We start from the raw sequence: 57671 nt of genomic DNA on the forward strand, positions 1-57671 counted from the left end.
GTGCTACAACTGTCACAGTATCGACGCCAGGAATATATTTAGTAAGCTACTATTTCCAAGGGGACGCGACTGGTGGGAATGAAGTAGTATCTGTAAGATTACTATTAAATGGAACACAAGTAACAGGGAGTTTTATACAAAATGTAACGACATCAACTGTAGTATTGGAACCATCTATTTCAAATACGCTTCTTGTAAATGTAGCTAGTGCAAATTCAACGTTTATATTACAAAATGGCCCGCTCGGTGTTGGGCATGTGACTACAATAGCAGGTACGATTACGGCAAGTTTAAATGTAGTGAGAATATTATAAGAAATATAAAAACACAAGGAATGTCTTTTTAGACACACCTTGTGTTTTTGATGTTAAATGAACAATTTTTTATCCTGCATTAACGGGCAGTAAGACACCCACTACAAAATTCAGCTAGAGTAAAGAAGTTAGGTGATAGATCAACGGACCGTAAAAGCCCGATTGGTTTAACTAATAATCAGTGGGGATGCCCCCACTGATTAAAGTTTTGCTTTATCTTTTTGGCTGAAAAATATGTTGAAAGAAGTATTTGTGATGTAAGTTATCTACAATTTTATTTGCTTGATATGTGCGATGTTGTTCGAGTCGAAGTCTTTGCTCCATCATTTTTATTGCGTGATCAGATAAACGTAACATAATACATATCTCCTTTTCTATAAATATAGGTGACTATTTGATATCGATCCCATATTTATAATTAAGGAGGCAAAATGTGTAACATAGGCAAAAAGCACCTTCCTCTCCCATTACGCTTACGAGGTTAGCTGTCGGACTCGGGAAGTGAGAGTTTCCCTACTTAAAAAAAGATTCGCCCCAAGTAGCATAGCTACAAAATTGGTTCCCCCGCTCCAAAATTTGGACTCAGCAAAAGGTATTATAAGGTAAAAGGTAACATAAATAAAACGATTAGTCAAATTATTTTATTTTTTCTGTTTTTTCAGTTGTGTAAGTACTATTCCATCAGGTAGTTCGGTGTATGTTACTTCAAGGAAGCCGTGTTTTTTATATAATGCGATAGCAGGGGTATTTGCTTTACCTGTTTGTACAATGTATGTCATAGAAGAAGGGAACATGTTAAATATATAAATTAGGAGTTTCGTCGCAATTCCTTTTTGAAAAAAATCGGGCGATACAACTAACCTGTGGATATCAATTAGTTTTTCTTCTTGTACAAAAGAAATAAAGCCGACAAGTTTATTTTCAGAAAAATATCCATAGAATGTTTCAACGCAACTTTGAATATCGTTTACAGTATCATATAAACGGGGTATGGCAGTACTATTTAAGTAGTCCCCTTCAACTTTATAGGCTGGAATTTGAACTTGTAAAATGGATGTTGCTACTTCAAAAGAAGTGGAATTTAACTTAAGAATCATAGATAATGAAGCCTCCTTTGAATATGGTATATTAATATAATTGCTTTATGGGTGAGTTTGACAATATTTTTCTTTTTTGCATATAATATATGTATCTCCATATGTAAAATAGTAGTAAATATATTTCTATAGTGAAATATGATTAGCAATGATAAATACATATGTTTGTATTGAATCATACAAACTATAATAGAAATGGAGGACTAAAAATGGGATGGATTATCACATTAATAGTTGGTGCTATTATAGGTGCAATTGCTAGTTCTATAACGGGTAAAAATTTCCCAGGTGGTATGTTCGGAAATATTATCGCAGGTTTATTAGGTGCTTCGTTAGGTGGTAGATTATTTGGATCCTTTGGGCCATCATTTGGTGGGATTCATGTCGTGCCGGCATTATTAGGTGCAATCGTGTTAATTCTTATTGTATCATTTGTAGTGAAAGCTGCAAGGAAATAGAGATATAGATTATGATGAAGAGCCCTGAATAAGGGCTTTTCATCATTCGAAGAGGTGGTTTCATTGGAGAAAATAAATATAAGAAAAAGAGATAAGTTAAGAAAGTTTTTTAGAGAACAAAATTATTTGGCGGTATTGCTTGGATTTGCGTTATTGTTTATTAATATTTTATTACTAACAAAAATATCATTTGTTTTTACACCGTTTATCGTATTTTTAAAAACAATTTTCTTCCCAGTACTATTGGCAGGCGTGCTATTCTATATTTTGCATCCATTCGTTTCACTTTTAGAAAAGAAAGGTGTTTCAAGAATCGTATCGATAGCCTCAATATACTTAATAGTAATCGGATTATTTGTGTTTTTAGTTGTAACTGTTATCCCTATTATTAAAGATCAAATTGATGCATTAATTGATAACTTACCGTACTTTGGCCATGAGATTGAACAAGCAGCGCGTAGATTCGGGGAAAGTAATTTACTTGGTAAAATTCAGGAGAATTTAAATATTAATGTTGCGAATATGGTAAAAGACTATACAGTTGATTTTACAAAGTCATTATCATCAGTAACTGGGAATGTAACTGGATTCTTGAGTACTGTTACAGAGGTTGTTTTAACATTTGTAATGGTTCCATTTATATTGTTCTATCTTTTAAAAGATGGCGAACAATTGCCGAATCACTTCTTAAAATTCATTTCAGAACAAAGACAACCAGCAGCAATGAGAATACTAGATGATATGCACTATGCGATTAGCTCGTATATTAGAGGGCAAATTATCGTGAGCTTGTTTATCGGTATTATGCTATTAATCGGTTACCTTATTATCGGTATTAAATATGCGGTACTACTTGCGATTTTAGCGATGATTGTAAATATCGTTCCGTACGTAGGACCAATTATTGCTATTACACCAGCGTTAATTATCGCATTTATTGACTCGCCAGCAATGGTGTTAAAAGTAATCATTGTTATGATGGTTGTACAATTAGCAGAAGGTAAATTTATTTCTCCTCAAGTAATGGGGAAAAAGCTAGATATTCACCCAATTACAATCATATTTATCATTTTAACTGCCGGAAACTTATTTGGGATTATGGGCATTATTTTAGCCATTCCAGGATACGCGATATTAAAAGTGTTAGTTACGCACGGTTATAGATTTGTTAAGTTGAATACGTGAAAAAAGAGCTAAAACAGTGAACTGCACCCCAATTGTTAGACACAGTCTAACAATTGGAGGTGCAGTTTTTCTATGGCTAAATTTACAGCTGATGAAAAAATACAAATCGTTCTACGTTATTTGAACGGAAATGAAAGTTATCGAGAAATGGGTAGATCGCTCGGTATAAGTGACACAATCATTTTGAATTGGGTAAACCAATATAAACAGAATGGTCTGGAAGCTTTTCTAAAACGATGTACAAATTACACACAACAATTTAAACTAGACGTACTAAACTTTATGATTGAAAACGGTATGTCCTTATTTGAGACGGCAGCTATCTTTAATATTCCTGCCCCTTCAACGATTTCTGTTTGGAAAAAACAGCTCGAAACACAAGGAATTGATGCCCTTCAATCTAAGAAAAAGGGGCGTCCATCCATGAAAAAAGATTCAAATAAACAATTAAAACAACATTTAGCTGAAGGGTCAGTCGAAGCACTTGAAGCACGCATTAAACAGCTTGAGATGGAAAATGAGTACTTAAAAAAGTTAAATGCCTTAGTTCAAAACAAGGAAAAATCACAAAACAAGACAAAGCGCAAGTAATCTATGAATTAAGGCATAAATATTCGGTGAAGGCACTCGTGGAGCTAGCTACTATTCCTCGAAGCACGTATTATGATTTAGTAAAGAAAATGAATCGTCCAGATGTAGATGCCGATTTGAAAGCTGAGATTAAAGCGATTTATGAGGAAAATGAAGGTCGTTATGGTTACCGTCGCATTCGTGATGAATTAACGAATCGTGGCCAGAAAGTGAACCACAAGAAGGTTCAGCGCATTATGAAAGAGCTTGGGTTAAAGTGTGTTGTGCGTATGAAGAAATATAAATCCTATAAAGGAAAAGTCGGTAGAATTGCACCTAATATTTTAGAGCGTAATTTTCATACAGATGCACCGAATCAAAAGTGGGTAACAGACATCACAGAGTTTAAATTGTTTGGAGAAAAACTGTATGTATCACCTGTATTAGATTTGTATAATGGTGAAATTATTACCTATACAATTGGTTCTAGACCGACGTATTCGCTTGTTTCAGACATGTTAGAGAAAGCATTGGAACGTTTACCTGAAACGCACCAGCTACTGATGCATTCGGATCAAGGATGGCATTATCAAATGAGACAATACGTCCGTACACTAGAATCAAGAGCTATCGTCCAGAGTATGTCTCGAAAAGGCAACTGTTACGACAACGCAGTAATAGAAAATTTCTTTGGGATTATGAAATCGGAGTTCCTCTACATAAAAGAATTTGAAAATGTAGAGCACTTTAAAATAGAATTAGAAAAATATATAGATTATTATAATACGAAACGGATTAAGGCAAAATTAAAAATGAGCCCGGTACAATACCGGACTCACTTTTATCAAGCTGCCTAATCAAATAACCGTGTCTAACTTTTAGGGGTCACTTCACTCTTTTTTATTAACAATTCATTTGCATATTGGCGCGCCCATTGATCCGCTTCTAATATAGCATCTAGTGAAAGGTCTTTTACGTTATGATGAGCTTCAACTGTTTTGTAAATTGTTTTTTCAATATCGAAAAAGACAATTTCATTTTTTAAGAATCGTGCATTCGCAATTTCATTTGCTGCATTTAATACAGCGGGAGTAGTACCACCGATTTTGCCACATTCATATGCGTATTGTAGACAAGGGAACTTCTCTAAATCTGGTTTTTCAAAATGTAAACTACTGATTTCTAATAAATTTAATTTTTTATAGGAAGAAGGTAGCCGAGTAGGATAGTGAAACGCATATTGAATAGGCATTCTCATATCAGGAGCACCGAGCTGTGCCATAACTGATCCATCAATAAATTCTACTAAAGAATGAATGATGCTTTCTTTATGAATCATTACATCAATTTTTTCATACGGAATATCAAATAGCCATCTCGCTTCCATTACTTCGAATCCTTTATTCATTAATGTGGCAGAATCAATCGTTAGTTTTGCGCCCATTAACCAGTTTGGATGTTTTAAAGCGTCCTTAGCTTGTAACGTTTGCATTTCTTCACGTGTTTTATCACGAAAAGCACCACCGGAAGCTGTTACAATTAACTTCTCAATCTCTTTATTATTTTCTCCGTTTAAACATTGGAAAATAGCTGAATGCTCACTATCTACTGGAATTAAGCGACATCCGTTTTGTTTCGCTAGTTCAGTTACGATATGTCCAGCTGCAACTAAAGTTTCTTTATTAGCAATAGCGATATCTTTCTTCGCTTTTAATGCTTCAATTGTTGGGAGTAATCCTGAAACACCGACAACAGAACTTAATACAAGATTTGAATCAGGGTGAGTAGCTACTGCAATTAAGCCATCAGTCCCGTGTGTGATTTTTGTATTTGCTGAAATACGCGTACGAAGCGTGTCTGCTAAGTCTTTTGTCGCAACGCTTACAATACGAGGTTGAAACGTTTTGATTTGTTGCTCAAGAAGATCAATGTTATAATTTGCGGTTAAACCGACGATTTTGAAATGTTCAGGATGAGCTGAAACGACATCTAATGCAGATGTGCCGATGGATCCTGTGGAACCTAAAATGGATATATATTTTACCATGAAAAAACCTCCAAAGTTGTTTTGAATATTTCTGCAAACCTATATAAGATTAGACAATTGAAGTGGAAATTCCTGCTATATAAAATAGAAAATTCGGGTTTGTTTGGAAGTGGAATGTGATAAACTGTAAAAAAATAACGAAAAAGCAATGAAAGAGAAGAGTACATATTCGAAACTTTTCAGAGAGCTGATATGTGGTGAGAATCAGTAAGGGATGAATATGGAATGGGCTCTGGAGCTTCTAACTGAAATGAGTAGGTAAAGACGGTTACTTCACGTTAAGAAGTTGAAGTGAGCTATAATGATAGCTAATTAAGGAGGTACCGCGGGAGTTTCTCGTCCTTTTTAAGGATGAGAGGCTCTTTTTATTTTGAGAAAGGAGGAGTTAGTGTGAGTGAAAAAATAATGTTAACAGGAATTAAGCCGACAGGTTATCCGCATTTAGGAAATTATATTGGCGCGATTAAACCTGCATTACAAATGTTAAAGAATAATGAAGGAAAAGCATTGTACTTTATAGCTGATTATCATGCATTAAATGCTGTGCATGATTCAGAAAAGTTCAGCAGTTATACGAAAGAGGTAGCAGCTACTTGGTTATCGCTTGGACTTGGGGAAGATGTTATTTTTTATAGACAAACAGAAGTGCCGGAGATTCTAGAATTAGCTTGGATATTAGCTTGCTTAACTCCGAAAGGACTTATGAACCGTGCTCATGCGTATAAAGCGAAGGTGGAGCAAAATAAAGAAGCGGGTTTAGAGATAGATGCAGGAGTGAATATGGGATTATATACGTATCCGATCTTAATGGCGGCGGATATATTACTATTTCAAGCTACTCATGTACCAGTTGGGAAAGATCAAATTCAGCATATTGAAATTGCACGTGATATTGCGACGTATTTTAAGCATACATTCGGCACGACATTTACACTTCCGGAGTATGTCATACAAGAAGAAGGAGCAATATTACTAGGACTTGATGGAAGAAAGATGAGTAAAAGTTACGGGAATGTAATCCCATTATTTGCAGAGAAAGAAAAACTACGAAAGTTAATATTTAAAATCAAAACAGATTCTTCACTTCCGAATGAACCGAAAGAACTAGAAACGTTATTTATAATTTATAAAGAATTTGCGACAGAGGCTGAAATACAGTCGATCCGTGAAAAATATGAGACTGGAATCGGATGGGGTGATGTGAAAAAAGAGTTGTTTCGCGTTGTAGACCGCGAATTAGCCGGACCTCGTGAGAAATACGCTATGTATATGAATGAGCCAAATTTATTATACGAAGCGTTAGAAAAAGGTGCTGAGCGGGCAAGAGAAATCGCGAAGGTAAATTTAGCTGAAATTAAAAAACGGATTGGATTTGAGAGGGGGCGCTGAGCGTTCCCTTGTTTATCTATATAATATTCTTCATATTGATATGTAGAGCAAGGAATTCGCACTTCTTTTCAAAACTTATTAGTTGCACATATTAAAAAATATGCTAATATAGGGATACTTATTAAACTTGTTTAATAAGTATAATTAAAGTCACTTATTAAAGAAGTTTAATAAGTGGATCTCATTCAATAAAAAAGGAGAGGATTGTATGAAAACGGAGAAAGAAAAGATGATGGCAGGAGAAATGTATATTGCGGATGACGAAGAATTGGTGGCTGATAGGGTGGAGGCAAAACGTTTAACACGCCTTTATAACGAGGCGATGGAGACAGGAGATGAGAGGCGTTTTACGTTATTAAATCAGCTTTTAGGTTCTTCAGCTGATGGGAAAGCCCAAATTAATCCTGATTTTCGTTGTGATTATGGCTACAATATCCATGTTGGAAAGAGCTTTTTCGCAAATTTTAATTGTGTGATTTTGGACGTTTGTGAAGTGCGAATCGGTGATAATTGTATGTTTGCACCAGGTGTTCACATTTATACTGCTACGCATCCGTTGCATCCGGTAGAGCGGAACTCTGGTAAAGAATATGGAAAGCCAGTAAAGGTAGGTAACAATGTTTGGGTTGGCGGGGGAGCTATTATTAACCCTGGTATTTCAATTGGAGACAACGCTGTAATTGCTTCAGGGGCAGTTGTGACAAAAGATGTACCTCATAATGTAGTAGTTGGTGGTAATCCAGCTAAAGTTATTAAAACGATAGAAGAATAAAGGGCGTTTTCAACAGTTCGTAAATTATCGTATAGACAATGTGAAAGGTGTTTCATATGGAGAAATATAGTGCGGACAATCATAAAAAGAGATTACTTGCCTCTCGAAATGCTCTTTTTCTCTTATTTGCTTTGCCAGGTGTGGCATTTGCTACATGGATTTCAAGAACAGCAACTACTCGAGATATGTTAGCAGTGTCAAATGCAGAAATGGGCTGGATTTTGTTCGGACTATCTGTTGGTTCAATAATTGGTTTACTGAGTGCAAGCCGCTTCATTGACTGTAAGGGAGCTAGAGACGTTATTATAGGCAGTATGTTTTTTATGATTGTTGGATTGATTTGTTTAGGTATAAATATTTATTTTGTTTCTAGTATGGGGGCTTTTAGTAGCTTACTAGTATTTGGAGTAGGCTACGGATTGGCGGAAGTCGCATTGAATGTAGAAGGTTCTTCCATTGAGCAGAAATTAGGAACAACTCTTCTTCCGAAATTCCATGGCTTTTTTAGTGTAGGAACTTTAGTAGGCGCGCTCAGTGGTTCTGTCGCAGCGTCGCTTCACATCCCGATTCTGTATCAGTTTCTTGTGATTTCGGTCATATTTCTATTACTTGTATGTATGGTGTATCGTTTTCTTCCGCATGGAACAGGAAAGAAGGAGAAATCGCGGAACAAAAGGAGAGAGAAGCGTACTTCCTTACGTATGGAAAAAAAGGTGCTTTTAATTGGTCTTTTTGTGCTTGGAATGGCATTTGCAGAAGGTAGTGCAAATGATTGGCTACCTATCGTGATGGTAGATGGACATGAGCAAAGTATAGTGGCAGGTTCTATTATGTACGCAATTTTTGTATTAGCAATGACGTTAACTCGTATGTGTAGCAGCTATTTCCTTGATCGATTCGGTCGTGTCGCTGTCGTACGTGCCACTATTATGATGGCGATTCTAGGAATTTCAATCGTAATATTTGGGAGTAATTCGTATTTTCTAGCATTTGGTGTAGTACTGTGGGGGATTGGTGCAGCGCTAGGTTTCCCAATTGGTCTGTCAGCTGCTGGAGATGACCGTGAAAATGCGACTTCTAATGTTGCTGCAGTTTCTATCATTGGTTATACAGCCTTTTTAGTCGGACCACCATTTTTAGGGATACTTGGGGAAGCATTCGGAATACGTAATGCCTTGCTAGCGGTTTTATTATTTGTTCTTTTGTCTGGAATTGTATCGTCTATTACAAGAGAGAATACACCGAGCTAAATAAGGATTGCATGCAGCGGAAATATATCATCTCTATTGCTTTAGAAAATGATGTATGATATATTGTCAACGCAACTTATTAAAAGTGTTTAATAAGTATGTTGATTAAGGTGGTGAGCGATTTGAGTGAACAATTTGTTACTCAAAAATCAATTAAAGAGACGATCCTTCGCGGCATTCGTACGGCTCTTCTAGAGCAAGGAAGTGCGACGAAAGTTGAACTTAGTAATACATTAGAAATTAGTTTTCCAACGATAAGTAAATTTATAGAAAATATGAAACAAGATGGTGAAGTCACTTTAGTCGGTTTAGATGATTCAAGTGGCGGAAGAAGAGCGAAACGATATGCGTATAATCCAGAATATATGTTAGGATTAGCGATATTTTTAGAAAAAAATGAGACGAATTATACAATTTTTAACTGTTTAGGGGAAGTAAAAGAACAAGGGAGTACTTCAAGTGCATTAATTGATGCGGGACTAAGCGTATTAACAGAACATATAGAAAGTCTTATAGCTATGTTTCCAAAAATAAGTTCTATATCAATTGGTGTCCCTGGTGCGGTCGATAATGGGCGTATTTTCTATATTCCTGGATATGAAAAGTTTCAAAATTTTAATTTGAAAAGTCACTTTGAGGAACTGTTTTCTATACCAGTAGTAATAGAAAACGATATGAATGCTGCAGTGCTCGGGTATCATAAAAACACGAGGAATAATGACAATTCCTCTCTTGTATATTTGTATTCAGGTCAAAATGGCCCAGGTGCGGGGATTATGGTAAATGGAGATGTCGTACGCGGAAGTACATTTTTCTCAGGAGAGATATCTTTCGTTCCGCAGTATGATAATAAAAATTTCTTACAAGCTTTGAGAAGTGGGGATTCGCATAATTCAGAGGAATATAATATAGATGCTATTACTCGTTTAATAGCTACATGTATAGCTATTATTAACCCTCATACGTTTATCTTCTGTGATGATGAAGTGAATCAATTTGTAATAGATCAAATTGTAAAAAGTTGTCCGCAGTACATTCCGGCAGAACATATTCCGAAAATAACAGTGAGCAACTGGAAAGAAGATTATTTATATGGGTTAAAAAGCCTTGGACTTGATCTTATGATTACGAGAACAAATAAAGAAAATTAAATGTACTGGCAATGAAGCATCCAATTGCCAGTTGAATAACATAAAAGAAAAGGTGTCGATTATGAAAATTGAACATGTAGCAATTTGGGTGAATGATTTAGAAGGAATGTGTGATTTCTATAAACAGTACTTCGGTGGTGAAGAAAATAGCTTATATCACAATCCGAAAAAGCAGTTTGAATCTTATTTCATAACTTTTGAAGGTGGTGCGCGTCTAGAACTTATGAGACAAGTAGGGATAGACGATAAAATAAAAACACAAACAGTAGGATATGCGCATATTGCTTTTTCTGTAGGTAATAAAGAAAAGGTGAACGAATTAACTCATACATTAAGAGAAGCAGGGTACCCTGTGTTAAACGGCCCACGAACTACAGGGGATGGTTACTATGAAAGTGTAGTAAGTGATCCTGAAGGGAATCAGATTGAGATAACAATCTAACATTATATTTACTAATAAAAAATAAAATTTTGTTGTTCCCCCAAATGTTTACGAGAAACCTATTATTTCTGCAGAAAGGGGGACATAACATTGAGTGAAATCATTTTTATTTTCTGTATATATCCATTGCTTATTTGTATTTTTTCAATAGCTGTGACATATAAAGTAGGTACATTTTACGCGATGCCAATTGTAACATTTCTTATTTTTCTTATGTTAAGTGTTACAGTGCACGATCCAGCATTTTTCTTTTGGGTTGGCATGTATACTATTCTTTCATTTATTGTTTCTTATATAACTATCCTTTTTATAAAGGGATATAAAGTTGTAGAAAGAGAGCGTTAATATCATTTTGGGGAAATAGGGATTTACGGTGAACGATAACAACCTCATTTCACGTTGTAATGACGGGAAATGAGGTTGTTTTATTTATATTTTTAATTAGAGTGATGAAAATCGCGAAGAATCCCCTCAATGACTGGATGAAGAGTACTAGGTAACTCATCAAACGGAAAGAAACGTAATTCTTTTGACTCAGTTTTATCACATATAAGCTCCCCGTGAAATTCGCGGCAAATATAAACAACGAGTACACCATGTACTTGATCGCCGTTTGGATAGATTTGAAAGAAATCTGGCCCTGAGTATGTACGGAATAGTTCTGGATTTTTAATAATAAGTCCAGTTTCTTCAAATACTTCTCGTTTTAAAGCACCTTCTAACGTTTCGTTATATTCTAAGGCACCCCCAATAATGCCCCATCGGTTAAAATCTGTCCGAAGCTGCAGTAATACTTCATCTTTTTCATTTAATATAATGGCATGTGATCCTATTAAAATAAGTGGATGATTTCCTACTAGATTTCTCATGTCTTCAATGTAGCCCATATTTTTGCTCCTTGTATTTAATAATAGTTAGGGAGTTCTTTTAACATTCTTTCTGTTTTACGCGCTGTAAAAGCTAAGTTATGGTCATCTTTCGTTCTGAAAAATAATGTGCGTAAAAAGGTTTTAATGTTGGCGCATAAAATACAATACTCATTAAGTGAAAGGCGTTTTCTAATTTGAGGAAGCCTTTTTATTTTTTTATGAATAATAGAAATTAACTCGTTTTGAGGAAAATCATGATACAGCATTGCTAGTAATGGAGTAACAATGCGTTCATCTTCATTATTATGAAAAAGGTCAGATGGAATAAAAATTTTATTTAATAAACAATGAATTAATTCTTCGTACCATTCAAAGGTCGTATACGTATTATGAACAATTTCGGTGAAAGCATCAGATACGTGAGCAAGACAATGAGCCCATCCTTTGTTTTCAATATAGCCTCGAAAATCCGTTTCTAAGTTTGTATATGTAATGAGTTTATTTTTTATTTCTTCGATATCCTCCTCTGTACAAAAGTAGTGCGAATTAGCGAATTGGAGTATTAACGCAATTAACGAAACAGTGTAAGAACGTGTGAAAACCCCATCTGTATGTGGGGAGTAAATGTCACAATATAAATACTCATCACTTAAACAAGTTTGCAGAAGTAATTTCAGCTGATCGTCCATAAGGAATTCATGATGAATGAAATGCGCAAAACATTTATATATAAGTTGGTAACGAACGTAGCTATCAGTCGTTCCGATATACTGAAGCATGTTCAAAGTTAACTCATTTACGTCTATATGCTGTAGTTGCGTATAGTCATTTTGTTGTATAAGCTCTAACTGTTGTTGCAATGCTGTAATATCCACTGGAGAACCTCCTCCGCACTTTAAAGATGCGATCTTTTCTAGTATTCTATATATTCAAGGACAATCCTGCTCATGCAAGGAGAACGATTAGAAATTCGAGTATGATATAGATGAGGGAAGAATATGACGACGATAGAACAGTTAGAAAAACATTTTAAAATAAGAAGAAGTGCTTCTTCTATTATGATAAAAGAAAATAATGCAGAGGTTTTTACAGAAGAGCAATTAGAGGGAATGATGCAGTATTGCGTTGCCGAAGCTGAAAAAGATGGATTAGAAAAATTACATTTTGAAATTTCTTCAAAAAGCCCAAATTATGATGTGTATAAAAAATGTTTTGAAACGTATTCATTTGAATATGTTACGGAAAGCATGATTGTATTTAAAGATATATACGAAGTAGAAGATATAGAAAGTGAAGTTGATTTTAAGTTAATTGAAGAAGTAGGGGAAGAGGCTTTTTATTCACTGTGGAATGAAGCGACGGGAGAACCAGTCGTTCATGATCAATTTGTGCATATGATGCTACAAGAAATTGGTGAGCAATGGAAAGAACATTGCTTAACAGCGAATGTCGATGAAAAGCCGATAGGAATTGTAATCCCGCATATTGAAAGAGGTACGTTAGAAGAAGGGAAACTTATGTACTTCGCAGTTACTCCAAATATGCGTAATAAGGGATATGAAGCTGCATTATTTGCAGGTGCGTTGTTTGTCTTAAAGGAAATAGGTGCATCTTATTATATTGGTGAGACAAATATACAAAATGAATGGATGAAGGATGTTTTTGAAAAGAATGGATGTCAGCTGCTAAGTTGTACTGAGCGGTATGTGAGGATGTTTTAGGAGGATGAATGGTCTATATTCTCGAACTCGTATAGCGGGAGGGGACTATTTATTCGCACCCTGATCGCGGGACAGTTGTATATAAAGATTTAGGTGATGAACAAATTGCATATGTCTTTCGAGGGAATCCGTGTACAACTTATGAACAAGTAAAAGAACTTTTTGCCTCTTTGTAAGATAAAAAGAAAAATGAGAACGACAAAATAGATAATCCTATAATACAATAAAGAAAGATTCGATTATATGAGAAAGCGTTGGTGAAAGAATGGAGCAGCAAAGAAATTGGCTACAAGCAACTGTAGAAAGAATTGAAGATAATACGTTACAAATAAAGTGGGAAAATAATATAGAAGAAGTTCGTATTTATTGGAGTACTTCACCAGATCATATTGAAGAAAATGGAGAACTACTTGCAACGGTAAATGGAGAATTATCATATACAATTGAAAACCCGAGTGAAAATGAACGTCCATATTTTAGATTAGTAGGAAGTAATGGACAAGCAGTAATAGTAGCCGAGCGTAGATTGCCATTACAAGGTGCGTTTAACTTCCGTGATATGGGAGGATATGAAACGACTGAAGGCCGTAAAGTAAAATGGGGCAAATTATATCGTTCTGAAGAATTAGCAGGGCTAACTGAATGGGATATTGCCTATTTGCAAAAGTCTGGCTTAAAGTTAATTTGCGATTATCGTACAGACTTTGAAGTGAAGCATAAGCCGAATCCAGAAATTACGGGTGCTCGTCAAGTGTGCTTACCAGTTATGCAAGACTTAGCGAAAGACTTAAATATAAATGAGTTTTTCCAAGTTGGTGACCTTTCTATGTTAGGAAAACCAGGTGAATATCTTGTGAAAATGAACCAAGGTTTCGTAAGTGGTAACGAGGCATTCGTGAGCTTCTTAAACTTAGCGCAAAACCCGGAAAACTTACCGTTAGTAAACCACTGTACAGCTGGAAAAGATCGTACTGGATTTGGTTCAGCATTATTACTACTTTTACTAGGTGTACCAGAAAAAACAGTAATGGAAGACTACTTACTAAGTAACGGATTTCGTGAAAAGCTAAATGAAAAAATGATGGCCTTTTTAGGTGCGAAATTACAAAACGATGAGAGCAGAGCGATATTAGGTGCAATGTTTGAAGCACGTGCTGAATACTTGCAAGCTGCGATTGGTGAAATTCAAAAGCAATACGGATCAGTTGAAGCATACGCTGAAAGGGCTCTTGGCTTTACGAAAGAGTCGTTAGAGGAAATGAAAGAGTTATTGCTGGAAGATAAGTAAGAAGAAGGGAGGCTGGTTTTAATTAGCCTCCTTTTCTTATTGTTGTTATAATTAAGCTATGAGAATATAGGAGTTGAGGAAAACATCATGAAATACAAAGTTATATTATTCGACGTAGATGATACATTATTAGATTTCCCTGAAACGGAAAGACACGCATTACATAATGCGTTTGTACAGTTTGGTATGCCTACAGGGTATAATGATTATCTTGCAAGTTATAAAGAGATTAGTAATGGATTATGGAGAGATTTAGAAAATAAAATGATTACGCTAAGTGAATTAGCAGTAGATCGATTTAGACAATTATTTGCACTTCATAATATAAACGTAGATGCGCAGCAATTTAGTGATGTATATCTTGAAAACTTAGGGAAAGAAGTACACCTTATAGAAGGCGCAGTACAATTATGTGAAAATCTACAAGATTGCAAGTTAGGTATTATTACGAATGGATATACGAAGGTGCAACAATCAAGAATCGGAAATTCACCTTTATGTAATTTCTTTGATCACATTATTATTTCTGAAGAAGTTGGTCATCAAAAACCAGCGCGTGAGATTTTTGATTATGCATTTGAGAAATTTGGAATTACGGATAAATCAAGTGTACTAATGGTCGGAGATTCGCTAACTTCTGATATGAAAGGCGGAGAAGACTTCGGCATTGATACGTGTTGGTATAATCCGAGTTTGAAAGAGAATAAGACGAGTGTTAATCCGACTTATGAAGTGGAGAGTCTGCTACAAATTTTAGAAATTGTAGAAGTGGCTGAAGAAAAGGTAGCTTCATTTTAATTGTGCTGATATTTGTCGAAAAATCGATATATTTGAAAAATCGTTGATATATTGTAAGTTGTGATAGATATATTGAAAAAATCGTTGATATATTGTAAGTTGCGATAGATATATTTGAAAAATCGCTCATATAAGTTCATATACTAAGATATAGAACAAAAAATAACGCTACTATACAAGGTCATTCACGTGTTATAATGCGTGAATTAAATATACGTATATAAATAGTTTCTCAGAGTGATGCGATGTCATGTATGATTAGTGTAACAACTAGAGGTGAATGAAGGATGTTAACGTTTTTATTTGAGTTAGACAAGGTTATTCCGCAGACGAATGAGCCACGGTATGTTGCTTATACAAATGGTTTTATCGAAGGGGATTTAACAATCTGTATGGATGACAGAGTATTTTTTCAAAAATCATGTATGAAGGTTGCAGAGCTGGGCATTTATTTAGGTCAGTGGATGGAACAAGTTCAACACGGGCAAAACGTGCCTATGAAATATGAAACGGCTGACCGTGAAGAGGTAATTCTTGGCTTCTTCTATAAAGAGGATCATAATCAATGGAATGTTTCTTCCAGCTGGCAAGAATTTGAACTTCAAGAGCGTATCTCTACTGAAACATTAGTAGAGAGCGTTCAATGCTATTTATATGAGCTAAATAAGGAACTGCGTGCGATAGAATATCCTGTGACGTTTGATCAGTACTTAAGAGGAGAGCGAATGATGCAGCTTTCTTACAAACGACCGTGTGATAGCAAAGCAGATACGACGCCGATAGAGGTTTATAATGGAAGCGAGCAAGTAGGCGTAGTAAGGGGCTATTATAAAAATACGCTGATGAGAGTGCTGGATTTTATTCCGAAAATTGGTAGTAATATCATTTATGAAATAAAGGATATTAAGAACAATATTCGCGTCATTGCAAAGGATGTAAGTAGGCAGCGCCAAAGAAAGATTTTAGTAACGTACATCGATAATAATGATGCAGAGCATGAAATACTTGTATGTGACGGAAAGTTATTGGATGCAAATTTTATATTTACCTTTACATATAAGGCAGAAGAATATGTTGTTCATAAAACTTCATTTGGAATGGGAAAATTATTACGAAAAGGCTATTTAATCGCAGATTGGAATATTCGTCTTGAGGAAGATATGTATTACATCGAGATGAATGCATATGATGGAGATTACATGGAGGATCAATACTTACTATTAGGCGTATTTCATGCGGTTTTATATGGATAATCGATGAGAAATACCGTCATTCTTCTTGGAAAGAATGACGGTATTTTTTATTTATCCTCAAAAATAAAAATCTCATCAATTGTACTATGTAGTGCCTTCGCTATATCGTGAGCAAGTTGTAAGGAAGGATTGTATTTACCTTTTTCGAGATGACTAATTGTTTCACGGCGTACACCAACTTGCTTCGCTAAATCTTCTTGTGTCATGTTCAATTTTGCGCGGTATTCTTTTATCTTCGTTACGAACGCCATGGTGCATCTTCCATTTCATCAACAGGTTTATCATAAAAGAACATAGAAAAACCGAACGTAATAATGAGTGTGCCGAAAATAAGAGCGATATCAATTTCTTGTAGCGCCGGGTTTGGAAATAACATTTCAATAAATATAATGATAGCGGTAGTTAGTAATGTAACGATAAATGCATTGCGACACGATTTATTGACAATTTGTTCAAACAGTTCATCGTGTTGAACTGTTCTATACGATGTGAAAAAGGAGAAGAAACAGAACATAGTAAACAATCCTTTTTCATAAAAAAATCCGAGGAAACCGAAGAAACCGAGAAATCCTAAATATTTTATCCAAGTTGTTTTCATGATAGGTCCTCCTTACGTTGTTAGAAATAAGTCACGTTATGTTACAAATATATCACAATTGGATAGGAATGGTAATAATAGTTTTCCAGTTTGCTTCATAATAATAGTAAAAAGAGGAAATATGCTGCGAAATAAAGAGGATAATATTGTAAAATGGTTGTAAGGAGGGGGAGGAAGAAATGCTAACTTGGATCATGATCGTTGTATTACTTGTAGTGATTACTGTCATTGCGACGGTGTTAATTGGGCGGAATGGTGATGCAAATTATAGCAAAGCGACAAAGGGGAATATTAAACGATTAACAATGATTTATATTATACTAGCTGTCGTTTTAATTGTTGGATTAGGGGTGTATATTTATTTTAAAGGTTAAATAAACTGAAAAATGTAAAAATCTTAAAATAGAAGTATGCTATAATATCAATATAGTTATTTGGTAATTAAGGAAAGGATTGGATGGAATGATTGAAATTACGAATGTGTCAAAAAGTTATAATGGGTCTACCTATGCAGTAAAAGATTTAAGTTTATCTGTACCTAGCGGCGAAATCTTTGGATTTTTAGGACCGAATGGTGCGGGTAAATCCACGACAATTAAGATGATTACTGGCATTCACGGGGTGGACAAAGGGACGATTACGATTAACGGAAAAAATATTATGGAAGAGCCGATGGAAGCGAAGAAGACGTTTGGTTATGTGCCGGATAGCCCAGATATGTTTTTACGTTTAAAAGGAATTGAATATTTAAACTTTATGGCTGATATGTATGAAGTGCCGAAAGAAGTAAGACAAGAACGAATAGAGTCTTTAGCGAAGAAGTTTGATCTTTATAATGCATTATCTGATCAAATTCAAAGTTATTCGCACGGTATGAGACAAAAAATCGTTATTATTGGTGTGCTCGTGCATGAACCAGATGTATGGATTTTAGATGAACCGTTAACAGGGCTTGATCCGAAATCTGCATATATTTTAAAAGAAATGATGAGAGAACATGCGGATAAAGGAAAGATTGTATTTTTCTCTACACACGTATTAGAAGTAGCGGAAAAAATATGTGACCGGGTTGCTATTATTAATAAGGGGAATTTGCAGTTTAAAGGAAATTTAGATGAAATGAGAGATCATTTTAAATCCAATGAATCACTTGAAAAAATGTTCTTGGAGATGACGGGCAATGAGTAAAATTTGGACGTTAACGAAGGTACTATTAAAGTTAAATTACGCAGATTTTATAGCAGATAAGAAGAAGCGATGGGCGTATTTATTTTCATTTGCAGCTATTTTATTTGTTGGATTTTTAATATTTGGTTCGATGACGCACGGAATGTATGAAGGTCTGAAACAATTAGGGCAAGGGCCGGGAATGATTATTGCAATGGGACTTGCGATTGCGAGTATATGGGTATTTTTAATGAGTATAACGAACATTTTAACTGTATTTTACTACAGCAATGATATTGAAATGTTACTGCCGTTACCATTAAAACCAGCGCAAATTATTTCGGCAAAATTTTTAACGGTATTAATTACACAATACGTAATGAGTTCATTCATTTTATTACCAATCTTCATTACGTACGGTTTAAAAAGTGGCGCATTTATTACATATTACATATATATGATTTTTATTTACTTACTCTTCCCAATCGTGCCGTTAGTATTAGCTTCGTTACTGATGACAATTATTATGAGGTATACAAATATAGCGAAAAATAAAGATCGAGGAAATATATTTATTGGAATCGTAAGTATATTATTTATTGTAGGAATTAACGTATTTATGCAGTGGAGAAATAAAAGTGCGTTTTCTGGAGATGGGGCTGCGGAATACCTTGTAAATAATCAATCTTCTCTTTTAGTACAAATGACAAATTATTTTCCAACTACATATTTTGGAGCAGTGGCATTAGTAGAAAATGCAAATTGGAAGGGACCTTTATATGTAATAATCTTTGCAGTTATTTCATTTGTCTTCTTTGTGTTGTTTTATTACATAGCAGAGCGTACATATTTAAAAGGGGTTATTGGACTTTCAACGAGTACAGCAAAGAAACAAGTTATTTCGGCGGAAGGTTTACAGAAATCAACAGTACAAAGTTCGCATTTAAAAGCGTATGTGAAAAAAGAATTTAAAACGTTATTCCGTACACCACAATTTTTCTTAAATTGCATTGTACAAACTTTCGTTATGCCAATTATGTTGTTCTTTATTTTATTTGTGCAAGATGGAAATTTAAAGTTTATTACAGAGTATATTAACAATCCAAAGACAACAGGATTTGCAATTGGTGTTGGTCTTTGTGCATCGTTATTTTTAATGGGTAGTAACGTCATTGCAACAACGTCATTTTCGCGAGATGGAAGCTCTTGGTTTGTGAATCGTTATTTACCAGTAAAGGCTTCGGATATCTTTTTTGCGAAAGCAATCACTGCTTGGTTAATTAATGTGATCATTTTAGCAGTATTCGGTATTACGATGGCAGTTGTAGCTGGGATTTCTCCAGTCTTTATGATACTGTGGTTTTTACTAAGTGCGAACGGGTTGTTATTAATTAATTTAATCGGAACACGCTGGGACGCGCAAACTGCAGATATTCATTGGGATACAGAGCAGAAATTATTTAAGAGCCGATATACCACTTTGTGGAATTTTTTAGCTAATATTTTAATAGCTTTAATTATTGTGGGGGGAGTAAGTGTATTATACTTCTTCCTTCATGTCGGACTGTGGGTTATGTTTATCGTTTTATTTGTAATGTTTACGATTGTAAATTATATCTTTATTAAAATGTTAAAATTAGGTGCTGAACGTATACTGTCAAATATTCAATAAGAAGATAGATCCTCTGTATTCATGCAGGGGATCTGTGTATAGATGGAGGAGAAAAAGGTGAAGAAAATAGCAATTGTAACAGGGGCAACTCGTCTGAATGGAATTGGTGCAGCTGTATGCAAGGTGCTTGCTCAAAAGGGGATAGACATTTTTTTCACGTACTGGCCAAAGTATGATAAAGCGATGCCATGGGGAATGAGTGATCAAGAACCCTTTTTGCTGAAAAAGGAAATTGAAAGTTACGATGTTCGATGTGAAATGGCAGAAATCAATTTATCGCAGTCTTATTCGCCAAATCGTTTGTTTTATATGGTATCAGAACGGTTAGGTGATCCATCTATTCTAGTTAATAATGCAGTATATTCTACTCATACGAGAATTGAGGAATTAGATGTAGAGCAGTTGGATAAATATTATACAGTTAATATTCGGGCTACTATGCTATTAAGTTCATTGTTTATAAAACATTATTCACTTAAAACGGGCGGGAGTATTATTAATCTTACTTCAGGACAGTCAGTAGGTCCAATGCCAGATGAACTAGCATATGCAGCAACGAAAGGGGCAATTGAAGCATTTACAAAGTCAGTAGCACCAGTAGCGATGGAGAAGGGGATTACTGTTAATGCCGTTGATCCAGGACCAACAAATACAGGGTGGATTACAGAGGAATTAAAACATTATTTAGTATGGAAATTCCCGCAAGGTAGAGTTGGAGAAACAATGGATGCTGCGCGCTTAATTTCTTTTTTAGTAAGTGAAGAAGCGAAATGGGTTACTGGGCAAGTTATTCACTCGAATGGTGGTTATTCATAAAAATATTATGTTAACAAATGTTGAGAAACAAAAAACGAAAGGAAATTTTATTTTTTTGTATAAATAAAATGTCAAGAAAGATAAAAATTTGATAGAAGAGTATATCGTCATATAAAGATAGTAATTCTTAATGTGACAATATACTCTTTTTCTTTTACTTACGAGCAGAAAAATGAAGTAGAAGAAACTCGAATATTAAAATGAGTTTATCAGTTTTTGTCCGTATTATTATGAAGATTACTGTCGGAAAGATGGTAATTCGTATGAAAAGGGATTTTTTAAGGGGAAATCGAATCGTAAAGGGGAGGATAAATAAAGTAAACATAGGGGGATTTATATGAAAATGAAAAAGGTCGCTATCGCATCGATAACAATTGGTACAATGCTTACTATGGCAGCTTGTAGTCCATCAGCAGATAAAGAGGCAGAAAAGAAAGAGCAAGTAACAGCGCAAAATGAAGGAGAAGCAAAAACGACAAGTGCAGATGAAGCGTCCAAAACAACGAAAGATACTGAAAAAGAAACAAATACTTCTTCAAATGAAAAAACAGATAAAGATGCAAAAAATACGAAAGAATCATCAGGAACAGAAAGTAACGGCAAAACGTCAACTCAAAATGAGAATGTGAAAACAAAAGAAAAAGAAACGACAGGAAAAACGAATGACCAAACGACTAGCGGGAAAACAGCAGATCAAAGCACAAGTACAAGCTCAAACACAAACAATAACGAAAAGACAACGAAAGATCCGAAGAAAAGTGTTGCTGTGAAAACGAACGTTAAAGAAGTTGTGGCATTAATTGATAGCTTGGACAAGCAGTTAGCTGCTAATCCAAAATTGGAAACAGTGAATAAGCTTGGCAAACAAATTAATGAAAAGTGGGACGTGATTGAAAAAGAGCTAGAAGCATCACATCCGACGGATTCTAAAACAATCGGTCAAAGTATGTATCCGTTAATTGTAGGAGCGGAGAAAGAAAAAATCGATATTAATAAAATGAAATCATTAACGACGAAAACGAAAAAAGATTTAAATCAGTTATTGACGAAACTTTCATAGTTTCAAAAGCCTACTCGTGTGAGTAGGCCTTTTTTAGGTTGTTGTAATGTGCACAGTATAACTTATTTATTATCATTTTCAATTACGATGCGAAAGGAACTGAATGCTTGTTGACTGATATAATCTTCTTCGCTAACTTTAAAAGGAAATGGAAAAGCAACGAGTTGAAAATTACTTTCCTGATCCACTGAAGGCAATGTGAAATTAAAGATTTGTCTTGTTTCAGGTGCAACCTTAGTATAAACGACTTTTCTATTGTTAAATATTTCAACTTGTTTCCAATCTTTAAAAGCTACGATTGCGTAAGTCATTTCATCATTCGTTTCATTACCGTTTGATAGGGTTAATTGCTTGCCTTCCTTTTCAAAGAAGACAGTTTGTAAGTTCTCTTCACGGTTCGTAACAAATAATGGTTCGTAAAGACCATCTTTTAAAATAGCATCTGGATCTATAAGGGAGAGTTTTATTTTTTCGTTTTCTTTCTGAAAAGGATGCATTGAATATCGCATACTTAGAATATCTTCTAAAATTGCTGCTTTATTTAAGTTATTATCTTTTAATTTGTATTCAGGTTTTTTAATTATTAAAAAGGTTAATTCATTTCCATTAGGAGAGGTGTGTAAAGAGATTTTCGTAGTAATTGAACTGTTTGGTTTCATATCAAAAAAATAGTGTGATATTTCATTAGTAGTATCTTCTATTCTAAAAGGTTTTTGTTCAAAGATAAGAAAGTATAAGTTTTTAAGCACGAATTGCTTCCTTGGAAAGCTTGTTATGTAAGGGATTTTGAACAATATTTGGAATTTCCATAATGCGCTAGATTGTGATATTTTTTAGTTATGGAAGCAAATATATTAAAACGTATTTTCTTTGATGAACATAATCATTGGGAACGATTTAAAGATAAATATGGAGCGAGGATCCGTCCAGTTGTTTTGAAAGAAATTGAAAAATTTAGAGGGTGTGGAGACCCTGAAAATGGATTTAAATTGTTTGTATGTGAAGGGTGTCATCATGTTCGAAAAGTTCCTTATCGTTGTAAAGGACGATTTTGTACAACTTGTTCTGTAGGAGAAAGTGAAGAATGGAGTAGACTTCTTTCAGAAGACGTACTTCAGGTGAATCATCGTCATGTTATTTTTACCGTAGATGAAGGACTTCGAGATATTTTTCTTTTGCACCGCCATTTATTAAAGATTTTTATGGATGAGGCCGCCAGGCTGTTGGTGGATTATTTTCAAAAGAAAATTAAGGTAACACCCGGTATTATCGTAGGTCTTCACACCTTCGGCACTAGAATTAATTTTAATCCGCATGTTCATATACTTGTTACAATGGGTGGGATGACAAAGATTGGAGAGTGGAAAGGGTATGATTTTCTTCCGTTTGAGATGCTTCGGAAACAGTGGCAAACCATCGTGTTAAAACTGATTCGAAAAGAGCTCACGGTGGCAGAAAAAAAGCCAATTCAATCGAAACTTCAAAAAGCATTTTCTGATAATGGGAAAGGCTTCTATGTACATGCTCCGAAACAGAAAGGAAACGTAAAAAAACAACTTCGGTATATTGGCCGCTATATTCGTCGACCTGCTATTGGGTTGAACCGGATCGAGGAATATGATGGGCAATCTGTTTCTTTTACATATACGGACAAATTAGATGGGAGGAAAAAAGTAGAAACGATATCTGTAGAAGAGTTTATTTCTCGATTAATTCGTCATATTCCAGATGAGCAATTCAAAATGATTCGTCATTATGGCATGTATGCACGTCGAATTAAAACATTATGTAAAAAACTATTAAATGAATGGCAAAAGAAAGCCAGACGTTGGATAATAAAAGTGAAAAAAACACTACGTCGTCAGACGTGGAGGGAACGAGTTATCGCGAGTGGAAAAAAAGATCCTCTTCTTTGTCCAAAATGTGAATCATTTTATGAATACAAGGGGGAAGTCTGCCTAGAAAGCAGAGAATGGAAAATAAAAGTAGCTTTATGCCAAAATACGCGAAATTATTTAAAGAGGGTGATTGATTATTTCGCCAGTAAGCAAACATCGAAAAAAGAAAAAGAAGAAAAACACAGTTGGACATAAGCGAATTAGCTATGTACAGTATGTTTGTGTAGGCTGTGCTCAAACAGAAAATATTCCCGATTCTGTGGTAAGAAGATTTGATATCATGGATGTAGGAGATTCGATTGTTCCGCCTAGGTTTTCCTGTGAACGATGTGGTGAAGATATGTATCCGCAGGATTACACAGGGATTGATGGGATTATGTACAATTTATCGGATTTTCGCTAGACGAAAAAGGACCGGGTGGTTTTCCCGGTTTTTCTTAGTAATCTTCTAGAACAATTAATCCATATTTTCGGTTTTCATTAATAGTATGTACGAATGATAATGTTACATTAATTTTATTATCCTCACTAGTAATTGTACTGCCATTGTTGATATGTTGGCCTTGATTATCCTTCAATCCATAAGAAATAGTATTGGTTTGTTGCTCTCGTTTATTTTCTATGGAAAGAGGATGAGGTTGTATGATTGAAGTATTGAACAAAATATAAATTGTAAGTAATGAAATAAGTAAAACACCGCTAATAATATATATTTGTTTCATAAATAGCACCTCAATATATGTAAAGTATTAGAGAAAAAAGATATGCAAGATGCATATCTTTTTTCTCTTTCTTACCAGAAGGCTTTTGTTTCGTGATTTACATCATTATAACCACTTAATTTATAGGTATGATTACCGATAGCGTAATCATCTCCATAATAAACGCTTGTGTTGGTCGCTGTAGCATTTACAAAGGATGATTTTTTTGCACTATTACTTTTCGTATTTACTAATGAGCCATCGCCATTGAAAGTTCTTGCTTTTGCATAAACATAGTCTTCGGTCGTAGTTGATTTCGATTTCGCAACTGCATATGGGTTACCAAAAAAGGGAGTATATACGCTAATGTTAGAGTCATTCTTAGGTGCAGCTGCAACAGTCAAACTAGGAACACTAGATGTTTTTGTTGATTGAATTGTATCAAAGTCAACTAAAACGGGCTGCTTGTCTACAGTATCGACCTCTGAAGCACTTGCGTTATTAGTAAAACCAAAACCTAAAACCGCTAACCCTAAAGTTGTCACCGATAAAGATTTTTTCATATTCACTAATTTTCCCACCTTTTTAAATTTTTGAGTTCGAACTCAATTCAAACAATATATGAAAATTTCGAAACTCTCAATGGTTTATCCCATACTTAACTTTTCTTTTACTTTCGATTCAACATGTCTTCATTTGCAAAAAAGCGAATATATCTTCTAATGCTTAGCCAGCAAGGGATATAGGTTTAACCTTATGAAATTTGTGTAAATTTTAATCTATTCATGTCATTATGTCTGTTATTTTTAAATTCATATGGGAAACTTATTAAAAAAAGGATGGTGACAAAAATGACAATCGATCGAATTTGTACAATTGGACCCGCAAGTAATAATAAAGAAACGTTAGCACAGTTAATAAAGAATGGTATGAAAATTGTTCGACTGAATTTATCGCATGGCACGCATGAAAGTCATAAAGACATCATTCGTTTAGTGAAATCATTAGATGACTCTATTAAATTTTTGGGTGATGTACAAGGTCCTAAAATAAGATTAGGTGAAGTGAAGGGAGAGCAAATTACACTTCAGGCAGGAGATTCTTTTATTTTACATACAAAACCAGTTACAGGGAGTAATACAGAAGCAAGTGTTGATTATGAAGGAATTGCGAATGATGTGAAAGTAGACAGTAGAATTTTGATTAATGATGGAGAAGTTGAATTAATTGTTGAAAAGATAAGTACGGACAAAATAGAAACAAAGGTTAAAACAGGTGGCAATATCTCATCTCATAAAGGAGTTAATTTACCAGGTGCGACTGTTCGTTTACCAGCTATTACAGAGAAAGATAAAAAAGATATTCAGTTTCTTTTAGAAGAGGATGTTGATTTTATTGCGTGTTCTTTCGTACGAAAACCTAGTCATATAAAAGAAATACGAGATTTTATACAACAGTATAAAGAAACTTCTCCAAGTTTAATCGCTAAAATAGAAACGATGGAAGCAATCGAGAATTTTCAAGATATATGTAAAGAAGTAGATGGAATTATGATTGCAAGGGGCGATTTAGGAGTAGAGTTACCATATCAATGTATTCCCCTCGTATATTAATATTTAAGCCCTATCTCAGGCTTAGTTTTTCTCTCTAATAAGAGTCCAGTAATAAAGAAAATACTTGGACGTCTCAAGATATTTCTAGATAATGGTCTTAGGATCATTTGGGACAATTCTGTATTCCCCTGTGGATTTACCACACGAAAAGAGTGTTTCTCAGTGAACGCGCGGGGCTCCCTACTCGCAGGCTGAGCAGCCTGATCCTCGAACCTAGATGTTAGTAGCTCTAGGGCGGCTTTCGATTCAGGACTAGCTCTTATACACGAGGTTGTTGGTCGGCGTACACACTAGAGATATCTCGAGACGTCCAAGCAATGATTCTAAATCGAAAGGAGGTCTCTTACGTGAGATTATTTGTTGGTCTAGATGTAAGTTCGTTTGATATGAAAGTTTGCTTTTTAAATGGTGAAGGAGAAAAGCTAGATTCTTTTTCAGTCAGTAATGACTTACCAGGTGCACAGGTACTTAAAGAACGATTATTACAGTGCACAACCAATCAAGAGGTTGAAACTTTAAAAATCGGCTTAGAATCTACATCTGTTTACAGTTTTCACCCATCCATGTTTCTCCATCATGACGAAGACTTAAAAAGATTTGGCACAAAGGTATTTCTTCTAAATCCAAAACAAGTCGCAAACTTCAAGAAAAGTTATTCAGACATGAATAAGACTGACGAAATTGATGCCTTTGTCATCGCTGATTATTTACGATTTGGGCGAAATCAAATGTCCATCGTGAAAGAAAGTCAATACGTGGCATTACAGCAATTAACAAGAGCTCGTTATCAACTCGTTAGAATGTTGACAAAGGAGAAACAACATTTTCTACAACACCTAAGTTATAAATGTAATACGTTCTCACAAGAAGTCGATTCTTCTATATTTGGTAACGCCATGATGGAATTGTTCCTTGAAAAATTCAGTCTAGAAGAGCTAGCTGACATGCCTTTAGAGGAACTCGCTGAGTTCCTACAGGAAAAGAGTAAAAATCGATTTGGTGACCCGAAATGTGTCGCATCAACCATTCAAAAGGCTGTTCGCACGTCGTACCGTTTAGATAAGGTGGTAGAAGACTCAATCGATATTCTTTTAGGAACATCAATCGAAATCATTCGTACCTATCAAAGACAAATTAAAGAACTAGAAAAATCTATTAAGCGGATCATGGCTGGATTAACGCAAACATTAGAATCCATTCCTGGAATCGGGCCTATATATGCCGCTGGTATTATCGCTGAAATTGGCCAAATCGAAAGATTTGACGATGAAACCAAAATCGCAAAATATGCCGGGTTATATTGGCGTACATACCAGTCTGGCCGGTTCACCGCTGAAAATACTTCATTATCTCGTAATGGGAATCATTACTTGCGGTATTACTTAGTTGAAGCCGCCAACTCTGTAAGAAAGCATGTATTGGAATACCAAGAATATTACGCAAAAAAGTATAATGAAGTACCAAAACATCAACACAAACGTGCACTCGTTCTAACCGCAAGAAAATTTGTGCGATTGGTGGATGCGCTACTACGTAATCACCAACTCTTTACGCCTGAAAGGTGTGTGAAAGTGTGACATAAAACTTGTCATCGCTACCTTTCAATCAATTCCAGTATTTTACATGCGGTGCTGGTCTAGTTTCGTGATGTCTTTTTTAAGCAATTTGTCCTTTGATAACTTCAAAATATATTATTTTTCAGTTGACATACTACCGCAGGTCTTTTACAGAAAATGATGATTCGTGAATGTAATCGAACGAATACATATGTTATTACAGCAACACAAATGCTTCAATCTATGGTAGATCATTCTATTCCAACAAGAGCAGAGGTGACTGATGTGTTTCAAGCTGTACTGGACGGGACGAATGCAGTTATGCTTTCAGCTGAAAGTGCATCAGGAGAACATCCAATCGAAAGTGTGAGAACATTACGTCTCGTTTCAGAATTCGCGAAGCATGTTAAAAAAGATGGACCTTTTGCGATGAAAGATGTACTGCAATTACTGCGTGAGTCTCTGGATGAGTAATAAATAAAAAGAGGGCGGATATGCATCCGCCCTCATGTTTTTCATTCATACTATTCTTGCTCTTGCTCATCCAAAATCTTTTCAAACGCAGCAGATACTTTATCAAACTCTTCATCATTTTCAATGTATGAAAACTCATTATCTTCTTCTACTTTTAAAAAGAAAATATCAATGTCTTCCTCAGTTTCTGTTTGGATATCTTCAACAAAGGCAACTGCAATATATTCTGCGCCTTCGACATCCATCGCTCCAAGTACTTCTACTTCTTGCTCTTCGTTATTCTCATCACTAAGAGTAAACACTTCGCCAACTTCAATATCAGACATATTCATTCTCCTCCTGTTCGACTCTAAAAAATAGAGCGCTCAAACTGTATACATACTAATATATCTTTCCATGAAAAATCAAATTCATACATAAGAAAAACGACTGATAGTTCTTTAGTATAAGTATCCAGCTATTAGGAGCATTATTTGTGTGTGCTATATTACTTAATCCATTCAACAATTGTATCCATAGTCTGTCTTGTTTTATCACGCTTTGGCTCTTCTTTACGGTAACCAAAGGCAACCATAACTGATGCTTCAAAGTTATCGCCTTGTATAATGCCTTCTTGACGAAGTAAAGAATCTACTTCCTCTTTATCAAATCCTTCTATTGGACAAGAATCAATACCGATTTGAGCTGCGCTCGTCATCATATTACCTAAAGCAATATAAGTTTGTTTAGATGCCCAATCAAATACAGCACGATCGGATTGTAATAAGTTAAAATCTGTTTCCTGGAACTTTTTGAAGAATTCATATCTAATTTTTTGAGTGTCTTCAGGCAATCCAATAATATCGTTCATCATATATTTAATATACTCTGCATCATAGTGCATATCTTTAATGTTTCTTGAAAGAACAATGACGAAGTGGCTTGCTGTTGCAAGTTGCCCACCAGCGCCCCATGAATACGGTTGTAGTTTTTCTCTTAATTCTTTATTTTGTACGACAATAAATTTCCAAGGCTCATATCCAAAAGAAGAAGGAGATAATCTGCCTGTTTCTAAAATGAATTTAAAATCCTCTTCTGAAATTTTGTGTATAGGATCGAACTCTTTACATGCATGTCTGAAATGAAAAGCCTCCATAATTTTCTCTTTTGTAATTTCTTTTGTATTTGTCATAAAAGTTCCTCTTTTCGTTAATTTATTTTGTAAGTAAATTATATTTTTAAAGTAACATAGACACAAGTACGCACATTTTTGTGTTATAGTATCAAAAAAGATACTATTGGTAAGGGAAAGGAGTTATGATGGATTGTTCGAATGAAAATAATATAAATTACCCATTTCTAAATAAATATTCTTGTCCAGTTGAAGCTATGGTTGAGGTTATTGGTGGAAAATGGAAAGGGGTTATTTTGTATCATTTATTAGATGGTACAAAGCGGTTTAATGAATTAAAAAGATTAAAACCTAATATCACACAAAGAATGTTAACACTGCAGCTGAGAGAACTTGAAGCAGACGGCATCATCCATCGTGAAGTATACCGTGAAGTTCCACCTAAAGTAGAATATTCGTTAACTGAGCTTGGTGAATCACTACGTCCAATGATTCTATTAATGATGGAATGGGCGACTCATAATATGGAGAAAGTTTTGGAAAGTAGGAATACGAAAAATAATAGTTAAGAGTTGTAGAAATAAAAGGTGTTTTCCATACGTAAAGACACCTTTTATCCCGCATTAACGGGCAGTAAGATCCCCACCTCAAAATTCAGTGGAAGCAAAGAAGTTAGGTGGGGGATGAACAAAACCCCCACTGATTAAAGTTTCACTTTATTTCTATGTTTTTACTTTTTAACTTCAACTGCTGAAATTGCAAAGTCATTCAAGTTTACAGTTTTACCATACCAATCAGAGTGTTTGAAGACGATACCTTTACCATATCCTTCAGTTGAAGTACGATCCCATAGTGTTGTCGAATAGCTAGCAGTAGGGGATGCTGTACTTACAGAAGAAATTCTATTTTGCCAATTAGGAGGCAAATTTTTAAAACCGCTACTAAGAGAAAAATACTCGCCACCTTTATTTGCATGTTCATAGAAATCTGTACTATTAGGTCCGCTCCCTCCAACACCAAGGGGATTGATTGTATTATTCAACCTTTGTTTGTCTTTTTCAATAAAAGAATCTAAACTTTCTTTGTTCGAAAATCCATAAGATAACCAGTCTCCATTTTGATTTTGTTTCGGTAGAACTACAGTTATTTTTACGTCTTCCTTAGATGGAGCACCCAATTTGTTAAACGAATCTACAGTCTTTTCATCTACAGTTACATATTCAAAAGAGCTAATCGAATAATCCTTTTCGGTACTAGCTGATACTGACCCCAGTCCTCCAGTTAACGACGAAACAGTTAATAATGCACCTGCTACCAACTTTTTCAGCATGGATTCATCTCCTTAAAACTTAGATTTTTTACATAACTAAAATGTATGTTAATTTGAATGTATTATAAATATTTAGAAATTTATAAAAATTAAACAGAATATTCTTTTATTAGTCTGGAGTAAGGAAAGTAATTAAAAATGAAAAAAGGTTTACTTAAAAAGTAAATCTTTTTTGCTGACCTATTTCAAAACTCAATGGATTAAAATTTCATTTTATCCATCTATGAATCATAAACTTCTTTTGCATTCGTAGAAGCAGCATCTAATAAAAGGAAGATGGCTGCTATCATATGTAGAAGGATTTCTATATAAGGAAAGAAGGCAACTAGAGTAACGATAATACCTATATAATGAGCGTACGTATTCATGCCTGCTTTTTTAGCTAATAAAATAGTAGTGATATGTAAAGCAATCAATAGTAGTAAAGGTATCCCATCTAGGTTAACAAGACTTGGAAATATATAATAGCAAGGAAGTAATAAAAGATGATAGATCCCTGTAGGCCACTTTAGTGCTTATATGTAAGTTTTCAAAGTAAATCCTCCTAAAATAATTAATATCTATATATTACCAAAAAAGGTAGGTGATTGGATATTGAACACTTGTGGTTTTTAGTATAATATAATTATTTTATGTTAACTAATTGTTTCCTTATCTATAAAATAGAAAAACCACCCAAACGAGGGTGGTTCGTATTATAAATAACTACTTAAAGAAGAAAGGGGAACCTTCACCTGTTATGAAGTGACCTTTGTCAATAGTTTTTCACCCATAATATTTTTCTTGATGGCATACAAAAGCTTCAGAAATAAGATCTATCGACAGTTAACCACTCTGTTATTCGTGGATTGGTTACCTCAGGTTAATGGTTCGTCGTTAGGCTCTTATAATCTCACTGCGTGGATCACACCTTTTCAAATTCTAATAAATAGCTTGTTTATCAGAATTTCAGCCATGCCAGAAGAGGTGAGTCATAGATAGCCAGACCTGTAATTCACTATCTCTGAAGCTCATCTATGCCATCAATTGATACCTTTGATTTCTAACTATGAATCAATCAACTTCATATCCTTCCCTCTTTATTTTCGGTGAATTTTACCTGTTTCTAATCCCCATATAAAACACCCCAGTTCTCTTGCGATAGCTGTAACGGCAACATTTCTAGGCTTCCCTTGATATATCATGCGATAATATTTTCTTTGTAACCTTTCTACAGCCTGATCCGCATAAGCAATCACTTCGCTTCGTTGCCCTTTTTGTCTTGCTTTCACTCGCTTCGATTTTAATCCGATTGCTCCTTTTACCAACGCATTTGCACATTCTACAAGAGTAGACCTAACGGTCGAATTTCCTTGTTTTGTAATCGAACGTCGACTGATTTTCTCTCCACTTGAGCTTTCGCTTGGCGTCAATCCTACATAAGCCATAAATGCTTTAGCCGTGGGAAAACGAGTGAAGTCTGCAATTTCCACATGAACAGTCATTGCCGATGTTGTATCTATACCTTTTAAGCATCTTAACTTTGCGATTGGTTCTTCGTACCTTTCACGATGAGATAATTCTTCTAATCTCAAACTGAACCGCTCAATTTTATCGACTAGAACATCATACTGTAATAGGTATTCGCCTAACGTTTCTTTGAATAATCCTTGTAGATCAAGATTCTTTAACCATTTCATATAAGCGATTGTCCAGCTTGATTTCCCTTCATACACATAGCCATGTCTTAAAAGGAATGCTTTTATCTGTTGTTTTATTTTTTTCAAAGATGTTTTAAAATCACCTAACATGCGGATATACTCTTTCACGGCAACATCCTCTTCTTCTGGAACATATACTTCTTTATAGGTGCCATTTGCTAAATTAAGAGCAATCATTTTGGCATCGAATTTATCATTTTTCACCATTTTGTTTTTTGATGAACTGTACATTGTTGTGGGAGCTAAAATATCACAATCAATTCCATTTTGTTCAAGAAGATTATGAAGTGAATACCCTAAACAACCAGCCTCATATCCAGCTTTAATTTTTATATCTTCACCATATTTTGTTTTCAGTTTCTCAACGAATTTTTTTACGAGAGATACATTTGAAGCACATCGTGCTTCTCTTACAATTTCCCCAGTTGTTCCGTGTAGTGCACATAAGCTAAAACTTTCCTTGTGGACATCCATCCCAATATATATTATATTTTCCATAGTGGCCTCCTATTATCATAGGGTATAACCCCATTCATAATGTTTTCATTCATTATTATGGGTTAAAATCCCTGACTTGATAATCTAGGAGGTCACTTCATATTATCTCACTACCTTCCTTCATATTCCGCAGCATAACGGTTTCTGTACTAAGTTCTTCTTCACCAATAATAAGCACGTAAGGGATATTCTCTTTATTGGCATAATTAAGAGCACGTTTTAATTTGCGTCCTGCTAGTTCGAGTTCGACTTTTAAGGAAGCGGTAGAACGTAATTGCTGGGCAATTTGTAAGCATTGTAATTCTGTCCCGAGTGAGATGATAAATACATCCGCTGTAGATGATATCGTTTCTTTCTGTGAGAGTGCTGTATAAATAACGTCTAAACCGAATGAAATACCGACTGTTGGATAGCTAATATTATCGCCACGGAATGCCCCAATAATATTATCGTATCGACCGCCGCTACCGATGCTAGATGTAATCGATCCATCTTTTAAAAAGATTTCATATACGGTGCCTGTGTACATTGTAAGTCCTCGCGCTAAAAACGGATTGAATATAGCATTTTCATTTATTCCAAGAGCGATTAAATATTGCTGTAATTGTTGCAATTCGTTTACTCCATCGGCAACGATTGGAGTATTGAAAGCGTCTTTAAAGTCATCAATTGAAAGCTTTAGACAAGATAATACAGTATTACATATTGTATCAGCCATTTCTTCAGAAATTCCGCGCTCTAATACATCTTTTCGTACACCATCAATCCCAATCTTTTCGATTTTGTCTAATGATAAAATGACGTCACTTGTTAATTCAGTAGGGATGTTAATGGCCTGAAGAATACCATTTAACAGTTTTCGGTTATTATATTGGATCGTTATCTCTAAGTTTAATGTTCGGAACAGCTCAAACGCCATGCTCATGAGTTCCGCTTCAGCCATGACTGATTCTACACCGACTATATCAACGTCGCATTGTATAAATTCACGAAATCTTCCTTGTTTAATTGGCCCATCTCGAAATACTTTCCCAATTTCATAACGTTTAAACGGAAGGCGGATGTTCGGATTCATTGCCACGACTTTTGCGAATGGAATAGTTAAATCGTATCGTAAGGCAAGGTCACGTTTTCCTTGATCCTGAAGTGTATATATTTCTTTTAATATTTCATCGCCACCACCGTACTTGTAAGACATAAGCTCATACATATTTAACATTGGTGTCTCTAACGGTTTGCATCCGTATCGTTCAAATGTATCTTCGCAAGTTCTTTTAATTTTATTTCGCAGCACTTGCTCCTCTGGTAAATAGTCTTTCGTTCCTTTTACATTTTTCATTTCCATTGTAATCACTCCTTTTTTTAATTAAAAAAAGCTATGCAGGTATAAAAATACCCACATAGCTTTATGAACGCTTCGTGGGTCAACAGGAAAAGCCCTGTACCCACGAAGAAAAATTTTTCTTCGGATACACGGCGTTACGTATGATGATGAAGTTGGAAAGAAGTATTAAAATTTCGCATTGCAAATCTCTCCTTAACGTAAGTTTTTCCAAATTATATCAGATGATTTTTGAATTATCAATATTTTTAGTTTTGAAATATACGTGAAGTTATGTAGGAGAAATGGAAAAGGGTGTATAATAAAACTTAATAATATGAAATAACCTTTTAAGGAGAACGTTATGAAAAAAGATAAAACAAATGCGATGCGAATATTAGATAAAGAAAAGATCGAATATTCGATGATGTCATATGATCCAGACGATGGGAAAATTGATGGCGTATCAGTAGCCGAGAAAATTGGACGAGAAGTGAGAGAAGTATATAAAACGTTAATCGCTCAAGGAAATAGTAAAAATTATCATGTGTTTATCATCCCAGTAGATGAGGAATTAAATTTAAAAGCTGCCGCAAAAGCAGTAAGTGAAAAGAAGATTGAAATGATTCCTGTAAAAGATATTACGAAAGTGTCAGGATACATTCGCGGTGGTTGTTCACCAGTCGGAATGAAGAAGTTATTTTCTACATGTATCGATGAAAGCGCCCAATCACTTGAAACGATGATCGTAAGTGGCGGGAAGATTGGTATACAAATTGAGCTGAAAGTGGATGACTTGGCGAAAGTGACGAGAGCGCAGTTTGGAGAGGTAACGAAGTAAATATACATATAAAAAGAAGTTCTAGTTTTATAGGACTTCTTTTTATTTTAGGAAGATTTTCATTAACGATTGCTGTAGGATAAACTAGTTTAGTATATAATTTTTTTACGATGTAAGTTATTTGGGAAGGTTATTTTTTCATCGGATTTATCTTTAAAAACGAACATTTTTAAAAAATTAACGAAAAATGTTCATGTTTTAATTGCGCGCACACTAATAGTTTGTTATATTATCCATATAATAATTTTGAATAACATCACTCGTATATACTCGGTAATATGGTCCGAGCGTTTCTACCTAGTTCCCAATGAAAGAACTGGACTACGGGTTAAAGTATTCGGCCGTTCTATGCTAATGAGCGCTACCGATCTATAATTTGGCATTTGTTTTATCTTTTGCTCAATTAACTTTGACTACCGTAGTTCTAGAAAGTAGAGATTCTTCTACAATTTCTAGAACTTTTTTGTTTGGACCAAAAGCATCGAGTATAGAAAACACAACAAGAGAAAGAGGAGAGATTATTTATGAAGAAGAATACGTTGAAAAAATGTGCTGCCCTAGTAACTACTGTTGCATTGTCATTCTCGATACTTGCGGGATGTAATGCGAGTCCGAAACAAGTTGAGGAAAAAAGCAATCAAAAACCTATCTTAATTCAAGGGCCAATGCCGATAGAAGCAGAAAAGTTTGCGAAAAGGCTAAAAAATGTGAAAGAAGAAAAGTCTGGAACTTTTGTATTTTATAAAGGAACTGTCGACAATTATCCTGTAATCGTTGCGAAAACAGGTAAAGGAATGGAGAATACAGCAGCTGCTACAGCGGTGGCTATTGAAAAATATAAACCTACAGCAATTATTAACCAAGGAACATCAGGTGGACATGATCCAAATTTAAATGTATTTGATATTGTATTAGGAAAACAAGTTGCAAATATAGGTTCATTAAAAACAACAAATATGGATGAGAATCAAGGAATTGAGCCGACAAAATGGATATCTATGGACTTAATGGCTTCTGAAGGAAGTGCAGGAGAAGATCCAAATGCTGAGAAAATCCGATACTACGAAGGAGATAAGGATTTACTTGCAGCAGCTAATGCGGTAAAAGATAAATATACAAAAGGTAAAGTGGTTGAAGGTACTATAGGCTCAGCAGACCTTTGGAATAATGAAGTAGATAGAATTAAGTGGTTCCATACAAAATACGGTACATCTGTAGAAGAAATGGAAGGAGCTGCTGCAGCTCAAATCGCGAAAGCTTATGATGTCCCATTTTTAGGGATTCGAGTATTATCTAATAATAAAACAAACGGCGGGAAATATAACCCAAATACAGCAGCCGCAAATCAAGAATATGTATATGAAGTAGTTAAAAAATATATAGATTCAATGCAAAGTAAATAGTAGTAGTTCTGCTCCAGCATAAACGTCAAGTAACTGTAAATGTTTTCGAGACGGATAAACTTGTCTTAGGAATGGTAGTTGAAAAAAAAAGCTTGTTTCTTATAGAAAATATAAGAAACAAGCTTTTTTATTTAAAATAAATTGGGTAATTAAACTATAACGTCAATATATACCGTTGAATATCATAATAATATAATGGGGGTGATGTTATATGGCACTTACTACAGGACCAATTGAAAACGTAGGAAATCAACCTGCTAATGCAAATAGAGTTAGGGTAAAGATCCTTAACCGTACTGCGGGCCCACTTACTGGAGTAGCTAGAGTTTTTAGACTTGACGGTTCATTAGTATTAATTGAACAGGTAAACTTCAATGTGAATTCTAATGCTTCTACTTTTGCAACTCTAAGTTTAGTTCATCCTGCTTTTGGACAAGCATTTGAATATGAAGTTCAAATTGTTCCTAATCAACCTGGTGGACTATATAGTGTTTATGGACTAACAGCTGACAGTGTTATCATTACTGCACAACGTGTTGTGAACTCAGAATTGACACAGTTTCTTTAATTAAAATAGATTGGTGCCTACATGGTATCCAATCTATTTTTGTACGTATTATTCAGAGAAAGAAAGGTTTTACACAAAAATAAAGCCAGTTATAGAAAAGGGAAAAGTCGAGCTATCATCTTGATTTTTATTATTTCTGTCTTAGATTGTATCTGTTTTGTGGCATGGTTTTCTTTGAATGCTTTTTATTCAAACTGTTTTTTAAAGTATTTATCAAATATGCATTATTGCATAAATAAATTTAAATTTATAAGTTAATATTAAACTACTTTTTAATTGTAAAGAATATTTTAATAATCTTTATAAGAGAAGGATATTCCATGTAAAAAGTGAAATTGTTTGGAATGTGAATAAACAAAAAGTTTAGAAGTGATACAGACTGGATAGAGTCGTGTATTAAATAAACAGAAAAGGGGTATGGATTTCTAAAAGGTTTCGGGGGTTAGAAAGCACTTTTTAGTGAATAGCTTCAAATTATATTTTAAAGACCTGCGGTAGTATGTCAACTGAAAAATAATATATTTTGAAGTTATCAAAGGACAAATTGCTTAAAAAAGACATCACGAAACTAGACCAGCACCGCATGTAAAATACTGGAATTGATTGAAAGGTAGCGATGACAAGTTTTATGTCACACTTTCACACACCTTTCAGGCGTAAAGAGTTGGTGATTACGTAGTAGCGCATCCACCAATCGCACAAATTTTCTTGCGGTTAGAACGAGTGCACGTTTGTGTTGATGTTTTGGTACTTCATTATACTTTTTTGCGTAATATTCTTGGTATTCCAATACATGCTTTCTTACAGAGTTGGCGGCTTCAACTAAGTAATACCGCAAGTAATGATTCCCATTACGAGATAATGAAGTATTTTCAGCGGTGAACCGGCCAGACTGGTATGTACGCCAATATAACCCGGCATATTTTGCGATTTTGGTTTCATCGTCAAATCTTTCGATTTGGCCAATTTCAGCGATAATACCAGCGGCATATATAGGCCCGATTCCAGGAATGGATTCTAATGTTTGCGTTAATCCAGCCATGATCCGCTTAATAGATTTTTCTAGTTCTTTAATTTGTCTTTGATAGGTACGAATGATTTCGATTGATGTTCCTAAAAGAATATCGATTGAGTCTTCTACCACCTTATCTAAACGGTACGACGTGCGAACAGCCTTTTGAATGGTTGATGCGACACATTTCGGGTCACCAAATCGATTTTTACTCTTTTCCTGTAGGAACTCAGCGAGTTCCTCTAAAGGCATGTCAGCTAGCTCTTCTAGACTGAATTTTTCAAGGAACAATTCCATCATGGCGTTACCAAATATAGAAGAATCGACTTCTTGTGAGAACGTATTACATTTATAACTTAGGTGTTGTAGAAAATGTTGTTTCTCCTTTGTCAACATTCTAACGAGTTGATAACGAGCTCTTGTTAATTGCTGTAATGCCACGTATTGACTTTCTTTCACGATGGACATTTGATTTCGCCCAAATCGTAAATAATCAGCGATGACAAAGGCATCAATTTCGTCAGTCTTATTCATGTCTGAATAACTTTTCTTGAAGTTTGCGACTTGTTTTGGATTTAGAAGAAATACCTTTGTGCCAAATCTTTTTAAGTCTTCGTCATGATGGAGAAACATGGATGGGTGAAAACTGTAAACAGATGTAGATTCTAAGCCGATTTTTAAAGTTTCAACCTCTTGATTGGTTGTGCACTGTAATAATCGTTCTTTAAGTACCTGTGCACCTGGTAAGTCATTACTGACTGAAAAAGAATCTAGCTTTTCTCCTTCACCATTTAAAAAGCAAACTTTCATATCAAACGAACTTACATCTAGACCAACAAATAATCTCACGTAAGAGACCTCCTTTCGATTTAGAATCATTGCTTGGACGTCTCGAGATATCTCTAGTGTGTACGCCGACCAACAACCTCGTGTATAAGAGCTAGTCCTGAATCGAAAGCCGCCCTAGAGCTACTAACATCTAGGTTCGAGGATCAGGCTGCTCAGCCTGCGAGTAGGGAGCCCCGCGCGTTCACTGAGAAACACTCTTTTCGTGTGGTAAATCCACAGGGGAATACAGAATTGTCCCAAATGATCCTAAGACCATTATCTAGAAATATCTTGAGACGTCCAAGTATTTTCTTTATTACTGGACTCTTATTAGAGAGAAAAACTAAGCCTGAGATAGGGCTTAAATATTAATATACGAGGGGAATGGGTATATGAAGTTTCGAAATACAAAGATTGCTATGATTACACTATCTTCATTTTTTATTTTAGGTTCTGCATCGCTATCATTCACAGATACTATACACGGTGAAGTAGCTCCTGCATCAGCACAAGAGATTATTGTAAAAAGTTATGACGATACATATTATAATAACGCAATAGGAAAAACGGGGTTAGAATTAAAGAAGGAACTGCATAATATTATTGATAATCATACAAAGTTATCATACAGTGCGGTTTGGGAAGCACTAAGAGATACTGATGAAGATCCAAATAATAAAAATAATGTGTTACTCTTATATACTGGTCGTTCGCAAGGGAAGCTTACGAATGGATCAGGAGTAAATAACTGGAACCGAGAGCATGTTTGGGCAAAATCTCACGGTGACTTTGGAACGACTGCAGGACCTGGAACAGATCTACATCATTTAAGAGCGACGGATGTATCTGTAAATAGTTCACGTGGAAATCTGGATTTTGATAACGGTGGTGTAAATCATTCTGAAGCGACAGAATGTAAATATGATAGTGATTCTTGGGAACCTCGTGATAGTGTAAAAGGAGATATTGCTAGAATGCTGTTTTATATGGCTGTTCGTTACGAGGGGGACAACGGCGAAATAGATTTAGAACTAAATGAAAAAGTGAATAACAATAAAGATGCATACATGGGGAAACTATCTGTTTTATTAAAATGGAATGAACAAGACCCGGTCGATGATTTAGAGCGAAAGCGTAATGAAGTGATTTTTACAAAATATCAACATAACCGCAATCCTTTTATTGATCATCCTGAATGGGTAAATAAAATTTGGAACTAAGATTTTTAAAGGTATTATATTTTGATAAAAGGGATTGATCATTATGATCAATCCCTTCTTATATGTTTACTAGAATAAATGATTTTTATAGGATTGAAGAGGAGAATAGGATAGATATTTTATCAAGTTAAGTATATATGGGTATTTTAGTACGGTCCCCACTCAATATTCACCCCAATAATAAGAAAAACAAGTCCAATGATAAACCAAATGAATGCAAGTGGAGCCATGAATCGAATCCATTTGCCGTAAGAAATGCCGCTTGCTGCGAGAACGCCCATTAAAACACCGGAAGTTGGATTTAAGCAGTTGACTACACCTTCTCCAAGCATAACAGCCTGTACTGTAACTTGGCGTGTAATGTGCATGAAATCAGCTAATGGAGCTAATATCGGAATAAAAATAACCGATTCTCCTGTCCCGGATGAAATAAGGAAATGTAATGCGGCACTACTTACGTACATACCGATAACACCAAATACAGGGCTTTGTCCTTCGAGAGCTTGTGCGAGTTGGTTAACAATTGTATCAAGCAATTTTCCTTGTTCTAAAATGACTGAAATACAACGAGCCATTCCAACGATTAAAGCACCATATATGAGATTTTGGCAGCCCGCTAGAAAAGTAGAAGCGATATCGTTTGCTTTCATGCCACCTATTATTCCGGCTGTAATTGCTATGAAAATAAAAGTAGCGGTCATTTCTGCGTCCGTCCAATGTAGACGAAAAGCGCCTATTAAAAATGCAATTAATGATAAAGCTGAAACGAGTAAAATTAATTTATGACGTATAGTCCAAGGAACTTCTTTTTTCTCTGTTTCTTTTTCGCTTGAAAGAGCGTTACTTGGAAACCAGTTATCGCCAAGAATGCTTCCTTTATTCGATTTTTTCAAGCGCTTTACATACCAATTTATATAAAGGATAGTGGCAAGTAAAAAAGATATATAGATTGCGGTGCGTAAACCAATTCCGGAAAACATCGGAAGTTCTGCAATCTTTTGTGAAATGCCTAAAGGTGAGGGAGATAAAATAGTAGCATTAAAGCCAGCATAAGTACCTAAATAAATAATTGCTACACCGACGATAGCGTCCCATTTCAATGTGCGTGCAACGATGATGCCGATGGGGATAAAACCGATAACTGAATTAACGATAATGCCAGTCGTTCCAAGAATAGAAAAAAGTGCAGCAACGATACAAATGAAAAGTAATTGCTGATTACGAAATTTGTTAATAACATGATAGATTAAACCGTCAAGGGCACCTGTTTTTTCAAGAATTGCAATGGCTCCACCTGTAAATAAAATTAGAAAGATAATAGGAGCAGCAAGTGTCATTCCTTTTTCAATAGCGGTAAAAAAAGAAACAAATCCTACGGGTGATTGCGGAACAGAATGGTAGCTACCTGGTATTGTTGTTGTAACGGTCCCGTTTGTAACCCTTTTAAATTCTCCAGCAGGAACGAAATACGTAGCAATGGCGCAAAGTAAGGCAATAAAAAATAGTAGTACGTAAGCATCAGGCATTTTAAACTTTTGTTTACTAGGTTGTTTTTTTGCCTCAGTTTGTATTTGCATAAAATCCCTCCTTCTTCACTTGGTTAATTTTTAATATTCTGAATTTAATCCGTGAAATAGATTATAATAAAGGTGGCTTCTTAAGGCAATAGTTTTTGTATCCTTTCCCGTACATATAAATTATTGCAATGTTAGACAGGGAAACGAAAATAAGCCAAGAATATGTTATGTAGAAAGAAAAAGGAAAAGACCTGCGGTAGTATGTCAACTGAAAAATAATATATTTTGAAGTTATCAAAGGACAAATTGCTTAAAAAAGACATCACGAAACTAGACCAGCACCGCATGTAAAATACTGGAATTGATTGAAAGGTAGCGATGACAAGTTTTATGTCACACTTTCACACACCTTTCAGGCGTAAAGAGTTGGTGATTACGTAGTAGCGCATCCACCAATCGCACAAATTTTCTTGCGGTTAGAACGAGTGCACGTTTGTGTTGATGTTTTGGTACTTCATTATACTTTTTTGCGTAATATTCTTGGTATTCCAATACATGCTTTCTTACAGAGTTGGCGGCTTCAACTAAGTAATACCGCAAGTAATGATTCCCATTACGAGATAATGAAGTATTTTCAGCGGTGAACCGGCCAGACTGGTATGTACGCCAATATAACCCGGCATATTTTGCGATTTTGGTTTCATCGTCAAATCTTTCGATTTGGCCAATTTCAGCGATAATACCAGCGGCATATATAGGCCCGATTCCAGGAATGGATTCTAATGTTTGCGTTAATCCAGCCATGATCCGCTTAATAGATTTTTCTAGTTCTTTAATTTGTCTTTGATAGGTACGAATGATTTCGATTGATGTTCCTAAAAGAATATCGATTGAGTCTTCTACCACCTTATCTAAACGGTACGACGTGCGAACAGCCTTTTGAATGGTTGATGCGACACATTTCGGGTCACCAAATCGATTTTTACTCTTTTCCTGTAGGAACTCAGCGAGTTCCTCTAAAGGCATGTCAGCTAGCTCTTCTAGACTGAATTTTTCAAGGAACAATTCCATCATGGCGTTACCAAATATAGAAGAATCGACTTCTTGTGAGAACGTATTACATTTATAACTTAGGTGTTGTAGAAAATGTTGTTTCTCCTTTGTCAACATTCTAACGAGTTGATAACGAGCTCTTGTTAATTGCTGTAATGCCACGTATTGACTTTCTTTCACGATGGACATTTGATTTCGCCCAAATCGTAAATAATCAGCGATGACAAAGGCATCAATTTCGTCAGTCTTATTCATGTCTGAATAACTTTTCTTGAAGTTTGCGACTTGTTTTGGATTTAGAAGAAATACCTTTGTGCCAAATCTTTTTAAGTCTTCGTCATGATGGAGAAACATGGATGGGTGAAAACTGTAAACAGATGTAGATTCTAAGCCGATTTTTAAAGTTTCAACCTCTTGATTGGTTGTGCACTGTAATAATCGTTCTTTAAGTACCTGTGCACCTGGTAAGTCATTACTGACTGAAAAAGAATCTAGCTTTTCTCCTTCACCATTTAAAAAGCAAACTTTCATATCAAACGAACTTACATCTAGACCAACAAATAATCTCACGTAAGAGACCTCCTTTCGATTTAGAATCATTGCTTGGACGTCTCGAGATATCTCTAGTGTGTACGCCGACCAACAACCTCGTGTATAAGAGCTAGTCCTGAATCGAAAGCCGCCCTAGAGCTACTAACATCTAGGTTCGAGGATCAGGCTGCTCAGCCTGCGAGTAGGGAGCCCCGCGCGTTCACTGAGAAACACTCTTTTCGTGTGGTAAATCCACAGGGGAATACAGAATTGTCCCAAATGATCCTAAGACCATTATCTAGAAATATCTTGAGACGTCCAAGTATTTTCTTTATTACTGGACTCTTATTAGAGAGAAAAACTAAGCCTGAGATAGGGCTTAAATATTAATATACGAGAGGGAATAAGATGTGGAAAACTACGGATCTATGTGATGAATTTGAAAAGGAATTACAAATATGTCGTCAGTCTTTTCGATCTTTTGGGAAGAAAGAACAATTCCACGGGAAAATTGCAACTGTAAAAGTGAAAGATGATAATGTACTAGTGCAGGAAGGATTGCAAACATTACCAGAAGGAACAGTATTAGTTGTTGATGGCGGAGCGTCTACTAATTGTGCGTTACTCGGTGATAATTTGGCAGCTATTGCGGAAGAAAGAAAGTTAGCAGGAATTATTGTGAATGGGTATGTTCGTGATTCTAGCGAACTAAAGAATATTAATATTGGTATTTTAGCGTTAGGAACGATGCCAAATAGAAGTGTGAAAGAAGGAAAAGGAGAACGAAATATTTCATTGCACTTTGGAAAAGTGGATTGGAATCCAAATGAATATGTTTATGCGGATGAAGATGGCGTCATTATTAGTGAAAAGAGTTTACATAGTTAAGAGTTAATAAGTTATGATTCTTAGAAAATAAATCCGATAAAGCATGGACAAAATTCTTTGTCAATAGTAAAATAATACAGAAATTTAAAGTTTACAGAATGTATAGGTTTATCGTTTTACGATAACTTAAATGGAAGTAAGTTGTGCCAAGAAAAGTGAATGTTATCACAATGATACGTTCATAAACAAAATTATTTTTCCTATACAAATATAGCCGCGAATAATGCGGGTAGGAGGTGTTGTACATTTTTGTTCGACACTTACAAAAAGAGAGTGTCAATCGCACGCCCTTGAAGGGCCTTTTTTTGTGTAAATGGTAGTAAGGGAGGAAATTTTGGGATGGCAATGTTGAAAAAGTGGCTGCTTACGTCGTTAATGGCAGTGACACTTGTATTTGTTTCTTTTGCGAATACAGTACATATTACGTTTGCTGAAGAAAATACAGCAAAACTTGCAATTATTGGGGAATCACAAAAAGGCATTATGTTATGTCCGAAAGAAGAGCAAATTAAAGATGGGGAAACAGCTTTAAGTTTGCTGCAAAAGGTCATGGGGGACAAGGTAGAATCTGAAACGATGTCGTTTGGAACATATGTAAAAGGCATCGATGGCTTAATGGCCGGGGCTACAAGTGGTTGGACATACGATGTAAATGATACATCTGCACAAGTTGGGGCAGATAGTTATAAATTAGAGTCTGGTGATGTTGTTGTATTCCGTTTTGTTTCAGACTGGAGCAATATGAGCCAGGAAACATTGAAAGAAACGTTAGATAAGTTCGGGACTTGTAAAACAGAAGAACCTAACGGTGGCAAAACAGAAGAACCAAAATCAGAAGGTCAAGATGATAAAACGCCAGATGGGAAAAACCAAGGCGACCAAGACGGTAAAACGCCAGATGGGAAAAATCAAGGTGACCAAGACGGTGAAAAACCAGATGGAAAAAACCAAGGTGACCAAGACGGTAAAACGCCAGATGAGAAAAACCAAGGTGATCAAGACGGTAAAACGCCAGATGGGAAAAAAACAGAACAACCACAGCAAGAGAACATTCAAGATCCAAGTGCACAATTAAACGAAGCCATTTCTAAAACATCAGATAAGATGTTACAAGATGGAATTGAAAGTGACTGGGTAGCTGTAGCGCTTTCTCGTTCTGGAAAGAATGTGCCAATTGAGGCAAAATTAAATTATGTTAAGTCAGTAACTGAAAAAGTAGAAAAGCGTATTAACCGTTTTTCAGCGACAGATTTAGCTAGAACAATTATTATGATGAATGCAATGAATGCAGACCCTAAAAATGTAGGTGGACATAATTTAGTTCAAAAATTGTATGAGTCAGATAAAGTGAATTCTGTTACAGGTTATGCATTTGCTTTACTTGCATTTGATACGAAGAAGTATGAGATTCCAGTTGAATCAAAATGGAACAGAGTTGCTCTAGTGGAAGCACTGTTAAATAATCAGCATACAGACGGTGGATGGACTTATAATAGTTCAGGTAGTAAAGATAGTGCTAGTAGCGTTGATGTAACAGGTATGGTTTTATCAGCATTAGCTCCTTATCAAGAGCGATCAGATGTGAAACCAGCTATACAAAAAGCTGTTGCTTATTTATATAACGAACAGCTGCAAAATGGTGGTTTTTCAGCTGATGGACAAGAAAATTCAAATAGTACTGCGCAAGCAATTATTGGATTATCGCTTGTTAAAGATGTAGATCAAAACCGTCTTCATAAGGCAATACAAAACCTATTATCATATCAACTTTCAAATGGTGAATTTAAATGGTTACCAAGTGATCAAAATGGTAACGGAATGGCTACAGAACAGGCTCTTTTAGCATTACTTCAATTTAAGGAAATGGGAAAATCTATTTATGATTGGTCTAATGTAGACGTTGGTGATGTAATTAAGCCAAAACCGATTGAAGAGCCAGAAAAGGTCGTTGAACTAGAAAATAACGTAGTAGAAAAAGAAGTTACTGAAGAACCGAAAGAACAAGACCAAGTACAACAAGAAACAAAAGATGAAAATCTAAAAGTAGTTGTAGATAACGAACCGGTTAAGAATAAAAAAATCGGAAACGGTAACAGTCTACCAAAAACAGGAGCATCTTCTCATAGTGCAGCAACAGAAGTAGGTATGGGTGTATTATGTATTGCTTCTGCATATGTATTATGGAGACGTAAAGCAGCTTAACAAAAAATTAGGAGCAATTATTTGCTCCTAATTTTCGTATGAAAGGTGAGAGATAGGATGAGTAAGGTGAAATGGTTCATTTCTTTACTGCTTTCGCTCGGGCTACTTGCCGGATGTGAAGAGGCAGCTGTAAAGCCTGAGAAGAAGGTAGAACCGAAGCAAGAAGAGGTAGCGAAACAAGAAGAACAAAAAGATGAAGCGAAGCCGGAAGAAAAAACAGAAGAAAAGCAAGCTGAATCAGAGCAAAAGCAGCAAGAAGAGCAGAAAGAGAAACAAGAACAAAAAGTAGAAGAGAAGCCGAAAGAGGAAAAGCCGCAGGCACAACCAGAGGTAAAGAAAGAAGAGAAACAACAGGAACAACCGAAAGAACAGCCGGCTGTAAATAAGCAACCAGAGCAGCAACAAGCACAAGAAGAGAAACAACAACCGAAAGCACCAGAAGTAAAAGAAGAAGCAAAGGTTGTGAATCAGCCGAAAGAAACACCGAAGCAGGAGCAAAAGAAAAAGTCAGAAGAGAATAATAGTGTACCAGCTCCACCAACACCGGTACCACCACCAAACCCAGTGCCACCACCAGTACCACCACCAGTACCACCACCAGTACCACCAGTACCTAAAGCAAAACAAGTAACAATCTCGGTAAAAGGAAATAACGGATATATAATGGGTGCGAAAAAGATGGATGTACAAGAAGGCGATACAGTGTATAAAGTATTGCAACGTACAGGATTAGATGTTGATGCAAGCGGATCTAGAGATAGTATTTATGTAAAAGGTATTAATGATTTATATGAAAAAGATATTGCGGATACTAGTGGATGGAAATATCGTGTGAACGGTGCTTTTCCAAACCATAGTGCTGGTGTAGCTACGGTAAAACCAGGAGATACAATTGAGTGGGTATACGTATTACAATAAGAAAGGCATTCGGTAAAGGGCTATGAAAATAAGTTTTTCTTCTTTACATCCTTTTGTGAATTTTTTCTATTATATCGGGGTGATGATACTATGTATGATGTGTCTTCATCCTCTTTTTTTAATTGGAGCAATACTATTAATTGTTATTTTAAATGTGATGCAAGGGAATAGCGAAAAGATAAGAAAGATGTTACCAAGCACAATTATTTTCTTTTTTATGGTCATTTTATTTAATTCGTTATTAACGCATAGAGGCCGAACGACATTATTTTGGTTAGGTGATAGCCGTATTAAGCTTGAGGCGATTATGTTTGGAATAGTAATGGGGTTATTACTAGTTGCAGTTATGTTTACGTTTGCGTCATACAATGATATTATTTCCAGTCATAAATTTTTATATTTGTTTTCAAGAATTTCACCGAAAGTTGCATTGTTAACGATGATTACAGTGAGATTTGTTCCTTTGTTTATAAGGCAATTAAAGAAAATCACACTCGTTCAAAAGACGAAAGGTGTGCAGGTAGATTCAGGTTCGATAATTGAACGCGTCAAAAATGGTATGCAATTGCTGCAAGTATTATTAATTTGTTCATTGGAAGATGCACTGCAAACGGCAGATTCTATGCAAGCTCGTGGATTTGGTGTAACGAAACGTACGACATATATTCGCTATAGAATGGAAAAACGAGATTGGTATACGCTCAGTTATTTAAGTATTCTATTTATAATTGCTATCATATGTAGTACGTATGGCGGAGGAAAGTTAATCATTTATCCGAAAGTCGAATCTATTTTATTTCAGCAATACGATGGGATGATGTTTATCGTATTTACGATGTTTATTAGTTTGCCAATTATAATGGAAGGAAGGGAATGGTTATGGTGGCGCATGCAGAAATAAACAATTTATCATTTGTATATGCTGATGAAAACGAAAAAGCGTTACAGCATATTTCTTTTTCTGTTCAAAAAGGAGAGTTTATTGCACTTGCCGGCGGATCAGGATCCGGGAAGACGACTTTATTAAAACATTTTAAAAAAGAATTACTTCCAATTGGTAAGCGTACTGGGGATACATATTATGATGGTACTTTATTAGAAAATGTACCTGATTTGTTATCTGCTCAAGAAATTGGTATGGTATTTCAAAATCCAGAAAATCAACTCGTAATGGATACAGTTATTCAAGAATTAGCATTTTCTTTAGAAAATATTGGGTTACCATCACATATTATTCAAAAACGAATAGCAGAGCTTATTAGCTTTTTAGGATTTCAAGATTTATTGCATCAATCTGTTCATACGTTATCTGGTGGGCAAAAGCAACTTGTTAATTTAGCTGCGGTATTAGTTATGCAGCCGAAATTGCTATTATTAGATGAACCGACAGCGCAGTTAGATCCAATTGCTGCAAAAGAGTTTTTAGGATTATTAAAACGGATTAATGAAGAACTTGGAATTACGATTATTTTAAGTGAACATCGTTTAGATGAAGTTATCCCGCTTGCAACACGCGTTGTTTGTATGGATAATGGCTGTATTATGTATGATGGTAGTCCTAAAACTGTTATTACGAATATGTGGGGAGTAGAAACATTCCGTCCATTTATTCCGCAAATTCCAAGGCTATTTTTAGAGTGGAATGTGAGAGATATTCCGTTTACGGTGCGAGAGGCGCAAATGAAAATGAATAATTTTTCAGCGATATCATATGTAAATGAGCTAATAGCACAAAGTGAAAAGCAAGAGGTAATTTTAAGCGCAGAGCATATTTCGTTCCAGTACGAAAAAAATAGTCCGCTTATTTTACGTGATTTATCAGTTTCGATTGAAAAAGGAAAATGGGTAGCGCTCGTTGGAAAGAATGGGACAGGGAAGTCTACACTGTTAACGCTTTTAGCTGGTTTGCAAAAAGTGAGAAGAGGGAAAGTAAAGTGGAATGGGAAAGTGATACATAAAATTGATTCGAAAGAACGATTTAAAAGTATTGGGTATGTATCGCAGCATCCATATTATCATTTTACATTTGATACAGTGTGGGATGAGGTGTATGAACGTGCACGTGAATTATACGGAGAACAAGGAAAAGAAATAGCAGAAGATACGCTAAAACAGTTTTGGTTGTATTCGCTTAAAGAACGCCATCCGCACGATTGTAGCGGAGGAGAGCAACAATTACTTGCGTTATGTACGACATTATTATCAAAGCCAACTTTATTATTACTGGATGAACCGACAAAGGGGCTAGATCCGTGGAAGAAAGAAAGAGTAGGAGAGCTATTTAGGAAGCTACAAAAAGAAGGTACAACAATTGTAATGGCAACGCATGATATTGAGTTTGCAGCGAAATACGTGGATCAATGTATGATGTTATTTGATGGGACAGTCATTATGAATGATGCACCGAAAGAATTTTTTAGTGGTAACTTCTTTTATACAACATCTATTAATCGATTCATTCGAAAAGAATTACCATATGCATTAACGTGGGAGGATGTGTACGAAGCGTGTCCAAACGATATGTTGCATTTATAATATGTATCTTTGCAGTAATAATCGGCACATTACTTCTTACGACACTTGTTATGGACGGTTATTACATGTTAAGTAGTTTGTTTTTATTAGTTGTTATTATGTTACCTTTCTATATCCGTTTTGAAAGGAAGGCGTTTGTTTCACGTGAAATTGTTCTCGTTGCTGTATTAGCGGCAATTGCAGCAGTAAGCCGGGTGCCATTTTCTATTTTACCAAGTGTACAACCAACTTCTTTTGTCATTATCGTTTCTGCAATTGTATTTGGAAGTGAAACTGGTTTTATGATTGGTGCTACAGCAGCAATCATATCCAATATTTTTTTAGGACAAGGTCCATGGACACCGTGGCAAATGTTTTCATGGGGCATGATTGGTTTTATAGCAGGTCTACTTCGTAATACATTTTTTATGAAAAAGCTATGGGGAAGACTTCTTTACGGAGTAATTGTTGGCTTTTTATTTGGCTGGATTATGAATTTCTGGGGCCTTCTCGGTTTTATACGAGAAGCAACGTGGGAAACTGTCATTTCGTATTATATCGCAAGTTTTTACTTTGATTTGAGCCATGCGATTTCGAATGTTATTTTCTTATTACTATTTAGTACTTCATGGATTACGATTCTTACAAGATTTAAAAAGAAATACGGTATATTAGATGAGCATAACGTGACATAGAAAAGCATACTCATATAAGGTAGGGTCGCGACTTACATATTCGTTTGCCTCTTTCATGCTTCTTACATATTGTAAGGAGCATTTTTTTGTCAAAAAATTGATTTAATATGCATCCGTTATTATATAAAATTATTTGTATAATGGTAGGTGAGAACTTTTTTCAAAAGTGAGGTGTATAGTTAATGAAGTTAGTTATTCCGAAGCAACATGGTGCATGGGCCATGCTTGTTATTCCTTTTTTATTAAGTGTCGTACTTGGGAAACCTACTATTTATCATATTCCATTGTTTTTAGCGTGGTTTTTTATCTATTTAGCCACGTATCCATTTCTTACGTACATAAAGCAAAGACGAAAAAAAGAGTTTTTACAAGCTACCATTGTTTATTTCAGCATTGCGTTCCTATTTGGGATGATTTCTTTATTATATGAGTGGCGAATTCTTTTATTCTTAATAGTAATGATTCCATTATTTATAGTGAATATGTATTACGCCCGTCAAAAAAATGAAAGAGCACTATTAAATGATATTTGTGCAATCATTGTGTTTTGTATCGGTGGGTTAATTAGTTATTACTTTTCAATGAAGCAAATCGATCATACAGCTTTATTCATTGCACTTATTTCATTTTTATACTTTTTAGGTAGTACGTTCTATGTGAAAACGATGATTCGTGAAAAAAATAACCCGAAGTATCGTCTTATATCTTGGGGATATCATATCTTATTAACGATAATTGTATTTGCGATTAATCCGTGGTGTTCTCTTATTTTTATACCAAGTGTCATTCGAGCAATTGTGTTGTATGGCAAAAAAATTTCTATTATAAAAGTAGGAATTTTAGAAATTGCTAATTCTGTATATTTTTTAATCATAACGGCAATAATTATGAAGTATGCCATTTGAAAAAACTTCCCATCAATAGATGGGAAGTTTTTAATCTTTTTCTAAAATGTGAACGGTGTACTCGCAACGTTGAATAGCTTGTTCAACAGCATAAAGTGATTGTTCAATACGAGCGCGATTAAAATCTTTTTCAACTGTTTCGAGCGCTTCTTCTAAACAATTTTTAGCTTCTTGTAATGATTGAAAAGAATCTTGTACATATCCGCGAGCATTTTGATGCATTTCATAATCCTCCTTGCATGTTCGTATATGGGTAGTATGAACAGTAAGGAAGAAAATATAATTTGTTATATTTATTATATTTGTTTGACAATTAAAGTGGAATTACGTATAGTAAGAATTAAGTGAATATTTTCTTATCCAGAGAGGTGGAGGGACTGGCCCGATGAAACCCAGCAACCGCGATGCAGGTGCTAATTCCAGCAGAACATATTTGTTCTGGGAGATAAGACGAAGATATATACGTAACTTCTTCTTATCGGAGAGGTTTTTTTATTGCAAAAAAACCGATTACGAAAATTTATATTAAGAAGAAAGGGGTTGCGCATTACTGTGACACTCGAAAAATACGTAAAACTGCGTAGTACAGTTTATGAATATATGATAGAGCAAGATAAGCCGATATCATTGTTAGATATTCAAGAACATATCGTTTCGCATCATGAAGGAAAATTCACGAAAAAGATGTTGCATCAATTTTATTTATCAAGATTATTAGACGAACTAAAACTGGATGGGAAAATTACATTAGCTGATGAATATCTCTATGCTGAAAAAGGTGTATTGTATAAGGCGAGAAAAGGGAGCTAAGCTCTCTTTTTTTCTTAAAATAACGGAGTATGTAGAGTAAAAGACTGCTAAAGCAGCCTGATACAGGGAATGGTGTTGAGTGTGTAGTGTCAAAAATTGAATGTGCCTGAAAGAGGCAATTCATATCGGCTGCAAATGAAAAGAGACACCTTCGCCGAATAGGTGTCAGTCGTTTTGTCACGTAGACTTGCTACTTAACAGTAATTAGAATAACATGCAGGATTTTTGAAGTCAAAAGGGAATTAAAGGAAGGGGTACAATTATGTACGCTTACTTATTAAAAGATATAACGAAATGGATCCCAAAGTACATTGTAGATAAGGGATATGAATATTATGAAGATGGGCATGTAGAAGATGTTGAAATACAAGATAAAAAAGTGTTTGCTTTCGTTACTGGAAATGCAGGGAATTATGAAGTAGTTATCGATCTCGAAGATTTTTCAGAAAGTAACTGTGAGTGTCCCTATGAAAATTATTGTAAACATATGGTGGCAGTTGTTTATGATATTCAAGGTGCTGGTGAGAGTGCAGTTAAAGAGAAACTGAAAGATTTAAAAAAAGAAGAGTTACTTATATTATTAAATCGATTGTTGCAAAGTTCGAAAAACGTACAAATTGTAGAGAAGTTATTAAAGAAGGAGAAACTTTAACGTATAGAGGGAGTTGTTTTGTAGTGAACGTACTAATTATATATGCTCATCCTAACCCTTCAAGTTTTAACGCGGCGATTTTCAATCATGTGCAAAAAGGACTACAGGAAACAAATCATTCAGTTACCGTACTTGATTTATACAAAGAACAATTTGATCCAGTCCTCGTATTTAATGAAGAGAAGAAAAGACGCGATTTAGTAAATGAAGAGGAAACAGCTCGGTATAGAACGTTAGTAGAAGAAGCAGATACACTTCTATTCATCTATCCAATATGGTGGTGGGGGATGCCAGCAATTTTAAAAGGATTTATCGATCGTATTTTCGTAGCTGGATTTGCTTATAAATATGAAGGGGCTCTGCCGAAAGGATTATTGCAAGGGAAAAAAGCATGGGTTATTAATACGTTAGACTCGCCTCTATGGTACGTCGCATTGTTATATCGATCAGCAGATTGGATTATGATGAAGAGAGGTATTTTACGTTTTTGTGGCATTCGCGATATAAAACGGTCAGTGTTTCAATCTGTGAAAACGAGTAAAGTATCAAAGCGTGAGAAATGGTTATTACAAATAGAAGAAAAGGCTCGTGCATTATGAATGAAGTCGATCGTATTATAAACTGTGTTCAGTATGATGGCGAACTTTTTCGGAAGTATGTTACGTGTTTACTTCAATTGAAAAAATGCAGCGAAACATTTCAGCAAATTCAAATAGAGTTAAGAAATGATTATTTAATAAGAGGAATTTGTGAAAGAGAAGTTGATCAGGTAGTACGGGGAAGTAAAGAATATGAAATGCATTTTCTTCCTAAAGTATTACAGTGGAATTTTTTGAGGGAAAATCCACATCTAATTGAAAAAGTGTGCGAAGATTTTTTTGCATTTGAGTCATTACATCTTACGGAGTTAGAGTGGGAGAAGATTATAAATTTCATGGGAAATAATTGATTTATTATGTAAAAAAGCTAGTATAAAACTAGCTTTTCGTTTAAATAAATAAGAAGCATAGACTAATGATAAAACCCGCATATAGTAAGTTCACAACACAAAATCCCATAATGTCACGAGCACCTAAACCAGCTATCGCTAATGCTGGTAATGCCCAGAAAGGTTGAATTAAATTCGTCCAAGCATCGCCCCATGCAATTGCCATTGCTGTTTTTGCAGCAGGTACACCAAGTTCAGCGCCAGCTGGAATCATAATTGGTGCTTGCACAGCCCATTGACCGCCGCCAGATGGAACGAAAATGTTAACAATGCCAGCACTTAAAAATGTAAAGAGCGGAAAAGTCGTTTCATTTGAAATGCTAATAAAGAAATTAGAAATAGCTCCTCCAAGTGAAAGTCCTTCACTATTTGCTCCAATCATCATGCCCATAATTCCTGCGTAAAACGGAAATTGAAGTAAAATGCCAGAAGCACTTTTCGTAGAGTCTGAAAAAGCACGAATATACTGAATCGGAGTACGGTGGAAAATAAGACCTGCAATTAATAACATAAAAATCACGATATCGAGAGTAAGGTTAAAACCTTTCGTATAAAAGTAATTGAAAATATAAATGAGACCTAACAATCCAACGCAAAGTGTAATAATAATGCTATTTTCCATCTTTTCAGCGAACGTATTTTTTTCTACTTCTTGAGCAGCAGCTTCTTCATGGAACACGCTAGGATCTACTGTAATCGTATGTTTTTCATCTGGATGCATCGCTTTATTAATGAGAGGCATCGTAATGAGAAAAATAATAACTGGAACGAGAGCGTATGGTGAGAATAACGTTTCTGTTATTGGAATCGCCTCTTTAATACTTCCAGCAGTCGTTTTAATTAACGTTTCACCGCCTGTTGCTAACGTAAGAGGAATAGAGGCAGAAAGACCGGCATGCCAAATGAGAAATCCAGAGTAAGAAGAGGCGATTGCTAGTCTATAATCTAATCCGTCCAGCTGCCTTGCCACTTCTTTTGCGTATAAAACAGATACAACAATTCCAAAGCCCCAGTTTATGTATGCACCGAGTAAACTTACAATTGAAATGGCAATAATGCCTTGTCCAATTGTTTTTGGTAGTCTGGCAGCTTTCGTTAATCCTTTTTTAATAAGAGGAGCATTTGCTAAAGCAGATCCAGTCACGAGTACAAGTGCCATTTGCATAGAAAAGGCGAGGAGTCCCCAAATTCCATTACCCCAGTGATTAATCATTTCTACAGGTGTTTGGTGAGTCGCAAACATACCAAAGAAGATAACGAAAACAGTTAGTAAACATGATAAAATAAACGGTTCTGGCAAGAAGCGTTGCACTAAGGCGACGCAACCATTTGTAAAGGAACGAAACAAAATAGATCAACCTCCTTATGTATATGTATTACAATTATTCGAGGTTGTTTAGGAGATAACCTTCAATGTAAAGAAAATTCAGATATTTATAGAGCGGTAATTTATTGATAGATTGATATAGAGCCTCGTATCAAATTCTGCTTTTAATATACTAGAAGAAAAACGGTTGGAAATGGGGTAGCACTTATAGGGATAGTATAGAGAAAGGTTACTAGCTGGCTTCAAAGCAACTGTTGCAAAGGGAGAGGAGATTCAATACAATAGTGTTGCATTACATGAGAAATATGTTTTAGCACAAATCTAGCTAAAAATGTTTATACAAATACATTTAAAATTGATGGGGGAATTATGATCAAAAGTTTTTATCTTTTAAAGCCTAAAATGTTTACGGCAGATATATATTATAAAGTTTTTATTACAGGTGACTGTATATATTTTATAAAGATTGGCGGACAGTTTCATAGCCGACATGCTTATAAAAAACAATTACCTGGTATTTCAGAGCTATTGTTTTTGTTTTGGTTCAAAAAAATTGAGAAAAAACAATTAAACTTAGAAACTGAAATAGATGCAAAAATACATACTGGCGATGTACATGAACTCTTGCAATTAAAGAATAACTTTTCAATTGAAATAAATATAATTGAAGAGGTACTATTAAATAAACGAGGAACGTTTCATACAGGTTTTAATGATAATGGAACAATTTCCTTTATGTTAAAAAATGATCAAAAAATAAAGTTCATCATACCGGAAGAAACTTTATTTTCATCTATAGAAGAAATTTTCGACCAATATGAACAGACAATCTTTGTAAGGGAAGTGTTTTAATACATTCTCCAAAAGATGTGGGTGTATTAGTTAAACGCTCAATTAAAATTGTAACCTGCTTATAAAATTTTCGATAGGTGTATTTTAGGTAATTGTTTTTTCAATCTTTTCTAATAACGAAAAGATAATTGGTATAGTAGTGTAAATAATGTACTGTAATGAAAAAGCTTCCACTACTGTGGAAGCTTTTCTAAATGATGTGCAATATCAATATACATATTTGAATAAACCGAATGTATTTCATTACTTGGCGTTGCGTTAGAAGAGAAATGAACGATTACCATATTTGCTTTCGGATCGATGTAAAGTGTTTGTCCGTAACTACCTAACACTTCGAAAGCACCTTGTTCATTGTGGGGAATCCACCATTGATTATGATAAGAAATAGAAGCGCCAATACTAATTTCAAGTTCACCTTCTTGTACATTTTTTACACTTTCTGTAATAGAAGAAGGGAGAATTTGTTTTCCGTTATATTCCCCGTTGTTTAATAGTAATTGCCCGAATCTCGCCATATCTCTAGCAGTTGCATTTAAGCCAGCGCTTGCTTGTTCTATTTTCATTTCATCTGTAACGTAATACGCGTTTTCTTCCATACCAATTTGAGACCAAATTCGTTCGCTTACATTTTCAGCTAGTGATTTACCAGTAATAGTTCTAATAATCCAAGCAAGCGTTTCTGTTGATCCGTTATTGTAAGAAAAGGAAGAACCAGGCGGTGCAGTTTCTTCGGCTTCCCGTAACATATCATAAATTTTCATCGGACCGTCGTAATTTTTGCCGCGGGGTAAAATATTGCTAGCTAAATATAATTGTGCATCTTGATTTTCTAGCCCAGGTTGCTCATATCCATGAGTAGGATATTCAGCTGAAACTTGCATGTCCATTAATTGCTGAAGTGTGGCATTACCGAACGGTGTGTTTTTTAATTCTTTTATGTAAGTGTCAGCTGTTTTTTCTAAGTCAATACGTTTTTCTTCAGCGAGAGATTGTATAATTGCCCCGGTAAAGACTTTTGCTAATGATGCCATACCATGAGGTTCATTCTGTTTATACCCATTGAAATATCGTTCGTAAACAAGTTGTCCATTATGTACAACGACAAAAGCATCTGTTTTGTTATCGTCTAAAAGTTTTTTTAGAGGAGTTGTATTTCCGAATCTACGCTCCACAGCAAAATCATCTAAGTTTTGCAATGCGGAAGGGAAGTGAGCAATTTGGTCAGGGTTGTTTTTTACGTTATTAACTAAAGTGAATTCTTTCATATGTGTATACGACCAACGTAAGTAAGGGTCATTTAACCAGTTTTCTTTTGTCACATTATGTTTTGATGGGGTCGTTTTATTATGTTTGAAGTAAGTAAACCCAAGCCCTGTAATTACAAATATGAATGTTAGTATAAGTAAGAGTAGGGGAGATTTTTTTAGTTTCATATATGGCCCTCCTTTTTATTTCTACTATAAGTATACGCTCGTCTTGAAAGAAATACAAAATAAGGAAAGTAAACGGGGAAGTTTACTTTCCTTATTAACGTTAAGCGGAAATTTTTCCGTCTGTAGGTTGTTTCTTGAATTTTTGTTTTCGTCCGTGTAATCCGTAATATAAAAGTAAAGTGAACGCAACGATAATAGCTGCGATAAAATACATATTATGATAACTGGATTTCGCTGCGACAATACCTAAAATGAAAGAACCAAAACCAATACCACTATCAAAGAATGAAAAATACGTAGCTGTCGCAGAACCACGTCTATGGTTTGGGGCGGCAGAAATTGCAATCGTTTGGAAACTCGGAATTAATGTTCCGTAACCTAAACCGATTAGCATA

General features: G+C 35.2%; 58 protein-coding genes, 5 pseudogenes, 3 riboswitches and 1 other annotated feature (1 of these 67 running past the window's edge). Of the genes and pseudogenes, 40 read left to right on the forward strand and 23 right to left on the reverse strand.

Going from position 1 to position 57671, the window contains the following annotated elements; translation table 11 throughout:
- Positions 1-314, forward strand: a pseudogene (locus MHI28_RS00005) (collagen-like protein); the annotation flags it as partial.
- Positions 315-527: 213 nt separating this feature from the next.
- On the opposite strand, the gene MHI28_RS00010 reads toward MHI28_RS00005, so the two are convergent.
- Together MHI28_RS00010 and MHI28_RS00015 are read right to left on the reverse strand one after the other, a co-directional pair.
- The gene (locus tag MHI28_RS00010) at positions 528-671 is read right to left on the reverse strand and encodes a hypothetical protein (protein ID WP_000945244.1); all 144 of its coding nucleotides are present in this window, start codon (positions 669-671) and stop codon (positions 528-530) included.
- Positions 672-768: 97 nt separating this feature from the next.
- Positions 769-912, reverse strand: a riboswitch (cyclic di-AMP (ydaO/yuaA leader).
- 43 nt (positions 913-955) lie between these two features.
- Positions 956-1411, reverse strand: a complete 456-nt coding sequence (locus MHI28_RS00015; protein ID WP_000601235.1) for a GNAT family N-acetyltransferase — start codon at positions 1409-1411, stop codon at positions 956-958.
- A gap of 209 nt (positions 1412-1620) precedes the next feature.
- Here MHI28_RS00015 and MHI28_RS00020 point away from each other — a divergent pair, with 209 nt between their 5' ends.
- The 3 genes from MHI28_RS00020 (at position 1621) to MHI28_RS00030 (ending at position 4481) form a co-directional block, all read left to right on the forward strand.
- Complete coding sequence (locus MHI28_RS00020; protein ID WP_000539733.1) at positions 1621-1869, forward strand: GlsB/YeaQ/YmgE family stress response membrane protein; 249 nt, start codon at positions 1621-1623, stop codon at positions 1867-1869.
- A 63-nt stretch (positions 1870-1932) separates the two neighbouring features.
- Positions 1933-3054, forward strand: a complete 1122-nt coding sequence (locus MHI28_RS00025) for an AI-2E family transporter (protein WP_000411479.1) — start codon at positions 1933-1935, stop codon at positions 3052-3054.
- Positions 3055-3126: 72 nt separating this feature from the next.
- Positions 3127-4481, forward strand: a protein-coding gene (locus tag MHI28_RS00030; RefSeq protein WP_208730123.1) for an IS3 family transposase whose coding sequence is annotated in 2 segments (ribosomal slippage) — positions 3127-3580 and positions 3580-4481 — 1356 coding nt in all. Because the reading frame shifts where the segments join, the coding sequence is not laid out codon by codon here.
- 14 nt (positions 4482-4495) lie between these two features.
- On the opposite strand, the gene MHI28_RS00035 is transcribed toward MHI28_RS00030, so the two are convergent.
- Positions 4496-5671: a 1-deoxy-D-xylulose-5-phosphate reductoisomerase gene (locus MHI28_RS00035; RefSeq protein ID WP_340827535.1), complete on the reverse strand. Its 1176-nt coding sequence runs from the start codon at positions 5669-5671 to the stop codon at positions 4496-4498.
- Between the two features lie 139 nt (positions 5672-5810).
- Positions 5811-6018, forward strand: a binding site (T-box leader).
- A gap of 43 nt (positions 6019-6061) precedes the next feature.
- Here MHI28_RS00035 and MHI28_RS00040 point away from each other — a divergent pair.
- From MHI28_RS00040 to MHI28_RS00065, 6 genes are all read left to right on the forward strand, one after another.
- A complete protein-coding gene (locus MHI28_RS00040) occupies positions 6062-7060 on the forward strand; it encodes a tryptophan--tRNA ligase (protein ID WP_001290857.1) in 999 nt (332 codons plus the stop codon).
- 208 nt (positions 7061-7268) lie between these two features.
- Positions 7269-7832 carry a maltose O-acetyltransferase gene (locus tag MHI28_RS00045; protein WP_000845628.1) on the forward strand — a complete coding sequence of 188 codons (564 nt, stop codon included), beginning with the start codon at positions 7269-7271 and terminating at the stop codon, positions 7830-7832.
- A 56-nt stretch (positions 7833-7888) separates the two neighbouring features.
- Positions 7889-9082 (forward strand): MFS transporter, encoded by a 1194-nt coding sequence (locus MHI28_RS00050; RefSeq protein ID WP_000417593.1) that lies wholly within the window; start codon positions 7889-7891, stop codon positions 9080-9082.
- 122 nt (positions 9083-9204) lie between these two features.
- Positions 9205-10233, forward strand: a complete 1029-nt coding sequence (locus tag MHI28_RS00055) for an ROK family transcriptional regulator (protein ID WP_000003031.1) — start codon at positions 9205-9207, stop codon at positions 10231-10233.
- A 61-nt stretch (positions 10234-10294) separates the two neighbouring features.
- Positions 10295-10675, forward strand: a complete 381-nt coding sequence (locus MHI28_RS00060) for a VOC family protein (RefSeq protein ID WP_000687550.1) — start codon at positions 10295-10297, stop codon at positions 10673-10675.
- A gap of 90 nt (positions 10676-10765) precedes the next feature.
- A complete protein-coding gene (locus MHI28_RS00065) occupies positions 10766-11020 on the forward strand; it encodes a YbeF family protein (protein WP_001289513.1) in 255 nt (84 codons plus the stop codon).
- A 92-nt stretch (positions 11021-11112) separates the two neighbouring features.
- Here the strand turns inward: MHI28_RS00065 and MHI28_RS00070 are convergent, their stop codons facing one another.
- Together MHI28_RS00070 and MHI28_RS00075 are read right to left on the reverse strand one after the other, a co-directional pair.
- Entirely contained in the window at positions 11113-11562 is a 450-nt protein-coding gene (locus MHI28_RS00070; RefSeq protein ID WP_000540466.1) for an NUDIX hydrolase, read from the reverse strand.
- A 17-nt stretch (positions 11563-11579) separates the two neighbouring features.
- Complete coding sequence (locus tag MHI28_RS00075; RefSeq protein ID WP_000355454.1) at positions 11580-12419, reverse strand: DUF2785 domain-containing protein; 840 nt, start codon at positions 12417-12419, stop codon at positions 11580-11582.
- Positions 12420-12542: 123 nt separating this feature from the next.
- Between MHI28_RS00075 and MHI28_RS00080 the strand changes: the two genes are divergently transcribed.
- The 4 genes from MHI28_RS00080 (at position 12543) to MHI28_RS00095 (ending at position 16604) form a co-directional block, all read left to right on the forward strand.
- Positions 12543-13265 (forward strand): GNAT family N-acetyltransferase, encoded by a 723-nt coding sequence (locus MHI28_RS00080; RefSeq protein ID WP_000207420.1) that lies wholly within the window; start codon positions 12543-12545, stop codon positions 13263-13265.
- 265 nt (positions 13266-13530) lie between these two features.
- Entirely contained in the window at positions 13531-14553 is a 1023-nt protein-coding gene (locus MHI28_RS00085) for a tyrosine-protein phosphatase (protein ID WP_000437801.1), read from the forward strand.
- An 87-nt stretch (positions 14554-14640) separates the two neighbouring features.
- Entirely contained in the window at positions 14641-15351 is a 711-nt protein-coding gene (locus MHI28_RS00090) for a YjjG family noncanonical pyrimidine nucleotidase (protein WP_000875913.1), read from the forward strand.
- A gap of 287 nt (positions 15352-15638) precedes the next feature.
- Complete coding sequence (locus MHI28_RS00095) at positions 15639-16604, forward strand: tubby C-terminal domain-like protein (protein ID WP_000955132.1); 966 nt, start codon at positions 15639-15641, stop codon at positions 16602-16604.
- Positions 16605-16651: 47 nt separating this feature from the next.
- Here the strand turns inward: MHI28_RS00095 and MHI28_RS00100 are convergent, their stop codons facing one another.
- Together MHI28_RS00100 and MHI28_RS00105 are read right to left on the reverse strand one after the other, a co-directional pair.
- Positions 16652-16855, reverse strand: coding sequence for a helix-turn-helix transcriptional regulator (locus MHI28_RS00100; protein WP_000896294.1), 204 nt, complete (start codon positions 16853-16855; stop codon positions 16652-16654).
- On the reverse strand, positions 16843-17202 hold the full coding sequence (locus MHI28_RS00105; RefSeq protein WP_000859207.1) for a DUF3796 domain-containing protein: 360 nt from the start codon (positions 17200-17202) through the stop codon (positions 16843-16845). The genes MHI28_RS00100 and MHI28_RS00105 overlap by 13 nt, the downstream gene beginning before the upstream one ends.
- Positions 17203-17381: 179 nt before the next feature.
- Here MHI28_RS00105 and MHI28_RS00110 point away from each other — a divergent pair, with 179 nt between their 5' ends.
- From MHI28_RS00110 to MHI28_RS00130, 5 genes are all read left to right on the forward strand, one after another.
- Positions 17382-17576: a hypothetical protein gene (locus MHI28_RS00110; RefSeq protein ID WP_000958861.1), complete on the forward strand. Its 195-nt coding sequence runs from the start codon at positions 17382-17384 to the stop codon at positions 17574-17576.
- Positions 17577-17664: 88 nt separating this feature from the next.
- Positions 17665-18390 (forward strand): ABC transporter ATP-binding protein, encoded by a 726-nt coding sequence (locus tag MHI28_RS00115; protein WP_000570204.1) that lies wholly within the window; start codon positions 17665-17667, stop codon positions 18388-18390.
- Complete coding sequence (locus MHI28_RS00120) at positions 18383-20041, forward strand: putative ABC transporter permease subunit (protein ID WP_000036853.1); 1659 nt, start codon at positions 18383-18385, stop codon at positions 20039-20041. Before MHI28_RS00115 ends, MHI28_RS00120 begins: the two co-directional genes overlap by 8 nt.
- Positions 20042-20098: 57 nt before the next feature.
- Positions 20099-20857, forward strand: a complete 759-nt coding sequence (locus MHI28_RS00125) for an SDR family oxidoreductase (protein ID WP_002162716.1) — start codon at positions 20099-20101, stop codon at positions 20855-20857.
- Between the two features lie 337 nt (positions 20858-21194).
- On the forward strand, positions 21195-21917 hold the full coding sequence (locus tag MHI28_RS00130) for a hypothetical protein (RefSeq protein ID WP_000782525.1): 723 nt from the start codon (positions 21195-21197) through the stop codon (positions 21915-21917).
- Positions 21918-21979: 62 nt separating this feature from the next.
- Here MHI28_RS00130 and MHI28_RS00135 read toward each other — a convergent pair.
- Positions 21980-22639, reverse strand: a pseudogene (locus MHI28_RS00135) (hypothetical protein); the annotation flags it as partial.
- A 117-nt stretch (positions 22640-22756) separates the two neighbouring features.
- Between MHI28_RS00135 and MHI28_RS00140 the strand changes: the two are divergent.
- A complete protein-coding gene (locus MHI28_RS00140; RefSeq protein ID WP_100910182.1) occupies positions 22757-24010 on the forward strand; it encodes an IS91 family transposase in 1254 nt (417 codons plus the stop codon).
- A 245-nt stretch (positions 24011-24255) separates the two neighbouring features.
- On the opposite strand, the pseudogene MHI28_RS00145 reads toward MHI28_RS00140, so the two are convergent.
- Positions 24256-24537, reverse strand: a pseudogene (locus MHI28_RS00145) (hypothetical protein); the annotation flags it as partial.
- Positions 24538-24608: 71 nt separating this feature from the next.
- Positions 24609-25085: a hypothetical protein gene (locus MHI28_RS00150; protein WP_001056355.1), complete on the reverse strand. Its 477-nt coding sequence runs from the start codon at positions 25083-25085 to the stop codon at positions 24609-24611.
- A gap of 282 nt (positions 25086-25367) precedes the next feature.
- On the opposite strand from MHI28_RS00150, the pseudogene MHI28_RS00155 reads away from it, so the two are divergent.
- From MHI28_RS00155 to MHI28_RS00165, 3 genes and pseudogenes are all read left to right on the forward strand, one after another.
- Positions 25368-26123 (forward strand): annotated as a pseudogene (locus tag MHI28_RS00155) (pyruvate kinase); the annotation flags it as partial.
- Positions 26124-26476: 353 nt separating this feature from the next.
- On the forward strand, positions 26477-27706 hold the full coding sequence (locus tag MHI28_RS00160; RefSeq protein WP_100909797.1) for an IS110 family transposase: 1230 nt from the start codon (positions 26477-26479) through the stop codon (positions 27704-27706).
- Positions 27707-27850: 144 nt separating this feature from the next.
- Positions 27851-28159, forward strand: a pseudogene (locus tag MHI28_RS00165) (pyruvate kinase); the annotation flags it as partial.
- Between the two features lie 50 nt (positions 28160-28209).
- Here the strand turns inward: MHI28_RS00165 and MHI28_RS00170 are convergent.
- Both MHI28_RS00170 and MHI28_RS00175 read right to left on the reverse strand, forming a co-directional pair.
- Complete coding sequence (locus tag MHI28_RS00170) at positions 28210-28491, reverse strand: DUF1292 domain-containing protein (RefSeq protein ID WP_002005464.1); 282 nt, start codon at positions 28489-28491, stop codon at positions 28210-28212.
- A 155-nt stretch (positions 28492-28646) separates the two neighbouring features.
- A complete protein-coding gene (locus MHI28_RS00175) occupies positions 28647-29330 on the reverse strand; it encodes an NAD(P)H-dependent oxidoreductase (protein ID WP_000185604.1) in 684 nt (227 codons plus the stop codon).
- A gap of 128 nt (positions 29331-29458) precedes the next feature.
- Between MHI28_RS00175 and MHI28_RS00180 the strand changes: the two genes are divergently transcribed.
- Positions 29459-29839, forward strand: coding sequence for a winged helix-turn-helix transcriptional regulator (locus MHI28_RS00180; RefSeq protein ID WP_000340656.1), 381 nt, complete (start codon positions 29459-29461; stop codon positions 29837-29839).
- Between the two features lie 161 nt (positions 29840-30000).
- Here the strand turns inward: MHI28_RS00180 and MHI28_RS00185 are convergent, their stop codons facing one another.
- From MHI28_RS00185 to MHI28_RS00200, 4 genes are all read right to left on the reverse strand, one after another.
- A complete protein-coding gene (locus MHI28_RS00185) occupies positions 30001-30600 on the reverse strand; it encodes a hypothetical protein (protein WP_000914419.1) in 600 nt (199 codons plus the stop codon).
- Positions 30601-30821: 221 nt separating this feature from the next.
- A complete protein-coding gene (locus tag MHI28_RS00190; protein WP_080598387.1) occupies positions 30822-31094 on the reverse strand; it encodes a hypothetical protein in 273 nt (90 codons plus the stop codon).
- Between the two features lie 585 nt (positions 31095-31679).
- Positions 31680-32798 carry an IS110 family transposase gene (locus tag MHI28_RS00195; RefSeq protein WP_277548338.1) on the reverse strand — a complete coding sequence of 373 codons (1119 nt, stop codon included), beginning with the start codon at positions 32796-32798 and terminating at the stop codon, positions 31680-31682.
- A gap of 97 nt (positions 32799-32895) precedes the next feature.
- Complete coding sequence (locus MHI28_RS00200) at positions 32896-34143, reverse strand: histidine--tRNA ligase (RefSeq protein WP_340827536.1); 1248 nt, start codon at positions 34141-34143, stop codon at positions 32896-32898.
- Between the two features lie 340 nt (positions 34144-34483).
- Between MHI28_RS00200 and ybaK the strand changes: the two genes are divergently transcribed.
- From ybaK to MHI28_RS00215, 3 genes are all read left to right on the forward strand, one after another.
- Positions 34484-34960 (forward strand): Cys-tRNA(Pro) deacylase, encoded by a 477-nt coding sequence (gene ybaK / locus MHI28_RS00205; protein WP_000710860.1) that lies wholly within the window; start codon positions 34484-34486, stop codon positions 34958-34960.
- A 240-nt stretch (positions 34961-35200) separates the two neighbouring features.
- A riboswitch (purine riboswitch) is annotated at positions 35201-35304 on the forward strand.
- Between the two features lie 180 nt (positions 35305-35484).
- The gene (locus tag MHI28_RS00210) at positions 35485-36363 is read left to right on the forward strand and encodes a 5'-methylthioadenosine/S-adenosylhomocysteine nucleosidase (protein WP_000742457.1); all 879 of its coding nucleotides are present in this window, start codon (positions 35485-35487) and stop codon (positions 36361-36363) included.
- A gap of 211 nt (positions 36364-36574) precedes the next feature.
- The gene (locus MHI28_RS00215; RefSeq protein ID WP_001229421.1) at positions 36575-36931 is read left to right on the forward strand and encodes a hypothetical protein; all 357 of its coding nucleotides are present in this window, start codon (positions 36575-36577) and stop codon (positions 36929-36931) included.
- Positions 36932-37562: 631 nt separating this feature from the next.
- Here MHI28_RS00215 and MHI28_RS00220 read toward each other — a convergent pair.
- Positions 37563-38792, reverse strand: a complete 1230-nt coding sequence (locus tag MHI28_RS00220; RefSeq protein WP_100909797.1) for an IS110 family transposase — start codon at positions 38790-38792, stop codon at positions 37563-37565.
- Positions 38793-39163: 371 nt separating this feature from the next.
- Here MHI28_RS00220 and MHI28_RS00225 point away from each other — a divergent pair, with 371 nt between their 5' ends.
- Positions 39164-39991, forward strand: a complete 828-nt coding sequence (locus MHI28_RS00225; RefSeq protein WP_000672181.1) for an endonuclease I family protein — start codon at positions 39164-39166, stop codon at positions 39989-39991.
- 146 nt (positions 39992-40137) lie between these two features.
- Here the strand turns inward: MHI28_RS00225 and MHI28_RS00230 are convergent, their stop codons facing one another.
- Positions 40138-41568, reverse strand: a complete 1431-nt coding sequence (locus MHI28_RS00230) for a YfcC family protein (RefSeq protein ID WP_001166977.1) — start codon at positions 41566-41568, stop codon at positions 40138-40140.
- 333 nt (positions 41569-41901) lie between these two features.
- Complete coding sequence (locus MHI28_RS00235) at positions 41902-43131, reverse strand: IS110 family transposase (protein ID WP_100909797.1); 1230 nt, start codon at positions 43129-43131, stop codon at positions 41902-41904.
- A gap of 369 nt (positions 43132-43500) precedes the next feature.
- On the opposite strand from MHI28_RS00235, the gene rraA reads away from it, so the two are divergent.
- The 7 genes from rraA (at position 43501) to MHI28_RS00270 (ending at position 51214) form a co-directional block, all read left to right on the forward strand.
- Complete coding sequence (gene rraA, locus MHI28_RS00240; protein ID WP_000266045.1) at positions 43501-43980, forward strand: ribonuclease E activity regulator RraA; 480 nt, start codon at positions 43501-43503, stop codon at positions 43978-43980.
- Between the two features lie 339 nt (positions 43981-44319).
- The gene (locus MHI28_RS00245; RefSeq protein WP_001241067.1) at positions 44320-46182 is read left to right on the forward strand and encodes a DUF4430 domain-containing protein; all 1863 of its coding nucleotides are present in this window, start codon (positions 44320-44322) and stop codon (positions 46180-46182) included.
- Positions 46183-46239: 57 nt separating this feature from the next.
- Positions 46240-47100, forward strand: coding sequence for a DUF4430 domain-containing protein (locus MHI28_RS00250; protein ID WP_340827538.1), 861 nt, complete (start codon positions 46240-46242; stop codon positions 47098-47100).
- 22 nt (positions 47101-47122) lie between these two features.
- Positions 47123-48001 carry an energy-coupling factor transporter transmembrane component T gene (locus MHI28_RS00255; RefSeq protein WP_002162724.1) on the forward strand — a complete coding sequence of 293 codons (879 nt, stop codon included), beginning with the start codon at positions 47123-47125 and terminating at the stop codon, positions 47999-48001.
- On the forward strand, positions 47974-49635 hold the full coding sequence (locus MHI28_RS00260; protein ID WP_142287143.1) for an ABC transporter ATP-binding protein: 1662 nt from the start codon (positions 47974-47976) through the stop codon (positions 49633-49635). The genes MHI28_RS00255 and MHI28_RS00260 overlap by 28 nt, the downstream gene beginning before the upstream one ends.
- On the forward strand, positions 49608-50309 hold the full coding sequence (locus MHI28_RS00265) for an ECF transporter S component (RefSeq protein WP_000044909.1): 702 nt from the start codon (positions 49608-49610) through the stop codon (positions 50307-50309). Before MHI28_RS00260 ends, MHI28_RS00265 begins: the two co-directional genes overlap by 28 nt.
- A gap of 182 nt (positions 50310-50491) precedes the next feature.
- Positions 50492-51214, forward strand: coding sequence for a YwiC-like family protein (locus MHI28_RS00270; RefSeq protein ID WP_000779996.1), 723 nt, complete (start codon positions 50492-50494; stop codon positions 51212-51214).
- A 30-nt stretch (positions 51215-51244) separates the two neighbouring features.
- Here the strand turns inward: MHI28_RS00270 and MHI28_RS00275 are convergent, their stop codons facing one another.
- The gene (locus tag MHI28_RS00275; RefSeq protein WP_000554032.1) at positions 51245-51436 is read right to left on the reverse strand and encodes a hypothetical protein; all 192 of its coding nucleotides are present in this window, start codon (positions 51434-51436) and stop codon (positions 51245-51247) included.
- A gap of 131 nt (positions 51437-51567) precedes the next feature.
- Positions 51568-51666, forward strand: a riboswitch (SAM riboswitch).
- Positions 51667-51766: 100 nt separating this feature from the next.
- On the opposite strand from MHI28_RS00275, the gene MHI28_RS00280 reads away from it, so the two are divergent.
- The 4 genes from MHI28_RS00280 (at position 51767) to MHI28_RS00295 (ending at position 53625) form a co-directional block, all read left to right on the forward strand.
- The gene (locus MHI28_RS00280) at positions 51767-52024 is read left to right on the forward strand and encodes a hypothetical protein (protein WP_000171476.1); all 258 of its coding nucleotides are present in this window, start codon (positions 51767-51769) and stop codon (positions 52022-52024) included.
- 262 nt (positions 52025-52286) lie between these two features.
- A complete protein-coding gene (locus MHI28_RS00285) occupies positions 52287-52676 on the forward strand; it encodes an SWIM zinc finger family protein (RefSeq protein ID WP_000271530.1) in 390 nt (129 codons plus the stop codon).
- A 23-nt stretch (positions 52677-52699) separates the two neighbouring features.
- The gene (locus MHI28_RS00290; RefSeq protein ID WP_001101572.1) at positions 52700-53275 is read left to right on the forward strand and encodes an NAD(P)H-dependent oxidoreductase; all 576 of its coding nucleotides are present in this window, start codon (positions 52700-52702) and stop codon (positions 53273-53275) included.
- Positions 53272-53625 carry a hypothetical protein gene (locus MHI28_RS00295; protein ID WP_001006476.1) on the forward strand — a complete coding sequence of 118 codons (354 nt, stop codon included), beginning with the start codon at positions 53272-53274 and terminating at the stop codon, positions 53623-53625. The genes MHI28_RS00290 and MHI28_RS00295 overlap by 4 nt, the downstream gene beginning before the upstream one ends.
- A 40-nt stretch (positions 53626-53665) precedes the next feature.
- Here MHI28_RS00295 and MHI28_RS00300 read toward each other — a convergent pair whose 3' ends face one another.
- Positions 53666-55012, reverse strand: coding sequence for a short-chain fatty acid transporter (locus tag MHI28_RS00300; protein WP_000490007.1), 1347 nt, complete (start codon positions 55010-55012; stop codon positions 53666-53668).
- A 348-nt stretch (positions 55013-55360) separates the two neighbouring features.
- Here MHI28_RS00300 and MHI28_RS00305 point away from each other — a divergent pair, with 348 nt between their 5' ends.
- On the forward strand, positions 55361-55843 hold the full coding sequence (locus MHI28_RS00305; protein WP_000597306.1) for a hypothetical protein: 483 nt from the start codon (positions 55361-55363) through the stop codon (positions 55841-55843).
- A gap of 173 nt (positions 55844-56016) precedes the next feature.
- Here the strand turns inward: MHI28_RS00305 and MHI28_RS00310 are convergent, their stop codons facing one another.
- Both MHI28_RS00310 and MHI28_RS00315 read right to left on the reverse strand, forming a co-directional pair.
- Positions 56017-57276 carry a serine hydrolase domain-containing protein gene (locus MHI28_RS00310; RefSeq protein ID WP_000768733.1) on the reverse strand — a complete coding sequence of 420 codons (1260 nt, stop codon included), beginning with the start codon at positions 57274-57276 and terminating at the stop codon, positions 56017-56019.
- Positions 57277-57376: 100 nt separating this feature from the next.
- A protein-coding gene (locus MHI28_RS00315; RefSeq protein ID WP_001190320.1) for an MFS transporter crosses the window boundary here: on the reverse strand, positions 57377-57671 show its 3' end. 905 nt of this gene lie beyond the right edge of the window; 295 of the gene's 1200 nt are visible here — the last part of the coding sequence; the start codon falls outside the window, past its right edge; its stop codon occupies positions 57377-57379.

Source organism: Bacillus sp. FSL K6-0268, assembly GCF_038005425.1.
Classification (GTDB): domain Bacteria; phylum Bacillota; class Bacilli; order Bacillales; family Bacillaceae_G; genus Bacillus_A; species Bacillus_A thuringiensis_S.

What these genes read in the sequence shown, in the direction of transcription:
- MHI28_RS00010 (WP_000945244.1), bottom strand. Translation starts at nt 671, where the DNA reads ATGTTACGTTTATCTGATCACGCAATAAAAATGATGGAGCAAAGACTT.
- MHI28_RS00015 (WP_000601235.1), bottom strand. Translation starts at nt 1,411, where the DNA reads ATGATTCTTAAGTTAAATTCCACTTCTTTTGAAGTAGCAACATCCATT.
- MHI28_RS00020 (WP_000539733.1), top strand. Translation starts at nt 1,621, where the DNA reads ATGGGATGGATTATCACATTAATAGTTGGTGCTATTATAGGTGCAATT.
- MHI28_RS00035 (WP_340827535.1), bottom strand. Translation starts at nt 5,671, where the DNA reads ATGGTAAAATATATATCCATTTTAGGTTCCACAGGATCCATCGGCACA.
- MHI28_RS00045 (WP_000845628.1), top strand. Translation starts at nt 7,269, where the DNA reads ATGAAAACGGAGAAAGAAAAGATGATGGCAGGAGAAATGTATATTGCG.
- MHI28_RS00050 (WP_000417593.1), top strand. Translation starts at nt 7,889, where the DNA reads ATGGAGAAATATAGTGCGGACAATCATAAAAAGAGATTACTTGCCTCT.
- MHI28_RS00060 (WP_000687550.1), top strand. Translation starts at nt 10,295, where the DNA reads ATGAAAATTGAACATGTAGCAATTTGGGTGAATGATTTAGAAGGAATG.
- MHI28_RS00070 (WP_000540466.1), bottom strand. Translation starts at nt 11,562, where the DNA reads ATGGGCTACATTGAAGACATGAGAAATCTAGTAGGAAATCATCCACTT.
- MHI28_RS00080 (WP_000207420.1), top strand. Translation starts at nt 12,543, where the DNA reads ATGACGACGATAGAACAGTTAGAAAAACATTTTAAAATAAGAAGAAGT.
- MHI28_RS00085 (WP_000437801.1), top strand. Translation starts at nt 13,531, where the DNA reads ATGGAGCAGCAAAGAAATTGGCTACAAGCAACTGTAGAAAGAATTGAA.
- MHI28_RS00090 (WP_000875913.1), top strand. Translation starts at nt 14,641, where the DNA reads ATGAAATACAAAGTTATATTATTCGACGTAGATGATACATTATTAGAT.
- MHI28_RS00095 (WP_000955132.1), top strand. Translation starts at nt 15,639, where the DNA reads ATGTTAACGTTTTTATTTGAGTTAGACAAGGTTATTCCGCAGACGAAT.
- MHI28_RS00100 (WP_000896294.1), bottom strand. Translation starts at nt 16,855, where the DNA reads ATGGCGTTCGTAACGAAGATAAAAGAATACCGCGCAAAATTGAACATG.
- MHI28_RS00105 (WP_000859207.1), bottom strand. Translation starts at nt 17,202, where the DNA reads ATGAAAACAACTTGGATAAAATATTTAGGATTTCTCGGTTTCTTCGGT.
- MHI28_RS00110 (WP_000958861.1), top strand. Translation starts at nt 17,382, where the DNA reads ATGCTAACTTGGATCATGATCGTTGTATTACTTGTAGTGATTACTGTC.
- MHI28_RS00115 (WP_000570204.1), top strand. Translation starts at nt 17,665, where the DNA reads ATGATTGAAATTACGAATGTGTCAAAAAGTTATAATGGGTCTACCTAT.
- MHI28_RS00120 (WP_000036853.1), top strand. Translation starts at nt 18,383, where the DNA reads ATGAGTAAAATTTGGACGTTAACGAAGGTACTATTAAAGTTAAATTAC.
- MHI28_RS00130 (WP_000782525.1), top strand. Translation starts at nt 21,195, where the DNA reads ATGAAAATGAAAAAGGTCGCTATCGCATCGATAACAATTGGTACAATG.
- MHI28_RS00140 (WP_100910182.1), top strand. Translation starts at nt 22,757, where the DNA reads ATGGAAGCAAATATATTAAAACGTATTTTCTTTGATGAACATAATCAT.
- MHI28_RS00170 (WP_002005464.1), bottom strand. Translation starts at nt 28,491, where the DNA reads ATGAATATGTCTGATATTGAAGTTGGCGAAGTGTTTACTCTTAGTGAT.
- MHI28_RS00175 (WP_000185604.1), bottom strand. Translation starts at nt 29,330, where the DNA reads ATGACAAATACAAAAGAAATTACAAAAGAGAAAATTATGGAGGCTTTT.
- MHI28_RS00180 (WP_000340656.1), top strand. Translation starts at nt 29,459, where the DNA reads ATGGATTGTTCGAATGAAAATAATATAAATTACCCATTTCTAAATAAA.
- MHI28_RS00185 (WP_000914419.1), bottom strand. Translation starts at nt 30,600, where the DNA reads ATGCTGAAAAAGTTGGTAGCAGGTGCATTATTAACTGTTTCGTCGTTA.
- MHI28_RS00195 (WP_277548338.1), bottom strand. Translation starts at nt 32,798, where the DNA reads ATGGAAAATATAATATATATTGGGATGGATGTCCACAAGGAAAGTTTT.
- MHI28_RS00200 (WP_340827536.1), bottom strand. Translation starts at nt 34,143, where the DNA reads ATGGAAATGAAAAATGTAAAAGGAACGAAAGACTATTTACCAGAGGAG.
- ybaK (WP_000710860.1), top strand. Translation starts at nt 34,484, where the DNA reads ATGAAAAAAGATAAAACAAATGCGATGCGAATATTAGATAAAGAAAAG.
- MHI28_RS00210 (WP_000742457.1), top strand. Translation starts at nt 35,485, where the DNA reads ATGAAGAAGAATACGTTGAAAAAATGTGCTGCCCTAGTAACTACTGTT.
- MHI28_RS00215 (WP_001229421.1), top strand. Translation starts at nt 36,575, where the DNA reads ATGGCACTTACTACAGGACCAATTGAAAACGTAGGAAATCAACCTGCT.
- MHI28_RS00225 (WP_000672181.1), top strand. Translation starts at nt 39,164, where the DNA reads ATGAAGTTTCGAAATACAAAGATTGCTATGATTACACTATCTTCATTT.
- MHI28_RS00230 (WP_001166977.1), bottom strand. Translation starts at nt 41,568, where the DNA reads ATGCAAATACAAACTGAGGCAAAAAAACAACCTAGTAAACAAAAGTTT.
- rraA (WP_000266045.1), top strand. Translation starts at nt 43,501, where the DNA reads ATGTGGAAAACTACGGATCTATGTGATGAATTTGAAAAGGAATTACAA.
- MHI28_RS00245 (WP_001241067.1), top strand. Translation starts at nt 44,320, where the DNA reads ATGGCAATGTTGAAAAAGTGGCTGCTTACGTCGTTAATGGCAGTGACA.
- MHI28_RS00250 (WP_340827538.1), top strand. Translation starts at nt 46,240, where the DNA reads ATGAGTAAGGTGAAATGGTTCATTTCTTTACTGCTTTCGCTCGGGCTA.
- MHI28_RS00255 (WP_002162724.1), top strand. Translation starts at nt 47,123, where the DNA reads ATGAAAATAAGTTTTTCTTCTTTACATCCTTTTGTGAATTTTTTCTAT.
- MHI28_RS00260 (WP_142287143.1), top strand. Translation starts at nt 47,974, where the DNA reads ATGGTTATGGTGGCGCATGCAGAAATAAACAATTTATCATTTGTATAT.
- MHI28_RS00270 (WP_000779996.1), top strand. Translation starts at nt 50,492, where the DNA reads ATGAAGTTAGTTATTCCGAAGCAACATGGTGCATGGGCCATGCTTGTT.
- MHI28_RS00275 (WP_000554032.1), bottom strand. Translation starts at nt 51,436, where the DNA reads ATGCATCAAAATGCTCGCGGATATGTACAAGATTCTTTTCAATCATTA.
- MHI28_RS00285 (WP_000271530.1), top strand. Translation starts at nt 52,287, where the DNA reads ATGTACGCTTACTTATTAAAAGATATAACGAAATGGATCCCAAAGTAC.
- MHI28_RS00295 (WP_001006476.1), top strand. Translation starts at nt 53,272, where the DNA reads ATGAATGAAGTCGATCGTATTATAAACTGTGTTCAGTATGATGGCGAA.
- MHI28_RS00305 (WP_000597306.1), top strand. Translation starts at nt 55,361, where the DNA reads ATGATCAAAAGTTTTTATCTTTTAAAGCCTAAAATGTTTACGGCAGAT.
- MHI28_RS00310 (WP_000768733.1), bottom strand. Translation starts at nt 57,276, where the DNA reads ATGAAACTAAAAAAATCTCCCCTACTCTTACTTATACTAACATTCATA.